46 protein-coding genes are annotated in these 43,280 nt (G+C 66.7%); 30 read left to right on the top strand and 16 right to left on the bottom strand.

Annotated features, from left to right (window positions below):
• Positions 1-76: 76 nt before the first annotated feature.
• The 17 genes from ABF821_RS05715 (at position 77) to ABF821_RS05635 (ending at position 16,455) form a co-directional block, all read left to right on the top strand.
• Positions 77-1,378, top strand: a complete 1,302-nt coding sequence (locus ABF821_RS05715) for an RsmB/NOP family class I SAM-dependent RNA methyltransferase (protein ID WP_415529347.1) — start codon at positions 77-79, stop codon at positions 1,376-1,378.
• A gap of 150 nt (positions 1,379-1,528) precedes the next feature.
• Positions 1,529-2,146: a ribulose-phosphate 3-epimerase gene (gene rpe, locus ABF821_RS05710; protein ID WP_415529344.1), complete on the top strand. Its 618-nt coding sequence runs from the start codon at positions 1,529-1,531 to the stop codon at positions 2,144-2,146.
• 61 nt (positions 2,147-2,207) lie between these two features.
• On the top strand, positions 2,208-4,001 hold the full coding sequence (locus ABF821_RS05705; protein ID WP_415529343.1) for a heparinase II/III family protein: 1,794 nt from the start codon (positions 2,208-2,210) through the stop codon (positions 3,999-4,001).
• Between the two features lie 254 nt (positions 4,002-4,255).
• A complete protein-coding gene (locus ABF821_RS05700; protein ID WP_415529342.1) occupies positions 4,256-5,413 on the top strand; it encodes a glycosyltransferase family 4 protein in 1,158 nt (385 codons plus the stop codon).
• 212 nt (positions 5,414-5,625) lie between these two features.
• On the top strand, positions 5,626-5,850 hold the full coding sequence (locus ABF821_RS05695) for a Flp family type IVb pilin (RefSeq protein ID WP_182972923.1): 225 nt from the start codon (positions 5,626-5,628) through the stop codon (positions 5,848-5,850).
• Positions 5,851-5,887: 37 nt separating this feature from the next.
• Positions 5,888-6,412 (top strand): A24 family peptidase, encoded by a 525-nt coding sequence (locus tag ABF821_RS05690; RefSeq protein WP_415529341.1) that lies wholly within the window; start codon positions 5,888-5,890, stop codon positions 6,410-6,412.
• A 12-nt stretch (positions 6,413-6,424) separates the two neighbouring features.
• The gene (cpaB, locus tag ABF821_RS05685; protein ID WP_415529340.1) at positions 6,425-7,246 is read left to right on the top strand and encodes a Flp pilus assembly protein CpaB; all 822 of its coding nucleotides are present in this window, start codon (positions 6,425-6,427) and stop codon (positions 7,244-7,246) included.
• Positions 7,246-8,631, top strand: a complete 1,386-nt coding sequence (locus tag ABF821_RS05680) for a type II and III secretion system protein family protein (RefSeq protein WP_415529339.1) — start codon at positions 7,246-7,248, stop codon at positions 8,629-8,631. The genes cpaB and ABF821_RS05680 overlap by 1 nt, the downstream gene beginning before the upstream one ends.
• Positions 8,628-8,984, top strand: coding sequence for a CpaD family pilus assembly lipoprotein (locus tag ABF821_RS05675; protein WP_415529338.1), 357 nt, complete (start codon positions 8,628-8,630; stop codon positions 8,982-8,984). Before ABF821_RS05680 ends, ABF821_RS05675 begins: the two co-directional genes overlap by 4 nt.
• Before the next feature lie 3 nt (positions 8,985-8,987).
• The gene (locus ABF821_RS05670; protein WP_182972928.1) at positions 8,988-10,211 is read left to right on the top strand and encodes an AAA family ATPase; all 1,224 of its coding nucleotides are present in this window, start codon (positions 8,988-8,990) and stop codon (positions 10,209-10,211) included.
• The gene (locus tag ABF821_RS05665) at positions 10,208-11,611 is read left to right on the top strand and encodes a CpaF family protein (RefSeq protein WP_415529337.1); all 1,404 of its coding nucleotides are present in this window, start codon (positions 10,208-10,210) and stop codon (positions 11,609-11,611) included. The genes ABF821_RS05670 and ABF821_RS05665 overlap by 4 nt, the downstream gene beginning before the upstream one ends.
• On the top strand, positions 11,605-12,573 hold the full coding sequence (locus ABF821_RS05660; RefSeq protein WP_415529336.1) for a type II secretion system F family protein: 969 nt from the start codon (positions 11,605-11,607) through the stop codon (positions 12,571-12,573). Before ABF821_RS05665 ends, ABF821_RS05660 begins: the two co-directional genes overlap by 7 nt.
• Positions 12,570-13,520, top strand: a complete 951-nt coding sequence (locus tag ABF821_RS05655) for a type II secretion system F family protein (RefSeq protein WP_415529335.1) — start codon at positions 12,570-12,572, stop codon at positions 13,518-13,520. The genes ABF821_RS05660 and ABF821_RS05655 overlap by 4 nt, the downstream gene beginning before the upstream one ends.
• A gap of 22 nt (positions 13,521-13,542) precedes the next feature.
• Positions 13,543-14,310 (top strand): tetratricopeptide repeat protein, encoded by a 768-nt coding sequence (locus ABF821_RS05650; protein WP_415529334.1) that lies wholly within the window; start codon positions 13,543-13,545, stop codon positions 14,308-14,310.
• Positions 14,311-14,312: 2 nt separating this feature from the next.
• On the top strand, positions 14,313-15,566 hold the full coding sequence (locus ABF821_RS05645; RefSeq protein WP_415529333.1) for a pilus assembly protein TadG-related protein: 1,254 nt from the start codon (positions 14,313-14,315) through the stop codon (positions 15,564-15,566).
• The gene (locus ABF821_RS05640; RefSeq protein ID WP_415529332.1) at positions 15,563-16,045 is read left to right on the top strand and encodes a TadE/TadG family type IV pilus assembly protein; all 483 of its coding nucleotides are present in this window, start codon (positions 15,563-15,565) and stop codon (positions 16,043-16,045) included. The genes ABF821_RS05645 and ABF821_RS05640 overlap by 4 nt, the downstream gene beginning before the upstream one ends.
• On the top strand, positions 16,042-16,455 hold the full coding sequence (locus tag ABF821_RS05635; RefSeq protein ID WP_182972935.1) for a TadE/TadG family type IV pilus assembly protein: 414 nt from the start codon (positions 16,042-16,044) through the stop codon (positions 16,453-16,455). The genes ABF821_RS05640 and ABF821_RS05635 overlap by 4 nt, the downstream gene beginning before the upstream one ends.
• Before the next feature lie 54 nt (positions 16,456-16,509).
• On the opposite strand, the gene ABF821_RS05630 is transcribed toward ABF821_RS05635, so the two are convergent.
• Genes ABF821_RS05630 through ABF821_RS05620 form a run of 3 tightly spaced genes read right to left on the bottom strand, consistent with a single transcriptional unit; the run spans position 16,510 to position 19,670 of the window.
• Positions 16,510-17,631, bottom strand: coding sequence for an acetoin dehydrogenase dihydrolipoyllysine-residue acetyltransferase subunit (locus ABF821_RS05630; RefSeq protein WP_415529331.1), 1,122 nt, complete (start codon positions 17,629-17,631; stop codon positions 16,510-16,512).
• Positions 17,632-17,633: 2 nt separating this feature from the next.
• Positions 17,634-18,662: an alpha-ketoacid dehydrogenase subunit beta gene (locus tag ABF821_RS05625; protein WP_182972937.1), complete on the bottom strand. Its 1,029-nt coding sequence runs from the start codon at positions 18,660-18,662 to the stop codon at positions 17,634-17,636.
• A gap of 42 nt (positions 18,663-18,704) precedes the next feature.
• A complete protein-coding gene (locus ABF821_RS05620; protein ID WP_182972938.1) occupies positions 18,705-19,670 on the bottom strand; it encodes a thiamine pyrophosphate-dependent dehydrogenase E1 component subunit alpha in 966 nt (321 codons plus the stop codon).
• Between the two features lie 197 nt (positions 19,671-19,867).
• On the opposite strand from ABF821_RS05620, the gene ABF821_RS05615 reads away from it, so the two are divergent.
• Positions 19,868-20,815, top strand: a complete 948-nt coding sequence (locus ABF821_RS05615) for a helix-turn-helix domain-containing protein (protein ID WP_415529330.1) — start codon at positions 19,868-19,870, stop codon at positions 20,813-20,815.
• Positions 20,816-20,854: 39 nt separating this feature from the next.
• On the opposite strand, the gene ABF821_RS05610 is transcribed toward ABF821_RS05615, so the two are convergent.
• From ABF821_RS05610 to ABF821_RS05600, 3 genes are all read right to left on the bottom strand, one after another.
• Positions 20,855-22,030 carry a 5-(carboxyamino)imidazole ribonucleotide synthase gene (locus tag ABF821_RS05610; RefSeq protein WP_415529329.1) on the bottom strand — a complete coding sequence of 392 codons (1,176 nt, stop codon included), beginning with the start codon at positions 22,028-22,030 and terminating at the stop codon, positions 20,855-20,857.
• Positions 22,027-22,491 carry a 5-(carboxyamino)imidazole ribonucleotide mutase gene (gene purE, locus ABF821_RS05605; RefSeq protein WP_415529346.1) on the bottom strand — a complete coding sequence of 155 codons (465 nt, stop codon included), beginning with the start codon at positions 22,489-22,491 and terminating at the stop codon, positions 22,027-22,029. The genes ABF821_RS05610 and purE overlap by 4 nt, the downstream gene beginning before the upstream one ends.
• A gap of 106 nt (positions 22,492-22,597) precedes the next feature.
• Complete coding sequence (locus ABF821_RS05600) at positions 22,598-22,798, bottom strand: DUF465 domain-containing protein (RefSeq protein ID WP_182972941.1); 201 nt, start codon at positions 22,796-22,798, stop codon at positions 22,598-22,600.
• A 173-nt stretch (positions 22,799-22,971) separates the two neighbouring features.
• Between ABF821_RS05600 and ABF821_RS05595 the strand changes: the two genes are divergently transcribed.
• Positions 22,972-23,142 carry a YdcH family protein gene (locus tag ABF821_RS05595; protein WP_182972942.1) on the top strand — a complete coding sequence of 57 codons (171 nt, stop codon included), beginning with the start codon at positions 22,972-22,974 and terminating at the stop codon, positions 23,140-23,142.
• Between the two features lie 53 nt (positions 23,143-23,195).
• Here ABF821_RS05595 and ABF821_RS05590 read toward each other — a convergent pair whose 3' ends face one another.
• From ABF821_RS05590 to rpmE, 3 genes are all read right to left on the bottom strand, one after another.
• Positions 23,196-23,774, bottom strand: a complete 579-nt coding sequence (locus ABF821_RS05590; RefSeq protein ID WP_182972943.1) for a DUF1013 domain-containing protein — start codon at positions 23,772-23,774, stop codon at positions 23,196-23,198.
• Between the two features lie 237 nt (positions 23,775-24,011).
• Positions 24,012-24,509, bottom strand: a complete 498-nt coding sequence (locus tag ABF821_RS05585) for an Hsp20 family protein (RefSeq protein WP_415529328.1) — start codon at positions 24,507-24,509, stop codon at positions 24,012-24,014.
• A 194-nt stretch (positions 24,510-24,703) separates the two neighbouring features.
• Entirely contained in the window at positions 24,704-24,934 is a 231-nt protein-coding gene (gene rpmE / locus ABF821_RS05580; protein WP_114726912.1) for a 50S ribosomal protein L31, read from the bottom strand.
• Between the two features lie 236 nt (positions 24,935-25,170).
• Here rpmE and mscL point away from each other — a divergent pair, with 236 nt between their 5' ends.
• On the top strand, positions 25,171-25,635 hold the full coding sequence (gene mscL / locus ABF821_RS05575; protein ID WP_183010018.1) for a large conductance mechanosensitive channel protein MscL: 465 nt from the start codon (positions 25,171-25,173) through the stop codon (positions 25,633-25,635).
• Between the two features lie 43 nt (positions 25,636-25,678).
• Here the strand turns inward: mscL and ABF821_RS05570 are convergent, their stop codons facing one another.
• Entirely contained in the window at positions 25,679-26,410 is a 732-nt protein-coding gene (locus tag ABF821_RS05570) for an SDR family oxidoreductase (RefSeq protein WP_415529327.1), read from the bottom strand.
• 436 nt (positions 26,411-26,846) lie between these two features.
• Here ABF821_RS05570 and ABF821_RS05565 point away from each other — a divergent pair, with 436 nt between their 5' ends.
• From ABF821_RS05565 to ABF821_RS05550, 4 genes are read left to right on the top strand one after another with little or no spacing between them, the layout of a single operon-like run.
• On the top strand, positions 26,847-27,683 hold the full coding sequence (locus tag ABF821_RS05565; RefSeq protein WP_415529326.1) for a hypothetical protein: 837 nt from the start codon (positions 26,847-26,849) through the stop codon (positions 27,681-27,683).
• Positions 27,680-28,408 carry an ATP-binding cassette domain-containing protein gene (locus tag ABF821_RS05560; RefSeq protein WP_182972949.1) on the top strand — a complete coding sequence of 243 codons (729 nt, stop codon included), beginning with the start codon at positions 27,680-27,682 and terminating at the stop codon, positions 28,406-28,408. The genes ABF821_RS05565 and ABF821_RS05560 overlap by 4 nt, the downstream gene beginning before the upstream one ends.
• A gap of 30 nt (positions 28,409-28,438) precedes the next feature.
• The gene (locus ABF821_RS05555; RefSeq protein WP_415529325.1) at positions 28,439-28,972 is read left to right on the top strand and encodes a GNAT family N-acetyltransferase; all 534 of its coding nucleotides are present in this window, start codon (positions 28,439-28,441) and stop codon (positions 28,970-28,972) included.
• 31 nt (positions 28,973-29,003) lie between these two features.
• The gene (locus tag ABF821_RS05550) at positions 29,004-29,474 is read left to right on the top strand and encodes a hypothetical protein (RefSeq protein WP_415529324.1); all 471 of its coding nucleotides are present in this window, start codon (positions 29,004-29,006) and stop codon (positions 29,472-29,474) included.
• Here the strand turns inward: ABF821_RS05550 and secF are convergent.
• The 3 genes from secF to ABF821_RS05535 form a co-directional block, all read right to left on the bottom strand.
• On the bottom strand, positions 29,404-30,345 hold the full coding sequence (gene secF / locus ABF821_RS05545) for a protein translocase subunit SecF (protein ID WP_114726915.1): 942 nt from the start codon (positions 30,343-30,345) through the stop codon (positions 29,404-29,406). The genes ABF821_RS05550 and secF overlap by 71 nt on opposite strands.
• An 11-nt stretch (positions 30,346-30,356) precedes the next feature.
• Positions 30,357-31,916, bottom strand: a complete 1,560-nt coding sequence (gene secD / locus ABF821_RS05540; protein WP_415529323.1) for a protein translocase subunit SecD — start codon at positions 31,914-31,916, stop codon at positions 30,357-30,359.
• A 163-nt stretch (positions 31,917-32,079) separates the two neighbouring features.
• A complete protein-coding gene (locus ABF821_RS05535; protein WP_415529322.1) occupies positions 32,080-33,228 on the bottom strand; it encodes a PA0069 family radical SAM protein in 1,149 nt (382 codons plus the stop codon).
• Between the two features lie 216 nt (positions 33,229-33,444).
• Here ABF821_RS05535 and ABF821_RS05530 point away from each other — a divergent pair, with 216 nt between their 5' ends.
• Entirely contained in the window at positions 33,445-34,440 is a 996-nt protein-coding gene (locus ABF821_RS05530) for a Gfo/Idh/MocA family protein (RefSeq protein ID WP_415529345.1), read from the top strand.
• 7 nt (positions 34,441-34,447) lie between these two features.
• Here ABF821_RS05530 and ABF821_RS05525 read toward each other — a convergent pair whose 3' ends face one another.
• The 3 genes from ABF821_RS05525 to ABF821_RS05515 form a co-directional block, all read right to left on the bottom strand.
• Positions 34,448-34,795: a 4a-hydroxytetrahydrobiopterin dehydratase gene (locus ABF821_RS05525; protein WP_415529321.1), complete on the bottom strand. Its 348-nt coding sequence runs from the start codon at positions 34,793-34,795 to the stop codon at positions 34,448-34,450.
• Between the two features lie 65 nt (positions 34,796-34,860).
• The gene (locus tag ABF821_RS05520) at positions 34,861-36,669 is read right to left on the bottom strand and encodes an ABC-F family ATP-binding cassette domain-containing protein (protein WP_415529320.1); all 1,809 of its coding nucleotides are present in this window, start codon (positions 36,667-36,669) and stop codon (positions 34,861-34,863) included.
• Between the two features lie 96 nt (positions 36,670-36,765).
• On the bottom strand, positions 36,766-37,500 hold the full coding sequence (locus tag ABF821_RS05515) for a response regulator (protein WP_415529319.1): 735 nt from the start codon (positions 37,498-37,500) through the stop codon (positions 36,766-36,768).
• Positions 37,501-37,858: 358 nt separating this feature from the next.
• On the opposite strand from ABF821_RS05515, the gene ABF821_RS05510 reads away from it, so the two are divergent.
• The 5 genes from ABF821_RS05510 to ABF821_RS05490 form a co-directional block, all read left to right on the top strand.
• Positions 37,859-38,434: a sigma-70 family RNA polymerase sigma factor gene (locus ABF821_RS05510; RefSeq protein ID WP_182972956.1), complete on the top strand. Its 576-nt coding sequence runs from the start codon at positions 37,859-37,861 to the stop codon at positions 38,432-38,434.
• A gap of 160 nt (positions 38,435-38,594) precedes the next feature.
• Positions 38,595-38,780, top strand: coding sequence for a hypothetical protein (locus ABF821_RS05505; RefSeq protein WP_246401333.1), 186 nt, complete (start codon positions 38,595-38,597; stop codon positions 38,778-38,780).
• A gap of 90 nt (positions 38,781-38,870) precedes the next feature.
• A complete protein-coding gene (locus tag ABF821_RS05500; RefSeq protein ID WP_415529318.1) occupies positions 38,871-40,583 on the top strand; it encodes a sensor histidine kinase in 1,713 nt (570 codons plus the stop codon).
• Between the two features lie 88 nt (positions 40,584-40,671).
• Positions 40,672-42,426, top strand: coding sequence for a thiol reductant ABC exporter subunit CydD (cydD, locus tag ABF821_RS05495; protein ID WP_182972958.1), 1,755 nt, complete (start codon positions 40,672-40,674; stop codon positions 42,424-42,426).
• The coding region (locus ABF821_RS05490; protein ID WP_415529317.1) for an ABC transporter transmembrane domain-containing protein at positions 42,419-43,280 on the top strand (862 nt) is incomplete at its 3' end. The genes cydD and ABF821_RS05490, both read left to right, overlap by 8 nt.

The following is a 43,280-nucleotide window of genomic DNA, read 5'->3' as shown; positions in this document are numbered from 1 at the left end:
GCGGGGGGGCGGTGGGAAGATGGGCATGCCATCAGCACGCGGCATCATGAAACGGGACGGGAGGAGCATACGCACCATGAACCAGGGCGCACCAGACGGACGGGGGCAGCGCGGACCGCGCGGGGCCGGGGCGGACCCGACGCGGGATATCGCCTTCGATATCGTGCAGGGCGTTCTGGAACATCGCCGTATGCTGGAGACCAGTCTGGACCAGTCGCCCGCGGCGCGTGGCGCGGATGCGCGCGACCGGGCCGCCGCGCACCGGCTGGCGGCGACTGTGCTGCGCCATCTGGGCACCGCCGGCATGGTGCTGGAACCGTTCCTGAAGAAGGAACCGCCGCTGCCGGTGCGCACAGTACTGCTGATCGGCGTGGCGCAGATCCTGTTTCTGGATACGCCCGCCCATGCGGCGGTTGGCACGGCGGTCTCGCTGGCGCGTCGGCGTGGGCTGACGCCGTTCGCAGGTTTGGTGAATGCCGTGCTGCGCCGCGTGGCACAGGCCGGCGTGGGCGCGCTGGACGGGCTGGATCAGGACCGGCTGGATGTACCGCCCTGGTTGTGGGGCGCGTGGGGCGGATTGGCGCGACCGATCGCTGAAGCGCTGGGCCGCGAGGCCCCGCTGGACCTGACCCTGCGCCCCGGTGCGGAGTGCCCGCCGGGCGCGGACCTGTTGCCCACCGGTACGGCGCGCCTGCCGGCCGGGACGCGGGTGGTGGAACTGCCGGGGTACGCCGAGGGGGCGTTCTGGGTGCAGGACGCGGCGGCGTCGTTGCCCGCGCGCCTGCTGGCGGCGCAGCCGGGTGAGCGGATTGCCGATTTGTGCGCGGCGCCGGGGGGCAAGACGGCGCAACTGGCCTTTGCCGGGGCCGAGGTGACGGCCATCGAACGCGAGCCCGGTCGCATGGCGCGGCTGCATGAGAATCTGGCGCGTCTCGGCCTGACGGAGCGGGTGGCAACCGTGCTGGGCGATGCGACAACCTGGCGGCCCGATGCGCTGCTGGATGGCGTGCTGCTGGATGCGCCCTGTTCGGCGACCGGTACGGCGCGGCGCCACCCCGATGTATTGTGGATCAAGCGCCCGCGTGATTTGCAGGCCCTGACCGAGGGGCAGGACCGGCTGCTGGCGGCGGCGCGCGACATGCTGCGCCCCGGTGGGCGCCTGGTTTATGCCGTCTGTTCGCTTCAGCCCGAGGAAGGGCCGGAGCGCGCCCGCGCCGCGGAGGCGATGGGGCTGGTGCCCGATCCGTTCTCGGCGGAGGAACTGACGATGCTGCCCGAGGCCCTGACCCCGGAAGGCTGGCTGCGGACCCATCCGGCGCTCTGGGCGGGAATCGGGGGGATGGACGGGTTTTTCGCGGCGCGTTTCCGCCGCCCCTGACGGCTCCTGCGATCGTGAGGGCAGGGGTTATGGCTGGGCGGCACGCAACTGCTTGCATGCCGCCCGTGATTTCCTGTTACAGTGTTCGTCATGCCCATTCATTTTCCCCCCCTTATCGCGCCCAGTGTCCTTTCGGCTGATTTTTCGCGCATGGCGGACGAAGTCGCCGCCGTCGAGCGGGCTGGGGCCGACTGGCTTCATCTTGATGTGATGGACGGCCATTTCGTGCCGAATCTGTCCTTCGGCGCGCAACTGATCAAGGCGCTGCGCCCGCAATCGAGCCTGGTGTTCGACGTGCATCTGATGATGGCGCCGGTCGACCCCTATCTGGAGATGTTCGCCGAGGCGGGGGCCGACCACATTCATGTGCATGTCGAGGCCGGGCCGCATACGCACCGGACCTTGCAGCAGATCCGCGCGCTGGGTGTGAAGCCGGGCGTGGCCATCTGTCCGGCGACGCCGGCGCAGGCGGTGGAGGAAGTGCTGGATCTGGTGGACGTGATTCTGGTCATGACCGTCAATCCGGGATTTGGCGGCCAGAAATTCCTGATCAGTCAGTTGGAGAAGATCCGCACGCTGCGCCGGATGGCGGAAGCGACAGGTCGCGATATCCGGATCGGTGTCGATGGCGGCGTGGATATCAGGACCGCGGCTCTGGCGACCGAGGCCGGGGCCGACATGCTGGTGGCCGGCACTTCGGTCTACGGCCAGCCGGATTATGAGCGGGCTATCGCCGATCTGCGCGGGGCGGCCAGACGGGCTTCATGAGTCAGGGCGGGCTGTCAGACGTGGGGTGGGCGGATCTGCCTCGTGAAATGAGAGGGGCCTGATGGTCCTGCGACGTTGGAGCCAGGATGCACGTCTTTCGCTGGCTCGTCTGCCGTCGCTGGCGGGGTTGGGGCGTGTTCCTGCTGCCCCGGTCCATGTTGTGCGCGACCTGTGGCCCGGCGACCCGACATCCGGGGCGCAACTGGCGCTTGGTAGCCTGACCCATGGCGGCGTGACGCGGCGGATCGGCCCCGGCCGGTGGGAAGATCCGTCCTATCCCGATTCGTTCCGGGCCTATCTGCATGGGTTCACCTGGCTGCGGGACCTGCGCGCCGTTGGAACGGATTCGGCGCGGCTTCAGGCCCGCGCATTGGTCAATGACTGGCTGGCCCACCCGCCGACCGACCCGATGGTGCGAGACTGCGCCGTAACCGGCGCCCGGCTGGCCTCGTGGCTGGGGCATTACGATTTCTTCGCCGCATCGGCCGACGACGGATTCCGCCATCGCCTGATGCAGCGTCTGCTGGCCGAAGGACGGACGATCGCGGCCCTGTTGCCGCCCGAGACGCATGACTGGCGGGCGCTGGTCGCCTTCAAGGGCCTGCTGGCGGCGGCGATCGCGATGCCGGAGCATAGCGGCTTCCTCTCCCGCTTCATGCGCTATCTCGATGCCGAACTGGCGCGGCAGATCATGCAGGATGGCTGCCATATCCAGCGCAGCCCCGAAATCCAGTTCCTCGCCCTGCGCGAGCTGGCCGAGATGCGGGCGATGATTCAGGCGGCCCAGTTGCCGTTGCCTGATTCGCTGGCGCTGGCGCTCGACCGGATGAGCCCGGTCCTGCGCGCCCTGCGGCATGGGGATGGGGGGCTGGCGCTGTTCAACGGCAGCCATGTCGGCAATGTCGCGATGATCGAGATGGTCCTGGCGCAATCGACCCGGTCGCGGGTCGTGGCGACCACCATGCCAGACGGGGGCTTCATCCGCTTGCAGGTCGGGCGCTCGTTGCTGCTGGTCGACGCGGCGGCGCCTCCGCCGGCCGGTTTTGATGGCCTGGCCCATGCGGGGACGTTGTCCTTCGAGTTTTCGGTGGCGCGGCAGCGTGTGATCGTCAATTGCGGCGCCGGGCAGACGCCGGAATGGCGGCGCGCGCTGCGTGAAAGCGCCGCGCATTCGCTGCTGGTGCTGGAAGGCCGCTCGTCCTCCGATATCGGGCCGGATGGCGGTATCCAGCGGCGCCCGCCGCATGTGACGGCGGAACAGATGAGCCAGGACGGGGCGCACTGGCTGGATCTGTCACACGATGGCTATCACGCGCCCTTCGGTGCCTCCTGGCGTCGTCGGCTCTATCTGGGGGAGGGGGGCGAGGACCTGCGGGGCGAGGAAATCGTCGAGGGCGAACGGGCGCAGTCCTTCGATCTGCGGTTTCATCTTCATCCTGCGGTCGGAGCCGAATGGGACGCCGAGGGGCAGATCGTCATGCTGGATGTTGGGGGACGGATCTGGAAATTCCGCGCCGACGGCGGGACGCTGGCGGTCGAGGAGAGCATCTATTGCGGAGCAGGGAAGCCCGAGCGGACGCGCCAGATCGTTATTCACATTCGGCCGGGCGATAGTGTGGCGGCTGAAGCGACAGCCGAGGTGGCGGAGGCGGAGCCCCGACCGGACGAGACGGTGGAGTCGGTGCCCGTCGAAGGCGCGGCCCTGGACCGGGACGGCGATCATGAGGGCGACGGGGCGAAGGACGAGACGAAGGCAGCCGCTATCCCGGAAGCGCATGCCCGCGTTTCGCGCGCGGGAAGCGAGGAGCGGACGCGCCAGATCGTTCGCTGGGGACTGACGCGGGTGGAAGGTTAGAGAGCATCTCTGTGTCCAGCCGTGGCGGAGAACGGGTCGGTGAGCTTGTCCGCCGATCCGCCATTGCGCGCGCTGATCATGCAGGGGTTTCCGCGACGGCCGGGCGTGGTGCTATGAGAGCCTGCATGGAAATGTACGTCGGTGGCGTGTCCTCGGCGCATTTCAAGGCAGGTTCAGAGACGGCTGCGGTGCGGTGACGAATGGACGGGATGCCCTGCATGCGGATGGTCGGCACGGATAGCATGTGAACGACAATGAAAATTCTTGAAGTTACCAACGTCGATTTTTCCCTTCGGCATTTTCTTCTGCCTCTGATGCGAGGTTTGCGGGCCGAGGGACATGAGGTGATCGGTGTCTGTGCGGACGGGCCTTTGCTTGCCGAGGTGCGTGACGAGGGATTCCGCGTCGAACCGGTTCCGATGGTGCGGTCCTTTTCGCCACTGGCGCAGGTCCAGGCACTCTCGGCGCTGATGGCCCTGATCCGGCAGGAGCAGCCGGACATCGTACATGCGCACATGCCGATCAGCGGGCTGCTGGCACGGCTGGCGGCGAAGCTCTGCGGTGTTCAATGCGTGGCCTATACGTGCCATGGGTTTCTGTTCAATCAGCCGGGGTCGATGCCCCGGCGGGGCCTGTCGCTGGCGCTGGAATGGATGGCCGGTCGGATCACCGACCGGTATTTCACCGTGTCCACGCAGGAGGCTGAGGACGCGCAGCGCCTCCATATCCACCCGAAGCCGCTTGCGCTGGGCAATGGCCGCGATCCGGCCAGCTTTCATCCCGATCCCGAAGCGCGGCAGCGGATTCGTGCCGAACTGGGCGTGCCGCCCAACGCGGTCGTGATCATCGCTGTTTCACGGCTGGTACGTCACAAGGGGTATCCAGAGTTGCTGGAGGCCATGGAGCAGGTGCCTGGAGCCGAACTCTGGGTGGTGGGCGAACGCCTGGCATCGGACCATGGATCGTCGCTGGACGAGAATTTCGCGCGTGCGGAGCGCGAGCTTGGCGGCCGGCTGCGCCGGCTGGGCTATCGAAGGGACATTCCGGCCCTGCTGGCGGCCGCGGATATCTTTGTGCTGCCCAGTCATTTCGAAGGGTTGCCGATGTCGGTGATCGAAGCGATGCTGTGCGGCCTGCCCGTCGTGGCGACCGATATCCGTGGCCCGCGCGAGCAGGTGGTGAACGGCCGCACCGGTTTGCTGGTGCCCATTGGAGAGGTTGCACCGCTGGCCCGGTCGCTGTTGCGTCTGGTACGGGATTCGGACCTTCGATATCGGATGGGCAGCTCCGGGCGGATGCGTGCCCAGAGCCGATACGATGAAGCGACTGTCACCGCTCACGCCGTCGCGGCGCTGCTGGGCAACGCAAAGGACAAAAAGCCGATGCCGGACCCTCAGGCTGCGCCTCATTGAGGGCTGCCTCGCCAGGTGGCACGAGATTATCATATGGTTTTCCGTGAGCGCCGTATGGACAGTCATGGTTTCGGTGGGTAACGTATTAATATTGACTTAAAAATTCGAGTGGAAACCGCCTCGTTTGGGTTCCGATATCCTGAATGCAATTGGTATGGAGTGTGTTCGGCGGATTTGTAGGCTCTCAAGAATATTAGAGAGGGGCGAGTGTCATGCGGTTCCTGCGGGAAGTTGTTGCTCTAAAGCGCGATCGTCGGGGCGTGACCATGCTGGAATATGGGCTGATTGCGGCGCTGGTCGCTATCGTGGCCATTACTGCGCTGACGACATTGGGTAAAAATCTGGGCAACACGTTCAATAGTGTGGCCAGCGAACTTCCGACGAGCGATTCATCGGGTAGCAATCAATCCGACACCGGGAAAGTCGGTAGCAATTGATCATGTCTGAAATCCACAGGTGTGATCGATATCGTTCGTGAAGGTTTGCGCCATCGCGGGAATGGCCGGCTGGCCGCTGGGGGTGGCGTGCCTGGGCGGCGTGACGGTGCTTCTGTTCTGGGCTGCCCTCTATGATATCGCGACCCGACGGGTCTCGGATCGTCTGGTTCTCTGTGTCGCCTTGCTGGATTTTCTGCTCGCCTGCCTCGGTGGTTATCCGTGGCGTGGAGTTCTGTCCGGCTTTTGCCTCTTCGTATTGGGGGTTATTTGCTGGTCGCGCGGGTGGATGGGGGGCGGAGACGCCAAATTGCTGGGGGCTGTCGGCCTTGCGCTCCAGCCCGGCCAGGTGCCGGCGCTGGTTCTGAATATCGCGTTGGTCGGGGGTGTACTGGCCCTGGGTTATCTGCTGGGTCGGGCGGCGCTGCCGCTGCGCCATGGCAGGGCGGCGCCTCGAAACGGGGTTCAACGTATTCTGCGGATCGAGCGCTGGCGACTGCATCGTGGATGCCCCCTGCCATATGTCTGTGCCATAACGGGAGGAAGCCTCATCGTTTTCCTGTAGCCGGGGCCAGTGATGTTTCGCTTTGTTTTCTTTGTTCTTATGGCAATCGCATTGGGGGGATTTGGGACCGTGGCGTGGATCGCGACCCATCGGCCGGCCGCGAGACCCGATGTGCGGCAGGCTGCCATGGTCAAGGTCCTGGCTGCGTCGCGGTCACTGGATGGAGGGCATTTGCTGAAGCCGGAGGATGTAACCACGATCGACATCCCCCATGGGCGGGAAAGCCCCGATATGACGGTCGATTCCCCCCAAGCGCGTGAGGGGCTGATGGGGGCCATGCTGCTTCATGCCGTTGGAGGGCGCATGATCCTGCGGTCGGACGACTTGCTGCGTCCGGGAGACCGGGGGTTTCTGGCGGCTGCGCTGCATGGGGGGATGCTGGCCGTGACGGTCGGTGTCGATGCGATTACGGGCACTGCCGGGCTGATCTGGCCCGGTGACCATGTGGACCTGATTCTGACGCAGACCTTTCCGAACGAACCGCAGGCCGAACGGCGTGTGGTGGCCGAAATCGTCCTGTCGAACGTGCGGGTGATCGCCATCGACCGCCGCCTGGTGCTGGGCAGGGATGCCGGCAGGGAACCCCAGGCGCGGACGGTGACGCTGGAAGTGACCGCGATCCAGGCCGAACAGGTTTCGGTGGTGACCCGCATGGGGCTTCTGTCGCTGGCGGTGCGCTCGGCAAAGCCCGGAACCGAACCCGAGCCGGTGCCGCGCGCCGCCTGGGCCGGCGATGTTTCGCGGAGTGTGCGCGACGATCGGGTGCCGGCCCCGGCCGCCCGTTCGGTTCTGCTTTACGAAGGGGGAGCGGACGGGAAGGAGGTGCGGTTCTGATGGCGGGTAGCGGGAGAGCGGCGCGGCTGGTCATGGTGGCCACCCTGTCGGTCCTGCCGGCGCTCAATGTCCGTGCGCAGGAATCCGGTTCGGGGGAACGGGCCGAGGGGATGCAGGCCCTCAGTCTGGAAGTCGGCAGCGGGCACATGGAATACCTCCCCGAACCCGCCGCCCGGATCTTCGTCGTCGATCCCAGGATCGTGCAGGTTCGGCCGGCCAGTGGCACGAGCATGGTCCTCTATGGCGTGGCGGCCGGACGGACGACGGTGATGGCAAGCGATGCCGCTGGCCGGACGATCGCGCGCTTCACCGTCGATGTACTGCCGTCGCGCTATGGAGCGTCGCAGGCCGAGGCAGAGATCGCGCGGCAGATGCCGGGTAGCCAGGTCCGGGTTCAGGCCGATCTGCGCAATCTGGTGCTGACCGGTTCGGTCGAGTCCCCCGAGGACGCGTCACGGGCTGAGGAGATCGCGAAGGGGTTCGTGGCCGGTAACCAGGGGGTGACCGATCGGATTGCTATCCGCTCTGCTACACAGGTCACGCTCGTCGTGCGGATTGCCGAGATGGACCGGAATGTGGTCCGCCAGTTGGGAATCGACTGGCAGGCGGTCGGCAATATGGGAAAGTTCGGCAGCTTTCCGGCGCTGACGCTGAACATGAACGCCAGCACGGCCGCCTGTGTGGCAACCCGCAATCCGTTCTGCCTGGGCAGCAACGTCAATGGTGTGGTTGATGCGCTGGCCCAGGACAATCTGGTGCGGCTGCTCGCCGAACCGAACCTGACGGTCATGAGCGGGCAAAGCGCCAGTTTTCAGGTAGGCGGCCAATATCCTATTCCGCTGGCACAGCAGGCTGGGGCGATCTCGGTTGCCTTCAAGAGCTACGGCGTCAGCCTGACGTTTCTGCCGACGGTTTTCAGTAACGGGCGAATCAATCTGCATGTGGTGCCGGAGGTGAGCCAGTTGAGCAACCAGAACAGCGTCTCGGTCACCACCTCGGGCTCTACCTCCGTCATCCCCGCCCTGACGGTCAGGCGGGCGGAGACGACGGTGGAACTGGGCAGCGGTGAGACCTTCGCCATCGCCGGTCTGCTGGAGGATTCGTTGACGGATTCGACCAGGGCCATTCCCGGTGCCGGCGATATTCCGGTGTTGGGGACGCTGTTCCGGTCGGGGAATTTCAATCGACAGGAGACCGAACTGGTCATTCTCGTCACGCCGTATCTCGTTCGGCCGGTGGCCGATCGCGCCCGTATGACCGCACCGACCGACATGGCGGGGGTGCCGGGTGAGTTGGACCGCCTGCTGCTGTTGCGGCAGGCGATGCCGACTCAGCCCGCCCGGCCCGTTGCCGTGCCGGGGAGTGCCGGATTCTTTGTCGAATGACGGTGGTGGGCGCGCGACGTGTCAGGTCGGGCATGCTGTGTTGTGTTCTGGTTCTGCTGGCGGGTTGCGCGTCGCTGGAGCCTTATCGCAGGCCCTATGCCTGGCACCCCGTGGGGGCCAATCAGGCCAATCTGGCGGCAATGGTTGCCGATCCGCATGACCTGGCGCGTGGGCAGTCTGAACAGGAAACGGATGCGCGGGCGCCGGTGCTGGCGATCGAGCGTGTGCGCGAGGACAAGCCGAAGCGATTGCCTTCCACCAGCGGGATTTTCGGTGGCGCCATGGGATCCGGGTCGGGATTGGCGGCTGGTGCCAATAATGGCGGGTCGCCCGTATCCGCATACGGGTACTGAACGATGACGGAGATGGACACGGCGGGCCGGCACGACAGACCGTTCCTGATGGGGTTTATCGGCGACGCCGGGACCGAGGCGATCATTCGTGATGGTCTGGGATCATTCGTCGGCTTCACCGTCGATCTGCGCCGTGGGTCCGTCCGGACTGCCATCGCTGCCCTGCGCCGGCAGGCAACCCCGAAAATATTGATCGTCGATATCGGGGAAGAAAAGCAGCCGATCAGCGCCCTGCGCGAACTGGCCAATGTGGTCGAGCCGGATGTGTCGGTCCTGCTGGTCGGCACCCTGGATAGCGCGGATTTCTATCGCGAGGTCACGCGCGGGCTCGGCGTGCTGGAATATCTGCCGCGTCCGCTGACGCGAGAAAAGATCGCGCGCGAATTCGGCCCGGTGCTGATGGGACAGATCCCCGAGCGCGACAATGGCGGTCGGTGCGTGACGGTTACCGGCGTGCGGGGCGGGGTGGGGGCCTCCACCATCGCGACCAACCTGGCATGGCTGTTCGGGGTGGCGATGCACCGCCATACGGTGCTGCTGGATGCCGACCTGTATCGGGGCATGACGGCCCTGATGCTCGACGTGGCGGCGGGGGCTGGATTGTGCCAGGCGTTGGAGATGCCGGAACGGATTGATGTGCTGCTCCTCGAACGCGCGGCCGTTCCGGCGGCCGAGCGGCTGCATGTGCTGGCGGACCGGCTTGATTTCATGACCGAACTGAACTGCGCACCGGCCGCGACGCGTGCCCTGCTGGGTGTGTTGCGGAATCGATACAATTTTATCGTGGCGGATGTGCCGTTTGTGCCGAACAGGTTCAGTCGCGATCTGCTGATGGAAGTGCATCAGCGCATTCTGGTTCTGGAGCCGACCCTGGCATCGGTGCGCGAGACACTGCGTCTGCTGGAGGTTCCGCCCGGCCCCTTGCAGAAACAGCGGCCGGTTCTGGTCCTGAATCGTATGGGCCGGCCCGGCACGCTGAACCGTCGGCAGGTGGAGGATGCCCTGAAAAATCATGTCGACCTGATTATTCCCGATCTGCCGCGTCAGGTCGGAAATGCTGAAACATTGGGAGAGGCGGCGGTCGCCGCGCGCGGCGTGTTTCGTAACGCGATGTTCGAACTGGCGCGGCAGGTCGATGCGGTGGGCATGCTGGATGTCGGGTCCGGATTGTCAGCGGGGCCGACAGCCGGGATCGGGCGACGCTGGCTGTCGTTCGGTCGGCGATGACGGGGTTTCGTCCTCCGGCCTTCGGCCGTCGCGTGGTCAAAGGGGGGCCGCTGTCCGCGCCCGACAGGGGTGCGCCGACAGGGCAGCCCCAGCACCCCGTGGCCAGGGTCGAACCCGCCGGTGCCAGCCTGCCGTTTGAGATTCTTGCCGATCTGCGTGCGATCTGTCTTGATCGGCTGGATCCTGCCGCTGTCGCCGCCATGGCCCCGGAGCGGCTGCGCGCGGATATGGAGCGGCTGATCTCCGAGATCGCGACCGAGCGGCGCATCCAGTTGAACAGTCGTGAGCAGAAGATCCTGGCTGAGGAACTCGTCTTCGACATGCTCGGGCTGGGCCCTCTGGAGCCTCTGCTGGATGACGACCGCATCAGCGAAATCATGGTGAATGGGCCTGACAATGTCTTTGTTGAGAGCAAAGGCAGGCTGGTCGCCTCGGGCGTGCGGTTCCGCGATACGGCCCATCTGGCGGCGATCTGTCAGCGGATTGCCTCCGCCGTCGGGCGGCGGATCGACGAAGCCAGCCCGATGGCCGACGCACGTCTACGGGACGGATCGCGTGTCAATATCGTCTTTCCACCGCTGGCTCTCGACGGTCCTTATCTGACGATCCGGAAATTTGGACGCCAGATCATTGATCTGGAGCGGCTGGTCGCCTTCGGGTCGCTGACCGCGCCGGTTGCCCGCGTGTTGCGGATTGCCGCGCAGGTACGGCTGAACATCATCGTCTCCGGCGGCACGGGGGCAGGCAAGACGACATTGTTGAACGCCCTGTCGCGGCTGATCGATGCCAGCGAACGGGTGATCACCATCGAGGACGCGGCGGAGTTGCAGTTGCAGAAGCCGCATGTGGTGCGCCTGGAAACCCGGCCGGCGAACCTGGAGGGCGGTGGAGAGATCGCGCAGCGTGAACTGATGCGCAATGCGCTGCGCATGCGCCCCGACCGCATCATCATTGGAGAATGCCGGGGGCAGGAGGCCTTCGACATGCTCCAGGCGATGAATACCGGCCATGACGGCAGCATGTCGACGGTGCATGCCAATACCACCCGCGACGCGCTGACACGCATCGAGAACATGGTGCAGATGGGCAATATGGGTCTGCCCTCGCACGCGATCCGCAATCAGATCCTGGGCGCCGTCGACCTGATCATCCAGGTGGAGCGTCAGCGTGATGGCGGGCGGCGTATCGTCCAGGTGACCGAAATCTGCGGTATGGACGGCGATGTCTTTACCCTGAACGACATCTTTCGCTTCGAGGTCCAGGGCGAAGGCCCCGACGGGCGCCTGACAGGGCGCTATACGGTCAGCCGCGTGCCGCCTTCCTTCATGCGGCGTCTGGCCTGTTTCGGCCTGGAGCGGGAATGGCATGCGGCCGTTGAACAGGCTGCCGGCGAATGTTGAGTGGTGCAGTCTCGCCGACAATGTTGCTGAGCCTGTCCGGCCTGTGGCTGGTGGCGGTGGCCGCGAGCGGCCTGCTGGCCTTGAGGGCCCACGAGCGTAGCCGTCGTCGGGATGCGCGGATGGCGGCGGTGGTGCGGCCTTATCGTCCGGAGCCGGTCGTCGAACTGTCGGCATTCAAGCCGTTGCGTCGGGTCCGGCGCCCGCTGGTCCAGCGTGCGGTCGGGCTTTTGGGCGTCGACGTGGCACGGGCGGATCTTTATCCCCTGCCGTGGTGGATTGTGCCGATCGGGGCTTTCGTCGCGGTGGGTCTCTTGGCGTTCATGATGAAGGATCTTGCCGGCGTTTATGCGACTCCGATCATGGTCGTGGTCGGAATCGGCCTATGCCGGGCCGGCTTCGGCTGGATGACGGATAGGCGGCGGGAGCGGCAGCTCAGGCAGTTTCCCGACGTATTGTCGACCATCGTGCGGTCGGTCAGTGTTGGTATTCCTATGCTGGAGGCGATGCGGGGCGTAGCCCGGGAAGTGCCGGAACCGACAGGGCCGGAATTTTCCCGTATGCTGGAGCAGATTTCCATCGGCGTTCCGCTGGAGGACGGGCTTCACGACATGGCGGCCCGGTCGGGCTTGCCGGAATATCGGTTCTTCGCCACCGCGCTGGCGCTCCAGACGCAGACTGGCGGCTCGCCGCGCGCCACGCTGGAAGGGCTGGCCGATGTGATCCGCAAGCGGTTGGCCCTGAAGGCCCGTGGCTATGCTCTGGCGTCGGAGGCGCGGGCCAGCGCCGCCGTGCTGGCCGTGTTGCCCCTGGCGCTGGGCGCGTTGCTGTGGCTGACGAACCGGACTTATATCCGCCTGCTGTTCACCGATCCGGCAGGGCACGTGATTCTGGCGCTTGCTATCGGGTCCCTGGCGATGGGTATTCTGATGATGCGCGCTATCATCCGTCGGACCTTGACATGATCGGGCTGATGCCGGCGCTCTGGGTGGCGACGATTGCGACGCTGCTGGTGATGGTGATGCTGACGGCCGCGATCATACGCCGGCAGCGCATCGGGCGACGATTGCGCGATCTGCGGGCGCCACCCTCGGGGCGTGCGGCAAATGTGGTCGCGGTCAGGCGAGTGGGCACCTCGTCACTTCATCTGATTGCCGCGCTGGGGCACTGGATCGTCAGGCGGGGACTTTTATCCACCGGCACGTTGGACGAGCTACGGGCATCCCTGGCTGCGACCGGCGTACGCGGCGCCAGTGCGGTCGGCCTGTTTATCGGGGTCAAGATCCTGCTGGCAACGCTGCTGCCTCTATCGGCGATCGTTCTCCTTTCCCGGCTGGAGAGTGATATGTCGGCATTGTCGTATCGCGCCCTGATCGCCGCCGCCGCCATCGGCGGCCTGCTGCTGCCGGATTGGATCGTGCGGGCGCGGCGCAACCGCTATCTGCGAGAAGTCGAACGCGGCCTGCCGGATGCGCTGGATGTGATGGTGATCTGTACCCAGGCGGGCATCGGGCTGGGGCAGGCGATCGTCATGGTCGGCGTAGAACTACAGGACGTCTGTCCCGCGATCGCCAGCGAGTTCGCCCAGACGGCCAGCGAACTGAGCGTGATTGCCGATACCAGGCAGGTGCTGGTCAACCTCGGAGCGCGTACCGGTGTCGATGGGCTGAGACGCCTGACGGCGACACTGTTGCAGACGCTGCAATATGGAACGCCGATGACCGATGCGTTGCGCGGGCTGGCGGGCGAACTGCGGCAGGAGACACTGACGCGCTATGAGGCCGGGGCCGGGCGGCTGTCCGTCCTGCTGACATTGCCGACGCTGCTGTTCATCATGCCTTGCGTGTTCCTGATCGCCGGAGGGCCTGCCGGCATTCAGGTCATGCATATTCTTCATAACCACAAACCCTGATGCAGTGGACGGGATATCATTTGTGAAATCAGCCATGGTTACGAAATGGGCGTTCGTCGTGCTGATTGCGGGGAGTCTGTGCGCCTGCGCAGGCAGCGGGGGGAAGGAATATGCGGAGAGTGGGCGTCTGGATGTCGCGCGGGCGGCGTTGCGCGGTGGAGCGCCGCAGATCGCATTGCGTGCCGCCACGGCCCGCCTGACCGACGATCCGATGGATGCGGAGGCCGCTCTGATCCAGGGTGACGCACTGACGGCGCTTGGTCGGCCGGAACAGGCGGAATGGAGCTATCGGGCTGTCTTGCGTCGTCGCCCGGATATGGCTGGTGCCCATATGGGGCTGGGTCGGTGCCTGCTGGCGACGGACACGGCGGAAGCCGAGCGGCAATTCCTGTCGGTTGTCGGGCGGGAACCGGGCAATGCCGCCGCGTGGAATGACCTTGGCGTGGCACGGGATCTCCTGCGTCGGCATGACGACGCGCAGATGGCCTATCGCCGGGCATTGGCAGTCAACCCGCAGATGATCGGTGCGCAGGTCAATCTGGCCCTGTCACTGGCGATGGGGGGCAATGCCAGCGCGGCGGAGCGCATGGTGCGTCCGTTTGCGGACGATGCCAGCGCGAATGCCAAACTGCGTCACGACCTGGCGGCGGTGCTGGCGATGGGCGGCCAACGTGGCGAGGCCGCGCGCATTCTCTCCGCCGATCTGTCGCCGCAACAGGTCCGCCAGGCGCTGTCGGCCTACATTGAGGCGCGCGATGGGGCAAGCGCCCCCCGGATTGCCGTGCCGTAGGCATGCCGGACGCGACGGGCGCGGGTTGGCGGCGATTGCGGAGAGAGTTCGATCGGCGCGGCTCGGTCGCGTTGCTTGTCGCCCTGGCGCTGCCGGTGCTGATGGGGGTGTTGGGCCTTGCGATCGACATCAGCTACTGGGCGATGACGCGCCTGGAATTGCAGCGCGTCGCGGATCTCGCGGCCGTGGCGGGTGTTGCGCGCTATGGGGCCAGCGGGCAGGTCTCCGATGCGTTGGATACGGCCGCGGCTGTTGCCGAACTGAATGGTCTGCCGGCCGGGAGGCGGGACGGGGACGGAATTGTGACCCGGATCGACATGGCCGGGGCTTACAGGACCACGATCACCTTCGCCGCGCCCGCTACGCTCACGGTGACGATCGTGAAGGCGGTGCCGCGCCTGTTCAGTGCCTTGTTCCTGACCTCTGGCACCCAGCCGGTTTCGGCCCGCGCCGTGGCGCGGCTGACGGCGCGCACCCGTGGTGGGGCGGCCTGCGTCCTCGCCCTTTCCGGCGCGGGTGAGACGGTTCTTGAGGCTGGTGCCCGCCTGAGCATGCCGGGGTGCGATCTGCGCACCAACGCCGCTCTGGCGTTCGGTGCGGAGGCTGCGGTCGATGTTGCGAACCTGGTGGCCGGCGGGAGCATCGGGCCGGACGGGAGCGATATATGTTCGGCGCTGACCTGCGTGCAGTATGCGGCGCGGATGGCTGATCCCTATGCGGCTCCATACGGCAGCCTGCTGGGCGGGCCGGTGCAGGCCGTGAGCCTGCCGAAAGGACAGACAACGTTCTCGCCGTCGCCCGTGGGGACGGCTTATGTGTGGCGGGTGGGCAGTGGGGCTTATACGCTGATGCCGGGGATTTATTACATCAGCGGGGATTTCACTGTGAATGCGGGCACGACGCTGACCGGGACGGGGGTGACGATCATCGCCAGCGGCAATGTCGCCATCGACGGCAGTGCCTCGCTCCATCTCGCGGCACCGGTTACGGGCGCTTCGGCCGGATTGCTGTTCGCCTCGGCCGGCAGCCTGTTCCAGTTCACCGGTGGGACGGCCACCACCCTGACCGGCGCGATCTACGCGCCGCGGGCCAATCTGGTCATCGACGGTGACAATGGGGTGGCGGCTGATTGTCTTTATGCCGTTGCCGCGTCCGTGACGTTCAAGGGCGGTGCCAGCTTCGCCGATGGCGACTGCCGGGCGGCGGGCATGAAGCCGATTTATGACCTGCCGGCTGTCGCGAGTCTGGTGGAATGACGGGCACCTGTCGGGATGGTCGCGGCCGGGCCGGGGTGGCCGCATTGGAATTTGCGCTGGTGACGCCGTTCCTGCTGGCGGTCCTGGCCGGGCTGGCGGATTTTCCGCTGGCCTTCTGGGATCGGATGACGCTGATTTCAGCGGTGGAGAGCGGGGCGAACTATGCCTTTGCCGTGGAGCAGAATGCCTCTGGCACGCACGATGCGCTCTTGCCTGGCGATGTACGGAACGCGGTGCTGGCCGTCGGCGGGCTGCCGGGCATGATTGTCACGGTCGGTGCGGCCACGACCAATTGCATTCAGCCGGGAACGGTCAGCACCCTGATCGCGGTGCCGGCGGATGGGATCTGCCCGGACGGGACTTTGCCTGGAACCTATATGAGCATCGCGGCATCCTATCGCTATGCGCCGCTTATGCCGTTCTACGCGATGGTGGCCCCGGCGACCCTGACGGACATGGCCACGGTCAGGCTGCAATGAGACGCGGGTGCGATCTGGCACGCGACAGGCGCGCGGCGGCGGTGATCGAATTTGCCGTTGTGGCCAGCATTTTTCTGACGATGCTGGTGGGCGCGATCGAGATAGGGCTGCAATGGTGGACGTGCGACTGCCTGCAAATGACGGCGGACCTGACGGCGCGATGCATTGCCCAGGGTGCGTGCCGCGACGATCCGCTGGGGTTTGCGACAACGGAGGCTGCCGACTGGGCGTTGCCTGGGGCGGTGTCGGTATTGTCGGTCGATGACCAGGCCGCATCCTGCCATGGCATGGTCGTGTCGGGCACGCGCTTCGTCACCGTCCAGATCCGTTCGGATTTATGGTCGGGTCTGTCGTTTCCGTTTGTCGCGCCGTCGCTCTCGGTCTCGGCCTGCTATCCGCAGGTATCGTGAGGGCGCGGATATCCCCTTCCGCCGTAGCGGCGGAAGGGGGCGTCTTCCAGAGGTTCAGCGTGCCAGGAAGGTCCTGATCTTGCTGTTGACCTCTTCCGACCGTTCCATCTGCGGCATATGGCCGGTGTCGGGCAGGATCTCGACCGTGATCGCGTCCGGCAGGTCTGCCGCGTGGCTGGAGGGCAGGATTTCGTCGTCCTTGCCCCAGATGACCAGGGTGGGGGGAACGCTCTCCAGCACCGGGCGCAGATTGTCGGTCTGGCGACCGTCGGCGAAGTTTGCCGCCGCGACCTGGCGCAAGGCATCGACCGCGCCGTCCAGACGCTTGTAGCGCAGGACGTCGTCCGCCATCTTGCGGCCGATCAGCCCCTTGTCATGGACCAGATAGGACAGGACCGGGATCAGGGTCTTCTGGCGGTCGGCGGTGATGAAGCCGTCGATGAAGGCCATGTTGATGTCCGGGCCGAGGCCGGCCGGCGCCAGTAGGGCCAGCGAGGCTACACGCGACGGGGCGTTTTTGACCGTGGTCAGCGCCACGCCGCCGCCCAGCGAATGGGCCACAAGATGGGCGCGTTCGATGCCCAGCGTGTCCAGCAGGTCTACGACCACCGAGGAGAAGAATTCCAGCGATCCGGGGCCGACATCCTTGCCCGAGCCGCCATGGCCGGGGAGGTCGAAGGCGATGACGCGCCGGTTGGATGCCAGCGCGGCATGGTTGAACAGCCAGTTGCCGATATCGCCGCCGAAACCGTGGATGAGCACGATGGGGTCGCCATCGCCATGGCCGATATCCAGAACGCGCAGCGCGCGCCCCTTGACGTCGATCACGCTCGGCTCGGGCGGGGTATCGTCGGCGCTCTCGGCCGCGCCGGCGGAAAATTCGGCGTTGAATTGTGCGATGAAGGCGTCGATATCGGCGTCGGACGTATCGGCGTCGGCCAGCACGCCGATCAGCGCGCCGACGGCCAGCATTTCACCTTCCTGCGCAACCTGACGGCGCAGCACGCCGGCGGCCGGGCTTTCATACGCGTTGGTGATCTTGCTGGTTTCGATATCCGCCAGATCGTCACCCGCCTTGACGGTCGCGCCGGGGCGGACCATCCAGCCGGCCAGTTTGCCCTCGGTCATCGCCAGACCGAATTTGGGCATGGTGATGGGGGTGATGGAAGCGTTCATGATCAGGCTGCCTCGGTGACTTTGTGGTTCATGACGGCCTTGACGGCGGCCTCGATCTTCGCGGCGTCGGGCAGGTAGAGGGCCTCCAGCACCGAGGCGAAGGGGACCGGAGTGTGGGGGGGAATCACCCGCCGGATCGGTGCCTTCAGGGCATCGAACGCCTCTTCCGCCACCAGGGCCGAGATATCGGCGGCCATGTTGCAGCGCGGGCTGGATTCATCGACGATCACCAGCCGGCCGGTATCGGCCACGCAATCCAGGATGGTGTCGCGGTCGAGCGGCGAGGTCGTGCGCGGGTCGATCACGGTGCAGCTGATGCCCTGGCGTTCCAGCTTATCGGCGGCTTCGTTGGCCAGCTTCACCATCCGGCCGAAGGCGACGATGGTCACGTCGTCGCCCTCGCGCGTCAGGTTCGCCTCGCCGAAGGGGATGGTGTAGGCCTCGTCGGGTACCTCTTCCTCGTCGTCGTACATCACCTTGTGTTCGAGGAAGATCACCGGATCGTCGTCGCGGATCGCTTCGATCAGCAGGCCCTTGGCCTCGTAGGGCGAGGAGGGGATGACGACCTTCAGGCCGGGAATGTGGGTGAACAGCGGGTAGAGCGCCTGGCTGTGTTGGGCGGCGGCGTTGAAGCCGGCACCGAACATGGCGCGGATGACCAGCGGCGTGCGGGCCTTGCCGCCGAACATGTAGCGGAACTTGGCGGTCTGGTTCATGATCTGGTCGAGGCAGCTGCCGACGAAATCGACGAACATCAGTTCGGCCACCGGACGCAGGCCCGTGGCGGCGGCTCCGGCGGCGGCGCCGATATAGGATGCTTCGGTGATCGGGGTGTCGAGTACGCGCTCGGGGCCGAATTCGGTGTACAGGCCCTTGGTGACGCCCAGCACGCCGCCCCAGGCATCGACGACGCCGGACGTGCCGCCCTGACCGCCGGCCACGTCCTCGCCCATGATGATCACGCGCGGATCGCGGCGCATTTCCAGTCGCATGGCCTCGTTGATGGCCTGCCGGAAGCTCTTTTTGCTCATGATTGTCTCTTTTCTGGCTCGCGGGAGGGGGAGGCGGGGCGCTCAGTACCGGACATAGACATCGGCCAGCAGGTCGGCGGGCTCGGGCAGCGGGGCGGCCTTGGCGGCGACGACCGAGCTTTCGATTTCGTCGCGTACGGCTTCGTCGATCGCGTCCAGTTCCGCGTGCTCCAGCAGGCCGGCTTCAGTCACCTTCTTGCGGAACAGGTCCAGGCAATCGTGGTCGCGCTTGGCCTCGGCGACCTCGCCGGCGGCGCGATATGTCATGGCATCGCCCTCGAAATGGCCGTACCAGCGCTGGAGATGCACATGCAGCATGATCGGCCCGTTGCCGGCGCGGGCATGGGCGATGGCTTCGCCGGCCGTCTGGTAGACCGCGAAGAAATCCGACCCGTCGCATTCCAGGTAGGGCATGCCGAATCCGGCCGCGCGGTCCTTCTGCGTGCCTGCCACCGCGAAGGAGGAGCCTGTGGCCTCGCCGTAGCCGTTATCTTCCACCACGAAGACCACCGGCAGTTTCCACACCGTGGCGAGGTTGAGGCTCTCCAGCGTGGTGCCCTCGTTCGATGCGCCGTCGCCGTAGAAGGCGACCGCGATGCCGCCATCCTTCAGCGTCTTGTGCGACAGGGCCGCGCCGCACATCAGCGGCGGGCCGCCGCCGACGATGCCGTTGGCGCCCAGCATGCCGCGCGAGAAGTCGGCGATGTGCATCGAGCCGCCCTTGCCCCGGCAGACGCCGGTGCTCTTGCCATAGATCTCGGCCATCATGCCCGAGACTTCGACACCCTTGGCGATGCAGTGGCCGTGGCCGCGATGCGTGCTGGAGATGGTGTCGTTATCCGTCAGGTTGGCGCAGACGCCGACGCCCGACGCTTCCTCGCCGCAATAGAGATGGACGAAGCCGGGGATCTCACCCGTGGCGAATTCGACATGCAGCCGCTCCTCGAAATCGCGGATCGTGCGCATGGCCCGATAGGAGCGAAGCAATGTTTCCCGTGCGATCTGCATTGGAAATCTTCCCTGTTATTCCGGGGATATCGAATCCCGATATCCGTCGACACAGGGGAACGCCGATTAACTCGGGAGACAAGAAAGACTGTTATTTGAATAACGAATATGTGACTCGGTCTGTCCGCTCTGTCGCGTTCCTGCGACAGGCGGGACAGGTTAAATGAAGACAGGCTATAACCGTTCGGAAGAGACGGATGATGTTGCAGACGCCATCACCTTGGGTGGCCGGCCCCGTGCCGGCCGCCGCTGTTGCCCGGATGCAGCTTGCCGCATCGTGGCAACGCTGCGAGGGCGATTATGCCCTGGACCCGGCACAATCCGGGCTTACCGACCTGCTGTCGTGCTTCGAGCTGCGCCAGTCCTGCGACGAGGCTGGACCGCTGCTGCGGTTTGCCGATGCCGAACTGGACCGGTTGCATGTGATCGTGCGCGACATGGAATATGCGGTTCTGCTGGCCGACCGGACGGGCACCGTGCTGACCCGCCGCACCGTGCGGGACAGCGAGCGCGGCTGCCGGCGCTGGCATCTGTGGCCCGGCGCGCGGTGGAACGAGCGCGAGGAAGGGACCAACGGCATCGGGACCTGCCTGGCGGAGCGGCGGCCCGTCACGGTGCACATGAACCAGCACTGGCGGATGAATCTGCGTTATCTGACCTGTACCGCCGTGCCGGTCTATGACGCGCTGGGGCGACTGGCGGGGGCGCTGGATGCCAGTTCGTATCATCCCGACCCGGATGCCCGCGATGTTGCGCTGATCCGCAATACGATCACCGAGGCCGCGCGACGGATCGAGGCGCGTTGCTTCAGCGACCTCTATCGCGGGCACATGATCGTGACCATGGGGGCGGATGATGGAACGTCGGCCCCGCTGCTGGCGCTGGATGCCGAGCGCCGGGTCGTTGGTGCCACCCATGCCGCGCGCCGGGAAATGGGGCTGGAGGACGGTGACGAGCTGGCATTCTGCCTGATGGACGAGCGGGGGCCGGGGCGGGATGGCTTTCGCGTGGCGGAGAAGGCGGTGGTCGAGGCGGCCCTGGCCTCCGCGCGGGGCAATGTCAGCGCGGCGGCGCGGCAATTGGGGATCAGCCGGTCGACCCTGCACCGGAAGATAAAAACCCTGGCTATCGAAGCCGAATCGTAGGGGATTTCCAGGGGGGACTCCCCCCTTGGAAGCAAGGCCTTAATCGGTGGGGTCGTCCTGCCGGCCGTAGCCTTCGGCCAGCGGCCCCAAGGCGGCGTCGACTCCGAATTCGCCGGGCATTGCGCCGGCGGGGAACAGGACGTTGACGTGGCCCATCTTGCGGCCGGGCCGCGCTTCGACCTTGCCGTAATGATGCGGCAGCAGGCCCGGCGTCGCCAGGATGGCCGGCCAGAGCGCCATGTCGTCGGGGCCGACGAGGTTCTTCATCACCGCGTCGGAATGCCGGACGCCCGGAGGCAACGGCAGGCCGGTGACGGCGCGGACATGCATGGCGAACTGGTCGACCGGGCAGGCATCCATGGTCCAGTGGCCGGAATTGTGCGGACGCGGCGCGATCTCGTTGACCAGGACCCGGCCGTCGCGATCGACGAACATCTCGACACCCAGCAGTCCCACCAGGTCCAGCGCGTCGGCGATCCGCAGGGCGATCTTGCGGGCATCGTCCCGGATCGTCTCGGGGACGCGGGCGGGAGCGAGGCTGAGGTCGAGGATGCCGTTCCGGTGGCGGTTTTCCGTCACGTCGAAGGTGACCGCGATGCCGTCCAGCCCTCTTGCGACCATCACGCTGATTTCGCAGGCGAAATCCACCATGCCTTCCGCGACCAGGGGATGGGGGGCCAGCGTGTCGAAGGCGGGCTGCATGTCTTCGTCGCGATGGATGCGGCTCTGGCCCTTGCCGTCATAGCCCAGGCGGGTGGTCTTGAGGATGAAGGGCAGGCCGAGATCGGCGCGGGCGGCGGACAGGTCGGCTGGCGTGCCGACTTCACGCCATGGCGCCACGGGAATGCCGGCTTCGGTCAAAAAGCGCTTTTCGGCCACGCGATCCTGGCTGATGCGCAGGATACGGCCGGACGGGCGTACCGGGCGGAGGGCTGCCAGCAGTTCCAGCCCGTCGGCGCTGATATTCTCGAATTCGAAGGTGACGACATCGACGGCCGTGGCGAAGCGGCGCAGGGCGTCGGGGTCGTCATAGGCGCCGATGGTGATTGTGTGGGCGACCTGCGCCGCCGGGCCGTCCGGCTCGTTGGTCAGGATATGGACCCGGTAGCCCAGCCGGGCGGCGGCGATGGCGGACATGCGGCCGAGCTGGCCGCCGCCGACGATGCCCAGGACCGCGCCGGGGGGCAGGGCGGCGGGAGAGGAAGGCGCGCTCATCGAGACGGGCTGTCCGCGACCGCGTCGGTCTGGGCCTGGCGCCAGGCCGACAGCCGGCCGGACAGGCCGGTATCGTTGAGGGCCAGGATCGAGGCGGCCATCAGGGCGGCGTTGATGGCGCCCGCCTTGCCGATGGCCAGTGTGCCGACGGGCACGCCTCCGGGCATCTGGACGATCGACAGCAGGCTGTCCATGCCCTTCAGGGCGTGGGATTCCACCGGTACGCCCAGAACCGGCAGGATGGTCCAGGCCGCGCACATGCCCGGCAGATGCGCGGCGCCGCCTGCGCCGGCGATGATGACCGAGAGCCCGCGCGCGGCGGCGGTGCGGGCATAGTCGGCCAGGCGGTCGGGCGTGCGGTGCGCGGAGACGATCCGGACCTCGTGCGCGACGTCCAGCGCCTCCAGCACCGCTACGGCGTGCCGCATGGTTTCCCAGTCGGACTGGCTGCCCATGATCATTCCGACCCGAGGCGCGGCCTGGGAGGTGGAATGGGGGGAGAGGGGGGGAGGCGTATCGGTCACGCTGGTCGGCTTTCGGGACTGCGGAGAGGGGAGAGAGGGAGGTTCAGGCGATGCTGTCGGGGATCAGGCGGCTTTCCAGCCACGAGATTTCGTCCTTCAGCAGCAGCTTGCGCTTCTTCAGCCGCTGGAGCTGGAGCTGATCCATCGGATGCAGCGCCAGACGGCCGATGACGGTATCAAGGTCGCGGTGTTCGCTGCGCAGTTCGTGCAGCTTACGGAGCACGGTATCCCGGTCAGTCAGCATTGTACCCCGTCTCGCATGTGGTCGGTCACGCATTCTACCGACTCTTGCCGCGATGGCGAGAACCCGATAGCGCGCATGACCGCCTTGGTGAGTCCTGCAATTTTAGCATGCACCGCGCCAGCGTGGCTGGCCTAGGCTGTCTGCTGTCGGAAACGCAACTCGCTGGAGGCATCATGTCCCACGAACCCAGACTCCGTAGCCTGCGCCTGCGTCACGCCCGCCTCGATGACAGAATCTTCGACGAGGACCACCGACCGTCGCCGGACCTGAGCGTTCTGCGACGACTGAAGGTGGAGAAGCTGCGGATCAAGGAAGAAATCGAGCGGCTTTCTCATCCGGCGTGAGCCTGGGCGACCAGACGGGAGACGGGCGGGCATGATCTGCCCGCCCTTGCCGGTCAGTTCGCGTCTTCGCCGATTTCCAGCGGCACCGGGACGGCCTGGCCTTCGCGGGTCAGGCGCTCGTTCGCGGCCTGGACCATGGCGTTGAGGTCGGTCTGGCTGCACAGGCCCAGAATCACCGGATCGCGCGGCTTGATGTTGGCGCTGTTCCAATGCTGGCGGTCGCGCACCTTGGCGATCGTGTCCTTGGTGGTGCCGAGCAGCTTGACGATCTGTGGCTCGGAAAGCTGCGGGAAATTGCGCAGGACGAACGCGATCGCGTCGGGACGGTCGTTGCGCTTGGCGACGGGGGTGTAGCGTGCGCCCTTGGCCCGGCGATGGATCGGGTTGGGCGTGGACAGCACCTTCAGCCGCAGGTCCGGATTGGCTTCGCAGCGCGCGATGTCGTCCGGACGGACCTGGTGATTGGCGACCGGATCGTAACCCACGATGCCCTGCGCGACTTCGCCATCGGCGATGGCCTGGACCTCCAGCGGGTGCATGCCGCAGAATTCCGCGATCTGGGTGAAGGTCAGTGCCGTCTTTTCGATCAGCCACACGGCGGTGGCCTTCGGCATCAGGGGCAGTGCATTCATGATAACGGGTCCTAACTGCGCAATGGGTGGCGCCGCGCAGGCACCCGGTCCATGTCAGCGTCCCGGAACCCGGTCCACCGCTGCGTGCCTGCAGACGCGCAATGACTTGATGACCGATATGGGGCCGTTCGGGGGAGTGGGTCAAGGGCGGGCGGCGTGTCCCGGCCATGAAAAAAGGGCCGGACTTGCGCCCGGCCCCCTGTTGTGTGGACTGTGCTGCCCGAACCGCGCGGACGGTCAGGCGGCGTGTTCGGCTGGAGCCGCATCGGTGCCGTCATTGGCCACCGAAGGGGCGGGCTGGGCCGAAACGGCGGGGGCGCCGGTACCGACGGGAATGCGGCGGGGCTTCAGGGCCTCGGGCACGAAGTGCCGGACGGCGACGCGCAATAGGCCGTTCGTCAGGTCCGCGTTATCGACCACGATGTGGTCGGCAAGGACGAAGCGGCGTTCGAAGGCCCGGGTGGCGATACCGCGATGCAGCACTTCGCCCGCGGGCGCGGCATTGGCCAGACGGCCGGCCACCACCAGCGTGTTGTCCTGGACCGTGAGTTCGATATCCTCGGGGCCGAAACCGGCGACCGCCATGGTCAGGACGTAACTGTCCTCGCCCAGCTTTTCGATATTGTAGGGGGGATAGGACGGGCCCGCCGGGTTCTGGGCGGCATTGTCCACGAGGCGCGCCAGACGGTCGAAACCGATGGCGGTACGGAACAGCGGTGCGAAATCATAGGTCATGTCAACCTCCTCGACAGCAAGGTCAATTCAGCCGGCCGTATTTGGCCCCTCGACGAGCGGGCCGGAGCCTGACTGACGGAAACCCGAATGGCGTTTCCGTATCCCTGATGTGAGAAACCCCGCCCCCCGGTTCAAGGGGCAGGGTTCTGCAAACATGCCGATGTGGCGGGCGGAGGATGTTGCCCCCGCGGCCTTTACGCCTTGGCGCGGCGGCCCAGACCACCGAACTTCTTGTTGAACTTCGCCACCTGGCCCCCGGTGTCGAGCATGCGCTGCACGCCGGTCCACGCGGGATGCGACTTGGGGTCGATGTCCAGGCGCAGCGTCGCGCCGGGCTGCCCGTAGCAGGAACGGGTCTTGTATTCGGTGCCATCGGTCATGATGACATTGATTTCGTGATAGTCGGGGTGAATGCCGGATTTCATCGTCAAACCTTCATGCTGGGCCCGCCGATGCCGACCGGGGGCGTTTGCATGGGCGTATAGATGAGGCGCGGCGCGGGATCAACGCCTATCTGCCGGCGTTCCGGCGTTCCGCCGGGCTGGTTTGAAGCGATCGGCAGACGATTGCCGCATGCAACGCGGCGGCCTGTGTTTTGTTGTTCATGTGGTATCAACCGGATTGCTATCAATTCCGTGTCGGCAATGCACAAGGAGGCTCCATGTCCGTCAAGGCCCCGTCCATCCATACTCCGGGATGGGTTTCGGAATTCCGCGCCTTTCTCATGCGCGGAAACGTCGTCGACCTTGCGGTCGGTGTCATCATCGGTGCGGCGTTCACCGCGATCGTCAACAGTCTGGTCAAGGACATCTTTACGCCCTTCATCGGGTTGCTGATCGGCGGTATCGACTTCACCAACGTCTTCGTCACGCTGCGCGGGCCGCATCTGGCGACCCTGGCGGAGGCACAGAAGGCCGGCGCGGTGACGATCAATATCGGGCTGTTCCTGAACGCGCTGATCCAGTTCATCATCATCGGCTTCGTCATCTTCTGGGTGGTCAAGGCCGTGAACCGGCTGACCGTGAAGCATGAGGCCGCTCCGGCCGCTCCGCCGCCGCCGCCGCGCAGCGAAGTGCTACTGGAAGATATTCGCGACCTGCTGGCCGCGAAGAAGACCACGCCCTGAGACGGGGGCGCCGCCCTCCGCGCGGGCGGGTGGCGGCGGGCTGTCAGGCCGTCAGGCCGCCATCGACGGCGAGGCATGTGCCGGTGATGTAGCCGGCGCGGGGGCTGGCCAGGAACGACACCATATCCGCGATATCGGAGACCTTGCCGTAGCTGTCGGTGGCGGTGAAGCCGCGGATGGTGGCCGCGGCGTCGCCGTGCGCCGGGTTGAGGTCGGTGTCGATCGGGCCGGGTTCCACCACGTTGGCTGTGATGCCCCGCGCGCCCAGGTCGCGCGCCACGCCGCGGGCGAAGCCGCCCAGCGCCGCCTTGGTGGCGGAATAGAGCGAGATGCCGGGGAAGGGCGCGCGCGCGCCGAACGCCGAGCCGATATAGATCAGCCGGCCGCCGGTACCCATATGTTTGACGGCTTCCATGGTTTCCACCATCGCCGCGCGCACGTTCAGGTGCAGGGTGCGGTCGATCTGCTCCACTGTCATCTCGCCGATCGGGCCGTAGGGGTAGATCCCGGCATTGCACACCAGAATGTCCAGTCGGCCCAGGCTCGCCACGGTCTGGGTGACGGCGGCGATGTTGCCGTGGGTCGTGGCGCCGTCGGCCTGGATGGCCACCGCCCGGCGCCCGAGGGTCTCGATCGTGGCCACGACCTGGGCGGCGGCTGTGGCGTTGCTGGCGTAGGTCACGGCGATGTCGAAGCCGTCTTCAGCCAGTTTCGCGGCGATCGCGGCGCCGATTCCACGGCTTCCGCCAGTCACGAGGGCGACACGTTGGGTCATGGATCTCATCCTTGGTTTCGGGGATTGAAGGGCCGGCGCGTCGGTATGGACGATACGGCCTGAACGGGACCGATAAAGTTTCGGGTAAAAAGCCAAAGGACTACAGGGAATTTCACAGGCGCGTCATGTCCCGCCGGTCATTGACATGCGACCCCTCCATGGACCTTGCCGCTGTTCGACAGAAATCCTTGCGGGCGATATGGATAGGGTCATGACGGCGATCAAACCTAGCTTGACCGAAGAAGCCGTGATCGTGGCGCATCGCCCGGATCGTTCTTCTGGTTTTGCGGCGAGGTTGTTCGCGCTTGAGCGCAGAAGCATGAAAAATGCCATCAAGGCTTGCTTTGCCTTGCGGCGTGACCGGGTGCTGGCCCTTTTCATACTCGCGGGGTTTCTGTCATTCCTCCATTTCTGGGGAGGGAGCCAGCCTTGGCCGATGACGGCAGGGGTGGGCGGGGGCGTGGCGTGTCTGCTGGGTTTCGGGATCGAGCGGTTTCTGGACGGCCGGCTTGCCTTTCACGAAACCGATGGCCTGTTGCCTGTCGCGGCATTGCGGCGCCAAGAGCGCCGACAATACAAAATGGCGTGGCATCTGGTCGGGTTCGGCGTTGCGGCCTTCATGATGCTGGTCCTGCGCGCCGCCCTGCTGCCGGTCATCGTGCCTGGATATGTCGCGGGTGCCTTGTGTGGGCAGGTGACGCTTCATGTCGTGCGGTCGATAGCGCCGGTGAGGGCGGCGGCGGTCAGGCGGCGTGTTCTCATCTGGCCGCGTCGCTGGCTGGCCGGTTTGGGGGCGGCCGTCGTGCTGGCGCCGGTTCTCCTGCTCGTTGCGCGACTGCCCGATCAGACCGCGCGCCTGTGGTTAGCGGGGATCGGGGCGGCTGTCATCGGTCTGGCATTGACCGGCATCGATCATGCCGTGGTGCGGTTCATGGCGGGTGCCGGGCATGCGCCGTGGCATGTCATCCGCCATCACGTACGGGGGCTGGTCGCGTTCTGTGTTCCGGCCGCGCTGGTTGCCTTTCTTGCCATCGGGCCGGCCGGGGGTGGCGTATTGCTCGCCGTCTCGGGTGGGAGCCTGTTTCTCGTATCGCTGAATATTCTGGTTGCCCTGCTTTACGCTAAACAGGCGGCCTCGCTGGTCATCATGCTGACACTCGCCATGATTGTCGTGATCGCAAACATGTTGCCGATCGTGCTGCCCCTCTTCCTGATCATGCTCATCTGGCAGCTTGTCCGCCGGGCGGCGGCGCGGGCATGGATCGTCGCATGACGCCGGTCGTGTCTCTTCGAGGCGTTCGGGTCGCGCATCAGGGCAGGACGGTCGTTCACGCGGTCGATCTGGATATCCAGCGCGGTTCGTGGTTTGGCCTGGTCGGGGCGAATGGATCGGGCAAGACCAGTCTGCTCAAGGCCCTGGCCGGCCGGTTGCCGTTTTCGGGCGGGGCCTGCCTGATCGGCGGAGAGGACATGATCGCGGATCGGGCCGGGCGGGCCGAACAGTTCGGCTTCGCGCCGCCGGCCGATCGTCTGCCCGATAGTTTGCGTGCCTCCGAAATGCTTGCATTCGTTGGAGGACATCTCGACCGCGTGCGTCGGAATCTCGGCCCTCTGCGCCAGGCGCTGGGCGTGGACCCGTTGCTGGATCAATGGATCGGCAATTGCTCTGCCGGGATGAAACAGCGGCTGGCCATCGCCGCCGCCTTCGCGGGTGGGCAAAAGCTGGTCATTCTGGACGAGCCGTTCAACTGGCTTGATCCGGTTGCGATTTTCGACCTGCGCCTGGCGTTGCGTCAGATGGTCGACGACGGTCTGACACTGATCACGGCCCTGCATGACCTGCATGCACTCGTCGTGGCATGCGATGACGGGCTTATCCTTGCGAATGGAAAGAAGAGGATCGATCTCAGTCACGGCATGTTGCGGGATGCCGCGGTCGCGCCGTCTCTTTTCGAGAAGGAGATGATCGATATTCTGCGGGCGGGCGCCGCCGAATAGGAGCGGCGTCGTCCATGCGGCGAGGGCGTCGTGAGCGATCTTCCGACCTTTCATACCGGCAGACTTGTCGTCAGGCCCCGCGTGATGGCGGATCTGGACGCCTGTCTGGCGATGGATCGTGATCCGGAGGTTACGCGCTTCGTGGCCGGTCCCTGGGACGATTCCGCACGCCACGAGGCGTTCGTGCGGGAGAGGATGACGGCCGATTTCGGCCGGGGGCTCGGATATTGGTCGGTGTTCGACCGGCATGCGCCGCATTGCTTTCTCGGATGGGTGTTGCTGATCCCCTGTGATGGAAACGGCCCCGATATCGAGATCGGCTGGCGGTTCGTCCGCCGGGCGTGGGGGCGGGGATACGCGACGGAAGCCGCCCTGCCGGTTGTGGCGCATGCGTTCGGTACGCTGGGATTGGGGCGGATCGTCGCCGGCATCGCACCGGGGAACGAAGGCTCGATGAATGTGGCCCGCAAGATAGGGATGCGCCGGTCAGGGCCGAGTGAGGGGGCAGGGGTGGAGGTGGAGGCGTTGTTCGTCATGACCCGTTTCGATCATGAGGTGTTTTGAACGGGGGTCGATTCTGCTCTAGGCTCTGGCGATGACGAAAAGCTGGAACAGGATCGGGCGACGGAGGCTGGCGGCATCGCTGCTGGTGACGGCCTTTGTCGGGCTGGCGGGATGCCGGGGCGGGGCGCCCGCCGAGAGCATTCAGCCGGTGAGCAGGCTGCCGCTGCCGTTGCAGGCGTATCTGAGCCTGGATACGTATTTCATCGCCCAGGGGATGGTGAAGGGGCGGCTGTCGGATGGACGGCTGATGCATGATCAGGCGCGCGATCTGGTGGCGGCGACCCTCTATGCCCGCCAGTTGGCGGCGCGGAACATGATGCACCCGACGGTGGATGGCCAGAAGCGGGTGCAACTGGCCATCGAGATGGTACTGGACTGCGTGCAGCAGGCAAACAGCGGCGCGACAGCCGGCTGTCTGACGCCGCCGTCGGTCAGCGGGGGGGGCGGGAGTCCCGCCGCAGGCGCTTTTCACCCAGCAACAGCAGAATCGGCGCCGCGATAAAGATCGAGGACGAGGTTCCGACCACGATCCCGAACAGCATCACCCACGCGAAGCTGGACAGGCTGGCCCCGAACAGGGCCAGCGGCAGGGCCGCCAGGAACACGGTGGTGGAGGTGCCCAGCGTGCGGCTGAGGGTCTCGTTGATCGACAGGTCGATCAGTTCGGCCAGCGGCATGGTGCGGTATTTGCGCAGGTTCTCGCGCACCCGGTCATAGACCACCACCTTGTCGTTGGTGGAGTAGCCCAGGATCGTGAGGATGGCCGCGACCATCACCAGGTCGAACTCGAAATGGGTGATGACCAGGAAGCCGACGGTCTTGGTCAGGTCGAGGATCAGGGTGATGACGGCGCTGACCGCGAACTCCCACTCGAAACGGAACCAGATATAGCCCAGGATCATCAGTAGGCTGATGCCCAGCGCCAGCATGCCGTCACGGAACAGTTCGGCCGAGACCGAGGCGCCGACGGCATCGGCGCGCAGGACCTGCGCGCCCGGCAGGGTGGCGACCGCGTGGCGGACCGAATCGACCAGTGCCTGGGTGCGGGCCTCGTGATCGGCGCTGCTGGCCGGGGGCGCGTCGAGGCGGATCAGCACGTCGTCGGGGGCGCCGAAGGACTGCACGCCGGCGGCCTCGACATGCTGGGTGGCCAGCGCCGCGCGGACCTGGCCGAAATCGGCCGGGCCCTGGGTGCGGACCTCGACGACGATGCCGCCCCGGAAATCCAGCCCGAGGGTCAGGCCGGGATGGAGGAACAGGATCACGGACGCGATCGACAGCACCGCCGAGGTGGCGAGGCCCATGAAGCGGCCGCGCATGAAGTTGATTTTTGTGCCGTTGGGCACGAAGCGCAGGAGGGGGCGAGAGAACATGGTGATGCGCCTCAGACCGGCAGGACAGTGGGACGGGTGCGGGCGTACCAGCGTACCATCAGCATCCGCGACAGCAGCAGCGTGGTGAACAGCGTCGTGACGATGCCGATCATGATCGTCAGGGCGAAGTTCTGCACCGGGCCGGTACCGAAGGCGAACAGCATGATATGCGCCAGCAGCGCGGTCGCGTTGCTGTCCAGGATGGTGGAGGTCGCGCGCTCGAAGCCGGCCTGCATCGCCGCCAGGGGCGTGCGGCCGCGCGCGATTTCCTCGCGGATGCGTTCGTTGATCAGGATGTTGGCATCCACCGCCATGCCCAGGGTCAGCAGCATGCCGGCCATGCCGGGCAGGGTCAGCGTGGCCTGGAACAGCGACAGGATGGCGACCATCAGCACCAGGTTGGCCAGCAGGGCGACATTCGCGTACCAGCCGAAGCGGCCGTAGAACAGCGCCATGAAGACGATCACGAGGGCGAAGCCGATGCCCAGGCTGATCATGCCCGCGCGGATCGAGTCCGCGCCCAGCGACGGGCCGATGGTGCGCTGTTCGATGACCGACAGCGGGGCGGGCAGGGCGCCGGCACGCAGCAGCAGGGCGAGGTCGGTGGCCGACTGGGCATTGAACCCGCCGCTGATCTGGCCGTTGCCGCCGCTGATGGCGCTGCGAATGACCGGGGCCTGTACCACCTTGTTGTCGAGCACGATGGCGAAGCGGCGGCCGACATTGGCCTGCGTGGTGGCGGCGAAGGCGCGGGCGCCGATGGAATCGAAGGTGAAATTGACGGCCCATTCGCCGGTCTGCTGGTCGATGGCGGCGGAGGCGTTGGTCAGGTCCGAGCCATCGACATCGACATGATCGGCGACCGGCAGTTTCTGGTCCGGCGCGTTCATCATCGGCAGCAGGCTGACGCCGGGACCGGGCACGGCGGAGCCGAGCGCGCTGTCCTGCACCATGTGGAAAGTCATCTTCGCCGTTGTGCCGAGCAGGTGCTTGACGCGCTCCGGATCGCTGATGCCGGGCAGTTCGACCACGATGCGGTCGTCGCCCTGGCGGGTGATCTCGGGATCGACGGCGCCGGTCGCGTCGATGCGGCGGCGCACGATCTCGATCGACTGGGTGACGGCGTCGGTCGCGCGCAGGCGCATGGCCTCGGGCGAGAGCGTGACGGCGATGCTGCCATCGGGCCGCTGGGCGACCGCGAATTCATTGGGCACCGCCATGGGCATGGCGCGCAGGGCCTTGAGGTCCGCCTCGGTTTCGGAGGGGCTGCGCGGGGTGAAGGTCACGGTGCCGGCGTGCGCGTCGGTCGCGACATCGCGGTAGCCCAGGCCGGCGCCGAGCAGCGCCTGGCGGGTGCCGTCGGCCAGCGTGCGCAGGCGGTCGGCGGTGACGCTGTTCATGTCCACCTGCATCAGCAGGTAGGAGCCGCCCCGGAGGTCGAGCCCCAGGTGGATCTGGCGCCACGGCACCGTCGGCGCGGGCTGGCGCAGGGCATTGGGGAGGCAGAGCAGCACCCCCAGGAAGCAAACGGCGACGACCGAGGCCAATTTGAGCCGGCTGTAATACATCATGACTGAAAAGGGTGCTCCTTACGCTCGGCCCGGCCGGCTCCCTGTTCGCGTGTCGATGCCGGCGGAGGGCCGGCGACGCGGGAACATGCCGGGCCGGCGCGCCGGATGCAACCGCCCGACGGCTTCCGCCGCACGAAATCCTTCCGTTTCGTGGGCGTATTCGTCAGAACAGGGAGAGTTGCGGTTCCGGCGGCGGTGGGGGGGACGCGAAGCGCGTGCAGTCCAGCGGCCGCCCGCGTGTGAGCCCCAGTGCCCGGCGGGCGCGGGCGAAACGCTGGGCCAGCAGGTCGGCATGCGCGCCCTGGCCCCGGCCGCGCTGGCCGAAGGTCGAATCGTTCAGCCTGCCGCCACGCATCGCGCGGATGCGGTGCAGGACGTGGTGTGCGCGGTCGGGGTAGTGCTGGGCCAGCCAGTCCGCGAACAGCGGTGCGACCTCCAGCGGCAGGCGCAGCAGCGCGTAGCCGGCATCGCAGGCGCCGGCCCTGGCGGCGGCGCCGAGAATCGCTTCCAGTTCGTGGTCATTGAGGGCCGGGATCATCGGTGCGGCCAGGACGCCGGCGGGAATGCCGGCGGCGGCGAGGGCCGACAGGGCGTCGAGCCGCCGGGCCGGGGTGGAGGCCCGAGGCTCCATCCTGCGGGCCAGTTCGGTATCGAGCGTGGTGACCGACAGGCTGACGCGCACCAGGTTGCGCGTGGCCAATGAGGCCAGAAGGTCGAGGTCGCGCAGGATGCCGGCCGATTTGGTGACGATGGTGACCGGGTGGGAAAACCGGTCCAGCACCTCCAGGATGGCGCGGGTCAGGCCCGTCTGGCGTTCGACCGGCTGGTAGGGATCGGTGTTGGTGCCGAGCGCGATCGGGCGGACCCGGTAGGCATGATGGCGGAGTTCCCGCTCCAGCAGGCGGGCGGCATCCGGCTTGCAGGTGAGGCGGGTTTCGAAATCCAGCCCCGGCGACAGGCCGATCCAGGCGTGGGTGGGGCGGGCAAAGCAGTAGATGCAGCCATGTTCGCACCCGCGATAGGCGTTGATCGACCGGTCGAAGCCCAGATCCGGGCTGTCGTTGCGGGTGATGATGGTGCGCGCCTGCTCGAATGTGAGTTCGGTGCGCGGGGCGGCGTCGTCCGCGGCCACGCTGCCCCAGCCGTCATCGACCGGGGACGAGTGATGGCGGGCGAAGCGGTCGGGCGGCGACAGGGTGGCGCCACGCCCATGGCGGATGCCGGCCAGGGTGGACGACTCGTCGGACAGGGTGCGCGCGGCGGCGCGGGTCGGCTGTCCGGAGCCGATGCGGATGGGGGACGGGTTGGACATGGCGGGCTCCGGGACGGCGCCTGTGGCGGGTGGGCGGCATGATGGCAGGCCGGCCTTTGGCGATCAAGAACAAAAAGTGAACATGCAATCCCGCGCGGGTTGGCCGGCGGTGCCGCCTCTGGCCGATCGGGCGCGCGTGCTCTAACCCTTCGTCATCCTGAATGCGGAGAGGACACGATGGCGGGGCTGTTCGGTGGCGGAGCGACGCGGGGTGAGATGGCGCGGCAATTGCGCGTGGGCGTCATCGGCGCCGGTCATTTCGGACGGTTTCATGCGCTGAAGGTCGCCGCGTCGCCGCGTGAGCGCCTGGTGGGCATTCATGACCCGGACCAGGCGCGGGCCGCCGCCGTTGCGGCTGAGGCGGGCGGGGCCGAGGCGGGCGGGGTGCCGGCGCTGGCGCTGGACGACCTGCTGGAGCGGTGCGAGGCGGTGGTGATCGCCGCGCCGGCCGAACATCATTTCGCGCTGGCCGACCGGGCGTTGCGGGCCGGCCGGCATGTGCTGGTGGAAAAGCCGATCGCCTCGACGCTGGAGCAGGCCGACCGGCTGGCGGCGCTGGCCGTCGAGACCGGGCTGGTGCTTCAGGTGGGGCATCTGCTGCGCTATTCGGCCGAGCATCATGCCATTACCGGGCGGATTACGCGCCCGCTCTATATCGAGGCGACGCGCATCGCCCCCTTCAAGCCGCGCGGCACCGATGTCTCGGTCATTTTGGACCTGATGATCCATGATCTGGATCTGGTGCTGGCGATCGTGGACAGCGAGATCGTGGATGTCGATGCGCTGGGCGCGGCGGTGAGTTCGCAGCACGAGGATATCGCCAACGCCCGCGTCCGCTTTGCCAACGGGTGTGTGGCGGCCATTACCGCCAGCCGGATTTCGCTGAAGACCGAGCGGCGGATGCGGCTGTTCTCGGAGGAAGGTTATCTTTCGGCCGATTTCGTGAAGCGCGAACTGACGATGATCGGGCGGGAGACGGGGTTGCCGTTGCCGGGCACCGGTGGCTTCCGGCGGGAGGTCGTGCGGTGGGACGACCATGACACGCTGGCGGCCGAGCATGTGGCCTTTGCCGCCGCGTGCCTGGATGGCGCGCCCGTTCTGGTGGATGCCCAGGCGGGCCGGCGCGCGCTGGCGGCGGCGCTGGCGGTAACGGACGGCATCGCGGCGGTGCGTGCGCTGTGGGAGACCTCCGGGCTGGTCAGCCCCGGCTGATGGACGCTCAGTGGGGCAGGGTCTCGATCCGTGCCGCCATGATGAAATCGTTGCGGTGCAGGCCGCCGATACTGTGGGTTTGCAGCTTCAGGCGCACATAGCCCCAGCCGAAGGCGATGTCCGGATGGTGGTCGGCGGCTTCGGCCAGGGCCGCGATCCGTTCGACCAGGGCGTAGGCACCGGCGAAATCGGGCAGGACGCAGGAGCGCAGCAGCGTCGTGCCGTCAGGGGACAGGGTCCATTTGGGGATCTGGGCCAGCAGGCTTTCGGATTCGGCGCGCGTCAGGGCCGGCGTGTCGCGGGGACACGGGACGATGACTTCGCGGGCGAGGGCTGCGGTGGCGGAGAGGGGCATGGCGGTGTTCCTTCAGCCGCTGGTCTCTTCCACGCGGCCGGGGTGCGTGCCGCGCGCGGCGCGGGTCAGGATGAACCCAGCGATTCGCGCAGCATTTCCAGTTCCAGCCAACGTTCTTCGGCCGCCGTCAGTTCGGCCTCGGCACGGTCCAGTTTTTCCGTCGTCGCGGTGAAGGCCGCCGGGTCGCGGGCGTAGAGGCCGCCATCCGACAGGACCGTCCGCAATTGGCCGATCTTTTCCTCCAGGGTCGCGATCTGGCCGGGCAGGCGGTCCAGCGCGTGCTGGTCCTTGTAGGAGAGTTTGCGCGCCGGACCTTTGTCCGACCGCTTCTGTGCCGCGGGCGGTGCGCCTGCCTCGGGGCGCCGGTCGCGGCCCGCCGGAGCCATGCCGCCGCGCTGGGCCAGCATGTCGCTGTAGCCGCCGGCATATTCGACCCAACGTCCGGCGCCTTCCGCCAGCAGCACCGAGGTGGCCACCCGGTCGAGGAAGTCGCGATCGTGGCTGACCAGCAGCACGGTGCCGGCATAGGCGTCCAGCATCTCCTGCAACAGGTCGAGGGTTTCCAGGTCCAGGTCGTTGGTCGGTTCGTCCAGCACCAGCAGGTTGGAGGGGCGGGCGAGGGCGCAGGCCAGCATCAGCCGGCCGCGTTCGCCGCCCGACAGCGCGCTGACGGGGGTGCGCGCCTGTTCCGGGCGGAACAGGAAATCCTTCATGTAGCCGATGACGTGGCGCTTCTCGCTGCCGACCTGGACCATGTCGCCGCCGCCGCCGGTGAGGGTGTCGGCCAGGGTGCTGGCGGGGTTGAGCGTGCGGCGCTGCTGGTCGAGGGTGACGACCGACAGGGCGGTGCCGACGCGGATTTCGCCGGAATCGGGCTGGTCCAGGCCCGTCAGCAGCCGCAGCAGGGTGCTCTTGCCCGCGCCGTTGGCGCCGACGATGCCCAGCCGGTCGCCGCGCAGCACCCGCAGGTCCAGCCCGTCGATGACCGTGCGGGGGCCGTAAGCCTTGTGGATGCCCTCGGCCACTGCGACCAGCTTGCCGGACAGGCCGTCTTCGCTGGCCTGCATCCTGACGCCGCCGGGGGCGCGCACGGCGTCACGCCGGGCCTGGCGCAGGGCGGCGAGCTCGCCGACCCGGCGGACGTTGCGCTTGCGCCGGGCGGTGACGCCGTAGCGCATCCAGTCTTCTTCGCGCGCGATCTGGCGGTCCAGCTTGTGGGCGTCGCGCTCTTCCTGCTCCAGGACCTCTTCACGCCAGGATTCGAAGCGGCCGAAGCCCTGGTCGAGGCGCCGCGTGATGCCGCGATCGAGCCAGACGACGCTGCGGGAGAGGGTTTCCAGCAGGCGGCGGTCATGGCTGATGATGATCATGGCCGACGACAGGGACAGCAATTCGCGTTCCAGCCACTCGATGGTCGGCATGTCGAGATGGTTGGTGGGCTCGTCCAGCAGCAGCAGGTCGGGTTCGGGCGCCAGCGCCCAGGCGAGGGCGCAGCGCCGGGCCTCGCCCCCCGACAGGGTTGCCGGATTTTCCGCGCCCGTCAGGCCCAGTTCGCCCAGCAGCAGGGCCGCGCGGTAATCCGGCCCGTCTGGCGGGATGCCCGAGCGGACGTAGTCCAGCGTGGTGGCGAATCCCGACAGGTCGGGTTCCTGCGGCAGGTAGCGCACGGTGGTGCCGGGCTGGAGGAAGCGCGTGCCGCCGTCGGACGCCAGTTCGCCGGCCGCGATGCGCAGCAGGGTGGATTTCCCGCTGCCGTTGCGCCCGACGAGGCAGATCCGTTCGCCGGCCGAGACGCCGAAGCCGGCGCCGTTGAGCAGCGGAGCGCCGCCGAGCGTCAGGGTGATATCCTGAAGAAGAAGGAGAGGAGGCGACATGACCGGGGTTCTGGACCATGGCGAGGGCCATGCGCAAGAGCCAGCGTAAGGGGAGCCCGCATCGGGCTACCCCCCAGGGACCTTTCGAGGCGGGTTTCAGGTGATCCTGGGGCCGCCGGTGACCGCCTGGTAGGTCGCGATGGCCAGTGTCATCGGTTCGAAGGGCTTGGTGATGACGAAGGCGGGTTCGATCGCTTCGCCCGTCAGCAGCCGTTCCGGGTAGGCGGTGACGAAGATGACCGGGGCCATGTGGTGACGGAGGATGCTGGCGACCGCGTTCGCGCCGTCGCCGCCCGCGCCGAGATTGATGTCCGCGAGGATCAGGCCGGGTTTGGTCTGGCGCGCGAGTTCCACCGCATCGGCTTCGGTGGCCGTCACGCCGGCGACCTGATGGCCGCACCAGCGGACCAGATCCTCGATATCCATCGCGATGATCGGTTCGTCCTCGATGATCAGGATGGAGGTCTGGGCGACCTTGCGTAGTCCGGCGTGGGCGTGGGCAAGGATTTCGACGGCCTCGGCCTCCTCGATATCCACGACCCTGGCCGCTTGGGCGGTGGTCAGTTCTTCCAGCGATGTCAGCAGCAGGAGCTTGCGTTCCAGCACGCTCAGGGTTTCGGCATCGGAGGCCGGATTCTGCCGGAACTGGCGCGAGATCCATTGATAGAGACACTGCCGTGCCGGCATCGGTCCGGCTTCCGCGACAGCCAGTCCGCGCAGGCTTTCGGCCACCAGAAGATCGCCGCGCGGTTGACTGCCGGTCAGCGCCCGCGCGTATCGCCTGGCATAGGGAAGGGCCCGGATCAGATCCTGCCGCCGCGAGAGGGGCATTGAACGGTCAACTCCGTATGGAACAAGAAACATGTTACATTATGGATCATGACAGCGTTAGATTTGTCCGCAAGAGGAACTAGGGGTCAGGGGCGCCATTCGTTCAACGATCGTGTCGTCGTCGTGACATCGGGACGGCGGACGGGTGCTTCGTCGACGCGCGCCGGGCAGGAATCGGTGTGAACGAATGGGGGCTCGGGCTGGCGGCAGGTACCGCTCATGGAGCCGCCGCAGGGGGCATGACGGGATTTTAACGGTGGATTAGGGTTTTCTAAACGCTTCTCACGCCTTCGTCATGATTAAAACACAACCCAGACATTACACTGGCGCGAGTTTTGGCAAGAGAGGACACAGAGCAATGGCCCATAATTTCCATGACCAGGTGATCGCGATCCTCCCGCGCCTGCGTGTTCAGGCGCTGGCTCTGACGCGCAATCGAACGATGGCCGAAGACCTGGTGCAGGATGCCGTCTGCAACGCGCTGGCCGCCCAGGACAGTTTCATCCCCGGCACCAATTTTTCGGCGTGGATGCACCGTATCCTGCGCAACCGCTTCATTTCCGACCTGCGCAAGCGGCGGGAAACCACGGATATCGAGGATATCCCCGCCTCGGTGCTGGCCACGACGGCGCCGCATGAGGACCGGCTGGCGCTGAAGGATCTGGCGATGGCGCTGGACCGCCTGCCCGAAGACCAGCGCGAGGCGCTGATCATGGTGGTGCTGCATGGCATGAGCTACGAGCATCTGGCCGAGGCGACCGGATGCGCGGTCGGCACGGCCAAGAGCCGGGTCTTCCGTGCCCGCCGCCAGTTGGAAAGCTGGATGATCGGCGAAGAGCATGATTCGCCGCAGATCAAGGCGCGGGTGGCGCGCATGCGCAGCCTGCTGGCGGCGAAGACGGGAGCGCGCAAGGCCGAAGTGGCACGTTCCTGACCCATACCCGGCAACCCTTCGCTTCCCAGGCGGTTATTTCCTGAGTCGGACGGCTGGACGGTAGGTCACGGGCTGTTTTACTGTCCGCCGACATTGATACGTTCGGGATGCGGGTTTCAGTAGGGTGGGCGGGGTATTTCGTGGATCTCAGGGATCATCAATGACGTCCCGAAAGGATTCCCGTCCGAGGCGGCCGTCGAAAAGCAGCGAGACCACCCAGCGAGATGATCCGTTCGAGCTATGGCTCAAGCGCGGGCTTCATGATCTGTTCGATGGAGTTGCATCGGAGCCACTTCCCGAGGAGCTGCTGCGTCTGATCGAGGAAGACCGCAAGACCAGGGGCTAGATGGGCAAGAGTGGCGGCCGGAACAGGCCGAGGCGTGGCGCGCCATATGGTGGGTGGCTTTTTCGGCTGTTCGGGACCGTCAGCGCACGGATGATCGTGATCATCCTGTGCGCGGCGGGTCCTATGGCCATGATCGCGAGCCTTCAGGCATGGAACAGCTATCGCCACACGCTGGAGGCGCCGGTTTTCCGGGCGGATATGGCGGTCAGCCGGATCGATCTGGAAGTGCGGCACGATGTCGATCATATCGGCGCCCTGTTGTCCTCGATCAGCCGCATGTCGCTGGACGAGGGCGGGTTTGTGCGGATTTTCCAGATGGCCCGGTCGCTGACCGGGGAGTTCTATCGCCTGGCCCTGCTGGATGATCATGGGCGGGTGCTGGTCGGGGTCAATGGGAACAGGGTGCCCACTCTTCCGACCCAGGTGCCATACGACGACCTGCCGCGTTTCAGCGGTGACGTGCGGGTGGTGCCGCTCGATATCCCGGCGCAGAACGCGGGCCGGCATTCCTATATCCGGGTGACGCTTTCCACGCCGATTTCCGATTCTTCGGGCACGGTGCGGTCCGGCTTCCTGACTGCTGTCATGCCGGTGGTCTGGAGCCGCCATCATCTTCAGATCGGTGATCCCCGGCTGGATTTCATGCAGAAGAACGGGGTCATCGAGGCCTGGATCGTCGGTCGTGATCTGACGCTTTCGCCTTTATGCGATGATTGCGCCTCTCCGGGGCCGCCGCCTGCCGAGGTGCAGCGCTGGATCGGGGCCATGACGTCCGTTCAGCGTGAGGTCCGGCAGACCATGAGTGTGGGAGATGCCGCCTTCGCGTTCGGCCCGATCGAGGGCGGGGTGGCGGCATTGACGATGACCCGGCGCAATCCGGCTGAAACCCATGCGCTGGTGATGTTCGTGATCTGGCTCTTTGTCATCGTGGGGCTGCTGGGATGCTGCCTGACGATCGTGACCCAGGGTGCGAATGCGCTGCTGATCGCGCCCGTGCGCCGACTGACCGGTTCGGTCGAGCGGTGGCAGGCGGGTGGCGGCGTATTCGATGCGCAGGCGAGCTGGGTGATGCCGATCGAGATCCGGCAACTGGCGCGGGCCTTCACGCAGGCGACCCGCAGCCTGGCCCGCGACGAGCGGCGGCTGGCGCGGGCGGCGGTCAGGCAGGAACTGCTGCTGAAGGAGATGCATCATCGGGTCAAGAACAACCTGCAGATCGTCGCCTCGCTTCTGAACCTACAGGCCAATCGCATCCGGCAGACCGAAGCGCGCCAGGAGTTCGCGCAGGCGCGCGACCGGGTGCGGGCGCTGGCGACCCTGCATCGCTATCTGTATGCCGAGGGCGAATTGTTCAGCATGAACATGGAGCATTTCGTCACCGAGCTGTGTGGACAGATCATGCAGGCGGCGGGGCACGGGAGCGGCGGGCAGTTGGCCCTGTCGGTTCAGGCGGCGACGCTGGAACTGGAACCCGACCAGGCGGTGCCGCTGGCGCTGATCATTACCGAGATCGTCAGCAATGCCATCAAGCATGCCTTTGCCGACGGGCGAAGCGGCACCATTTCCGTCACGCTGGAGCGGGTGGAGCCAAGGAAGGCGCGGCTGGATATCGCCGATGACGGGATCGGGCTGGCCGGTGGATACCAGCAGGCCAAGGAGGAGCGAAGCGGGATCGGCATGCAATTGATCCGCGGTTTTGCGCGGCAGTTGGGTGGCAAGCTGGAGATTATCGAGGAGGAGGGGACGCGCTATATCCTTCTGTTCCCTCTGAAAGAGGACGAATCGGGCGATCTCGCCCGCTGAATTCGCATGGCCGGTGGCCGGATGGCGGGGCGATTCACGATCGGGAATGGGTGTCCCTGGCGGGGCGCTTCGATTATAGGTCGCGTTCATGAGCGGTGACAAAATGGTGATGCGCGCCTGGACACGGGCGCAATCGCGCCTGGGGCGCCGGCAGGCGATGCCGGTCCTGGCCTGCGGCTTGCTGGCGGGGCTGGTCGCCGTCGGCCAGGCATGGTGCGTGGCGGCGGTGCTGGCGCGGGGATTGATCGGGTCTGGCACGGCCGCGTGGCCGGGCGCCGGGCTGCTGCTGGCCGCGTTGGCCGGCCTGGCGGTGCTGCGTGCCCTGATCATGGCCGGCGGCGATATCTCTGCCGCCCGTGCCGGGCGGGGAGGGCGCCGGCGGCTGCGCGACGAGGTGCTGGGCGCCATCCTGCGCGGCGGGCCGGCCCTGCTGCGGCGGCGGCACAGCGCGGAACTGACGGCTCTGGCGGTCGACAGGATCGAGGCGCTGGACGGGTTCTTCGCGCGCTGGATTCCGGCGTCGGTGCTCTGGATCGCGGTTCCGGGGCTGATCGCGACCCTGGCCGCGCTGGTGCAGCCGGGCGCGGCGGTGATCATGATCGTGTGCGGGCTGGCCGTGCCGGTGGGGCAGGCCGTCTTCGGCATTGGCGCGGCCGTGGCGTCGCGCAACCAGTTTCTGGCCATGACGCGGTTGCAGGCCCGGTTTCTCGACCGGGTGCGCGGCATTGCCACCATCGTCCTGCTGAACCGTACCGATGACGAGGCCGGACGACTGGCCACCGCCGCCGACGAACTGCGCCGGCGGACCATGAAGATCCTGCGGGTGGCGTTTCTGTCTTCGGCGTCGATCGACTGTGCGATGGTGGTGGCGCTGGTGCTGATCGTGGTGCGGGATGGCGCCACGCTTGAGGTGCTGCGCCATGGCGGAGCCTCGGCCCCGCTCGCCGATGCGGCGGCGCGCAGCCTGTTCGTGCTGCTGCTGGTGCCGGAATTCTTCGCGCCCCTGCGTGCGCTGGCGCTGGCCTATCAGGATCGCGCCCATGCGGCCGGTGCGGCGTCCGCCATGGACGACCTGCCGGACGGAGCGGGTGCGGTGGTGGTGGCGGGCGACGTTGTACCGCAACGCGCCGAAGGCGGGGTGTCGGTGGCGTTCGAGCATGTGACCTTCGCCTGGGATGCCGCGCGCGGGCCGGTGCTGACGGATCTGAGTTTTGCCGTCCGGGCGGGGGAAATCCTGACGCTGGTCGGGCCTTCCGGTGCCGGGAAATCGACGATCATCGAAATGCTGCTGGGGTTTATCGTGCCGGGTAGCGGCCGTGTGCTGGTGGGGGGGGCGGATCTGACCGCTATGGCGCCCGCGACCCAGTCCGGGCTGGTGTCGTGGATCGGGCAGAAGCCGGTGTTGTTTGCCGGGACGCTGCGCGAGAATATTCTCTTCGCGCGCCCCGATGCGGATGAGGATGCGTTGGCCGCCGCGCTGCGCGCGGCGTCGGTCGATCGGTTTGTCGCGGATCTGCCCCAGGGGCTGGACACGCCGATCGGTGAGGGCGGGTTCGGCCTGTCGGGTGGGCAGGCGCAGCGCGTGGCGATCGCGCGGGCTTATCTGAAGGATGCGCCGCTGCTGCTGCTGGACGAGCCGACGGCGCATCTGGACCCGGAGACCGAAAGCGAAATCTTTGCCAGCCTGCGCATTCTGGCGCGGGGCCGGACGGTGATCCTGTCCAGCCATGCGGCTGGCGTGCGGGCGTTTGCCGGACCGTGCCTGGATCTGGGGATGCCGCGTTGCGTGGAACCGGGCGCGGCGCGGATGGCGCCCATCGAGGAAGGGCATGTTCATGTCTGATCGCTCCCTTTCCGGTTCGCGGATTCAGGATCGTGACGGGCTGACCCCGGTTCTGCGGGTTCTGGGGTTGTGGAAGGATCGCGCGCCGCGCCTTGTGGCGGGCGGTGTGCTGTCGCTTCTGGCCTTGGTGGCCGCGCTGGTACTGATGCGCGGGGCGGGTGCGCGCATGGGCGGGCTGGCTTTCGGCGGCGCGGTGGCCGGGCTGGTGCTGTTGCGTGGGGCGGGTGTGGCGCGCGTGGTGCTGCGGTATATCGAGCGCCTGGTGACCCATGATGCGATGTTCCGGGCTCTGGCCGATATCCGCGTGTGGTTTTTCCGTCGCCTTGCCGGTGGCGCGGCCGCCGGGCTGGGGTTTCGCCGGGCGGGCGACCTGCTGTCGCGTCTGGTGTCGGATGTCGAGGCGCTGGACGGGTTGTATCTGCGGATCATGGTGCCGCTGGCCGGGGCGTGTGTGGTGCTGCCTTTTCTGGTGATGGCGGTTCTGCCGGTCGATCCGGTGCTGGCCGTGATCGTTGGCGGGTTGTTCGTGATCGGTGCGTTCGCGCTGCCGCTGTTGGCGGCCCTGATGGGACGGCGCGAGGCCGCGATCCTGACGCAGCGTCTGGCCGACCTGCGGATCGGTGTGCTGGATCTGGTGACCGGGTTGCGTGAAATCCGCGCCTTTGGGGCCGAGGGGCGCATGTTGGCGCATGCACAGGCGCGTGATGCCGCATTGCTGCGGGGGCAGGCGCGGCAGGCGCGGCTGCTCGCGATGATGGGCGGGGCGTCTTATCTGTGCGGGCAGGCGGCGGTGCTGGCGGTGCTGGCGGCGATTCTCGGCATCGGGCTGGGACCGATACCGGCGGTGCAGGGGG

It is taken from the genome of Gluconacetobacter sp. (genome assembly GCF_047721585.1).
GTDB classification, from domain to species: domain Bacteria; phylum Pseudomonadota; class Alphaproteobacteria; order Acetobacterales; family Acetobacteraceae; genus Gluconacetobacter; species Gluconacetobacter dulcium.
This window is presented reverse-complemented; position numbering and strand designations above follow the sequence as displayed.

What these genes read in the sequence shown, in the direction of transcription:
- ABF821_RS05675 (WP_415529338.1), top strand. Translation starts at nt 8,628, where the DNA reads ATGACGGTGGTGGGCGCGCGACGTGTCAGGTCGGGCATGCTGTGTTGT.
- cydD (WP_182972958.1), top strand. Translation starts at nt 40,672, where the DNA reads ATGAGCGGTGACAAAATGGTGATGCGCGCCTGGACACGGGCGCAATCG.
- ABF821_RS05625 (WP_182972937.1), bottom strand. Translation starts at nt 18,662, where the DNA reads ATGAGCAAAAAGAGCTTCCGGCAGGCCATCAACGAGGCCATGCGACTG.
- ABF821_RS05595 (WP_182972942.1), top strand. Translation starts at nt 22,972, where the DNA reads ATGTCCCACGAACCCAGACTCCGTAGCCTGCGCCTGCGTCACGCCCGC.
- ABF821_RS05515 (WP_415529319.1), bottom strand. Translation starts at nt 37,500, where the DNA reads ATGCCCCTCTCGCGGCGGCAGGATCTGATCCGGGCCCTTCCCTATGCC.
- ABF821_RS05565 (WP_415529326.1), top strand. Translation starts at nt 26,847, where the DNA reads ATGACGGCAGGGGTGGGCGGGGGCGTGGCGTGTCTGCTGGGTTTCGGG.
- ABF821_RS05600 (WP_182972941.1), bottom strand. Translation starts at nt 22,798, where the DNA reads ATGCTGACTGACCGGGATACCGTGCTCCGTAAGCTGCACGAACTGCGC.
- secF (WP_114726915.1), bottom strand. Translation starts at nt 30,345, where the DNA reads ATGTTCTCTCGCCCCCTCCTGCGCTTCGTGCCCAACGGCACAAAAATC.
- ABF821_RS05590 (WP_182972943.1), bottom strand. Translation starts at nt 23,774, where the DNA reads ATGAATGCACTGCCCCTGATGCCGAAGGCCACCGCCGTGTGGCTGATC.
- purE (WP_415529346.1), bottom strand. Translation starts at nt 22,491, where the DNA reads ATGATCATGGGCAGCCAGTCCGACTGGGAAACCATGCGGCACGCCGTA.
- ABF821_RS05520 (WP_415529320.1), bottom strand. Translation starts at nt 36,669, where the DNA reads ATGTCGCCTCCTCTCCTTCTTCTTCAGGATATCACCCTGACGCTCGGC.
- rpe (WP_415529344.1), top strand. Translation starts at nt 1,529, where the DNA reads ATGGCGGACGAAGTCGCCGCCGTCGAGCGGGCTGGGGCCGACTGGCTT.
- ABF821_RS05570 (WP_415529327.1), bottom strand. Translation starts at nt 26,410, where the DNA reads ATGACCCAACGTGTCGCCCTCGTGACTGGCGGAAGCCGTGGAATCGGC.
- ABF821_RS05510 (WP_182972956.1), top strand. Translation starts at nt 37,859, where the DNA reads ATGGCCCATAATTTCCATGACCAGGTGATCGCGATCCTCCCGCGCCTG.
- ABF821_RS05715 (WP_415529347.1), top strand. Translation starts at nt 77, where the DNA reads ATGAACCAGGGCGCACCAGACGGACGGGGGCAGCGCGGACCGCGCGGG.
- ABF821_RS05560 (WP_182972949.1), top strand. Translation starts at nt 27,680, where the DNA reads ATGACGCCGGTCGTGTCTCTTCGAGGCGTTCGGGTCGCGCATCAGGGC.
- ABF821_RS05705 (WP_415529343.1), top strand. Translation starts at nt 2,208, where the DNA reads ATGGTCCTGCGACGTTGGAGCCAGGATGCACGTCTTTCGCTGGCTCGT.
- ABF821_RS05695 (WP_182972923.1), top strand. Translation starts at nt 5,626, where the DNA reads ATGCGGTTCCTGCGGGAAGTTGTTGCTCTAAAGCGCGATCGTCGGGGC.
- ABF821_RS05645 (WP_415529333.1), top strand. Translation starts at nt 14,313, where the DNA reads ATGCCGGACGCGACGGGCGCGGGTTGGCGGCGATTGCGGAGAGAGTTC.
- ABF821_RS05500 (WP_415529318.1), top strand. Translation starts at nt 38,871, where the DNA reads ATGATCGTGATCATCCTGTGCGCGGCGGGTCCTATGGCCATGATCGCG.
- ABF821_RS05665 (WP_415529337.1), top strand. Translation starts at nt 10,208, where the DNA reads ATGACGGGGTTTCGTCCTCCGGCCTTCGGCCGTCGCGTGGTCAAAGGG.
- cpaB (WP_415529340.1), top strand. Translation starts at nt 6,425, where the DNA reads ATGTTTCGCTTTGTTTTCTTTGTTCTTATGGCAATCGCATTGGGGGGA.
- ABF821_RS05610 (WP_415529329.1), bottom strand. Translation starts at nt 22,030, where the DNA reads ATGAGCGCGCCTTCCTCTCCCGCCGCCCTGCCCCCCGGCGCGGTCCTG.
- ABF821_RS05655 (WP_415529335.1), top strand. Translation starts at nt 12,570, where the DNA reads ATGATCGGGCTGATGCCGGCGCTCTGGGTGGCGACGATTGCGACGCTG.
- mscL (WP_183010018.1), top strand. Translation starts at nt 25,171, where the DNA reads ATGTCCGTCAAGGCCCCGTCCATCCATACTCCGGGATGGGTTTCGGAA.
- ABF821_RS05630 (WP_415529331.1), bottom strand. Translation starts at nt 17,631, where the DNA reads ATGAACGCTTCCATCACCCCCATCACCATGCCCAAATTCGGTCTGGCG.
- ABF821_RS05505 (WP_246401333.1), top strand. Translation starts at nt 38,595, where the DNA reads ATGACGTCCCGAAAGGATTCCCGTCCGAGGCGGCCGTCGAAAAGCAGC.
- ABF821_RS05670 (WP_182972928.1), top strand. Translation starts at nt 8,988, where the DNA reads ATGACGGAGATGGACACGGCGGGCCGGCACGACAGACCGTTCCTGATG.
- ABF821_RS05640 (WP_415529332.1), top strand. Translation starts at nt 15,563, where the DNA reads ATGACGGGCACCTGTCGGGATGGTCGCGGCCGGGCCGGGGTGGCCGCA.
- ABF821_RS05680 (WP_415529339.1), top strand. Translation starts at nt 7,246, where the DNA reads ATGGCGGGTAGCGGGAGAGCGGCGCGGCTGGTCATGGTGGCCACCCTG.
- ABF821_RS05530 (WP_415529345.1), top strand. Translation starts at nt 33,445, where the DNA reads ATGGCGCGGCAATTGCGCGTGGGCGTCATCGGCGCCGGTCATTTCGGA.
- ABF821_RS05635 (WP_182972935.1), top strand. Translation starts at nt 16,042, where the DNA reads ATGAGACGCGGGTGCGATCTGGCACGCGACAGGCGCGCGGCGGCGGTG.
- ABF821_RS05585 (WP_415529328.1), bottom strand. Translation starts at nt 24,509, where the DNA reads ATGACCTATGATTTCGCACCGCTGTTCCGTACCGCCATCGGTTTCGAC.
- ABF821_RS05700 (WP_415529342.1), top strand. Translation starts at nt 4,256, where the DNA reads ATGAAAATTCTTGAAGTTACCAACGTCGATTTTTCCCTTCGGCATTTT.
- ABF821_RS05535 (WP_415529322.1), bottom strand. Translation starts at nt 33,228, where the DNA reads ATGTCCAACCCGTCCCCCATCCGCATCGGCTCCGGACAGCCGACCCGC.
- ABF821_RS05660 (WP_415529336.1), top strand. Translation starts at nt 11,605, where the DNA reads ATGTTGAGTGGTGCAGTCTCGCCGACAATGTTGCTGAGCCTGTCCGGC.
- rpmE (WP_114726912.1), bottom strand. Translation starts at nt 24,934, where the DNA reads ATGAAATCCGGCATTCACCCCGACTATCACGAAATCAATGTCATCATG.
- ABF821_RS05525 (WP_415529321.1), bottom strand. Translation starts at nt 34,795, where the DNA reads ATGCCCCTCTCCGCCACCGCAGCCCTCGCCCGCGAAGTCATCGTCCCG.
- ABF821_RS05550 (WP_415529324.1), top strand. Translation starts at nt 29,004, where the DNA reads ATGACGAAAAGCTGGAACAGGATCGGGCGACGGAGGCTGGCGGCATCG.
- ABF821_RS05620 (WP_182972938.1), bottom strand. Translation starts at nt 19,670, where the DNA reads ATGCAGATCGCACGGGAAACATTGCTTCGCTCCTATCGGGCCATGCGC.
- secD (WP_415529323.1), bottom strand. Translation starts at nt 31,916, where the DNA reads ATGATGTATTACAGCCGGCTCAAATTGGCCTCGGTCGTCGCCGTTTGC.
- ABF821_RS05615 (WP_415529330.1), top strand. Translation starts at nt 19,868, where the DNA reads ATGATGTTGCAGACGCCATCACCTTGGGTGGCCGGCCCCGTGCCGGCC.